Genomic DNA, 54,859 nt, shown 5'->3' on the forward strand with positions numbered 1-54,859 from the left:
TGCCCCTTCTCATCGCGGCGTGGATCATTGCCAAACGCCGGTGCCAGTGGGACTCGGTGGAAGCGACGACGTTCAGCGCCGGAGGATTCACCGGACTCCGCTGGAACCGCCCGGATGGGAGCGAACGGCAGGTGCTTCTTGAAGCCGTCCTGCCTGTGGACGGGCGGAACCCTGTCCAGGTTCACTACGACACCTGCCATCCCGCCCGCTGGTCCCTGACCCCTCCCCGGCCCGACCGGACCGTCCTGCTCCTGGGGCTGGTTCTCACTGCCGTTGGTTTGTTGAGCACGATTGGCGGCTTTGTGCTGCTGTTCTTCTAGATTTCGGAGAGCCTGCCGACGCCCGCTCGCATGTGGGGTGGTCGACCGGTACCGGCGAGTCGCATAATCGGTCCATGGGTGAGCGGCTGACCGTGGAACTGGAGGATATCGGGAGTACGTCCTGGTGGGCCGGGATCCTGACGGTCCTGACATCGCAGTACGGCAGCAGACTCCTCCGCTTTGTGGCCCGGTCCAATGGACGCTCCCTTTATACAAGCGACACGTTCACCTCACCGCGCTCCTACCGGGATGGTCCGCCGGAGGAGACATACTCGCCCGGCATGCGACAAGCCCTGGACCGGCTCCTCGAAGACCTCGCAAGGGACGGCTGGGAGCAAACAGGCAAAGGAGAGCATCCGTGGTCTTTCGTCTTCGAGCGGGGCCTGTGACGAAGACTGGTGACGCAGCCGAGGGCTTCCTCCCGCGGTGGATCATCATGGTGGCGGCAGGGGAAGCACTCGGATTCCTGATTCCAGCGAGCATGGGCGCTTGGCTGGGGTTGGCCGGGGCCCCGGATCCCGTGGTTTACCCGGCCATGATCGCCGCCGGCGCCTGTGAGGGTGCCTTGCTGGGGTACGGGCAGTGGCTGGGCTTCGGCCGCAGGGTGGTTTCGCGGGTTCCTTGGATCGTGGCCACCTCCGCCGGCGCCGCTGTTGCGTGGTCCCTTGGCATGCTCCCGGGCATCCAAGGGGGCTTGGACATCTCCTCGCCGCCACCCCTCGCTCTGGTCATCGGTGGTGCAATGCTGTTGCTGGTGACAATTCCATCGCTGCAGTGGCTGGTTCTGCGCCGCGCCGGATCGCAAACCTTGCGCTGGATCCCGGTGAACGCCGGCGCCTGGGCAGCAGGCCTCCTCTGGACAATCGCACCATCGCCGATCGTGGATGAGCGTACGCCCGCCCCGGTCATGATCTCCGTGTACGCAGTGGCCGGGCTCCTCATGGCGGTCACCGTCGCAGCACTCACCGGACCAACGGCACGACGAATCGCGACAGGCCTGGCGCGGTAGAGTAGTGCCGCCTTGTCGAGGGCAATGGACACGCGCGCGGCGCCGACCTCGCTTAAACGCCGACCTCGCTTAAACGAAACCGGCTGCACCGTTGCCGTATGGCAAGTGTGCAGCCGGTTTGCATTCAAGGTCCTGCTTAGTCGAGCAGCAGCGCCGGTTCTTCCAGGATCGCCGCGACGTCAGCCATGAAGCGGGCCGACAAATCGCCGTCCACAACGCGGTGGTCGAACGAACCGCCCAGAGTGGTGATCCAGCGGGGGATCACCTCACCGTCCAGTACCCACGGCTTCTGCTTGATGGTTCCGAAAGCAATGATGGCAACCTCGCCGGGGTTGATGATCGGGGTTCCCGTATCAATACCCAGCGCGCCGATGTTGGTGATGGTCAGGCTTCCGCCCTGCATTTCCGCTGGCTGGGTCTTGCCGGCACGGGCTTTGGTGGCCAGTTCGTTGAGCGCCAAGGCCAGTTCCTTGAGGGAGAGGTCCTGGGCGTCCTTGATGTTGGGCACCATGAGACCCCTGGGAGTCGCAGCAGCGATGCCCAGGTTCATGAAGTGCTTGATCTGGATCTCGGCGCCGCCCTTGCCGTCTGCGTTCTCAACCCATGCCGCGTTAACGCTCGGGTTCCGGGCCGCTGCCCAGATGACGGCCTTGGCCAGGATGAGCAGCGGTGAAACCTTGATGCCCTCGAAGTCGCGGGAGGCCTTGAGCCGCTTCACGAACTCCATGGTCCGGCTGGCGTCGACGTCCACAAAAATGCTCACATGCGGGGCAGAGAACGCTGAGTCCACCATCGCTTTGGCGGTTGCCTTGCGTACGCCCTTGACGGGCACGCGTTCGATTCTCTGCTCCTGCGGCTTCTTCGAGGCGCCCCAGAACGAATCGGCACCATCCAGCTCGGCATCGCGCTGTGCCTGGTAGCTGACCAAATCCTCTCTGGTCACTTCCCCGCGCTGGCCGGTGGCCACGACGTCGGCAAGGTCAATCCCAAGATCACGGGCGAATTTACGGACCGGCGGCTTCGCCAAGACCCTGTTGACCAGCCCCGTGATGGTTCCGCCGATCACGGCACCGCGCGAGGCAGCCGTCGGGGTTGTTCCCTGGACCGGAGCCGCTTGTTGGGAGGCCGGAGCAGCGGAAGGCACGACGGCGGGGGCCGGGTGCGGCCGCTGCGGTACCGACGGTACGGCTGCTTGGACGGCGAGGGCAGCCTGGTGGTCCTGGACGGTTCCTTCCGGGCTCTCCGCGACGGGAACAGCCGCCGTTGCCGGACGCTTGCGGGGACGACGCTTGACGGCGTCCGCCTTCGGTCCGGAGCCAACCAAGGGGCCGCCGGCCGGCGCATCACCGCTGTCCGCCGGAAGCTTCCCATACATGGGTCCGGCGTCCTGTACCGCGGACTGACCTGCGGATGGCTGGGCCTGGTTCGTTGAGGAGGCCGTTTCCCCACCCGCAGCAGGGGCTTGGGGTTGGGGAACTGCTTCGCCGGGTTGGCCCTCGGAGACGGCCACGATGGGGGTCCCGACCTCCACGGTGATCCCTTCTTCCACCAAGAGCTCGGTGACCGTGCCGGCGTATGGAGAAGGCAGCTCAACGAGGGACTTGGCCGTCTCGATCTCGCAAAGGACATCGTTGATTGCCACAGTGTCGCCCGGCTTAACCTTCCACGCCACGACCTCGGCCTCGGTGAGGCCCTCGCCAACGTCCGGCAGGTTGAATTTCTTTACAGTCACAGTGGTCCTCGGTTTCCGTGCGCCCTCAGGAGGGGCTGGATCAGTGCAGGGTTAGTAGGCCAGGGAGCGGTCGAGCGCCTCGAGGATCTTGTCGATGTCCGGCAAGTAGTCCTCCTCAACCTTCGCCACCGGGTAGGGCATGTGGAATCCGCCCACGCGAATCACCGGGGCCTCCAGGTGCAGGAACGCCCGCTCGCTGATGCGGGCAGCGATCTCCCCGCCAATCCCGCCGAACGTCGGGGCTTCATGGGCCACGATGAGCCGGCCGGTCTTCTTGACGGAAGCCTCCACCGTGTCAAAGTCCACCGGGGAAATCGAACGCAGGTCCACTACCTCGATGCTTCGGCCATCCTCGGCTGCGGCGTTGGCGGCAGCCAGGGCAACGGGGACCAAGGGCCCGTACGCAACAATCGTGGCGTCCGTTCCCTCCCGGACTACGTGGGCTTTGAAGGGGTCCTCCGACAGTCCGGCATCCTCCACATCAACGTCACCCTTGAGCCAGTAGCGGCGCTTCGGCTCGAAGAAAATCACCGGGTCCTGGCATTGGATCGCCTTCTGGATCATCCAGTAGGCGTCGTGCGGGTTGGACGGTGTAATGATCCGCAGGCCTGCAGTGTGCGCAAACAACGCTTCCGGAGACTCGGAGTGGTGCTCAATCGACCCGATTCCTCCGCCGTACGGGATCCGGATAACCACGGGCACCCTCAGCTTTCCCAAGCTGCGGGAATGGATCTTGGCCAACTGCGTGGTGATCTGGTTGAAGGCCGGGAAGACAAAGCCATCGAACTGGATCTCACACACCGGTGAGTAGCCGCGGAGTGCAAGTCCAATAGCTGTGCCCACGATTCCGGACTCGGCAAGCGGGCTGTCCACCACACGATCCTCGCCGAATTCCTTGATGAGGCCGTCGGTAACCCGGTAGACGCCGCCCAGGTGTCCGATGTCCTCTCCCATGAGCAAGGACTTCGGATTGCTCTTCAGCGATGCGCGGAGGCCTTCGTTGATGGCCTTGGCGATGGTCATTGTTGCCATCAGTTGGATGCCTCCTCTTCGCTTTCAAACCCTGCCGAATACTCTTCGAACCACGCCAGTTCCTCCGCGATCAGCGGGTGCTGCTCTGCGTAGACATTGGCGAAGGCATCCCGGATATCCGGAACCTCGAGGCCGTGGGTGGTGCTGCGGACGTACTTGGCGAGTTCGTCGCCGTCGGCCTTGACCTGTTCGAAGAAGGCGTCATCCGCGAGCCCTTCCGCGCGGAGGTACTTCTCCAGCCGCTCCAGCGGGTCCTTCTCCCGCCAGGCTGCTTCTTCCGCGGATTCCCGGTATTTGGTGGGATCGTCAGCGGTGGTGTGAGCGCCGACCCGATAGGTGTAGGCCTCGATCAGCACGGGGCCCCGGCCCTCTCTTGCGTGTTCCAGCGCCCATTCAGTAACAGCGTGGACCGCAATCACGTCATTGCCGTCAACGCGTATGCCCGGGAAGCCGTATCCCTTGGCACGGTTGGCGAGGGGAACTTTGGTCTGCACTTCAGTGGGCACCGAGATGGCCCAGTGGTTGTTTTGGCAGAAGAACACCACCGGGGCGTTGTAGGAGGCTGCAAAAACCATGGATTCGTGGACGTCGCCCTCGGAGCTGGCGCCGTCACCGAAGTAGGCGATGACTGCCGCTTTGGGATCAGCCGACTCCTGCGCTGCCTTCTGGTCCCGCTGGATGCCCATGGCGTAGCCAACGGCATGCAGGGTCTGGGCGGCCAGAACCAAGGTGTAGAGGTGGAAGTTGTTTTCGCGGGGATCCCAACCTCCATTGGAGACACCGCGGAACTGCCTGAGCAGCTCGGAGAGATCGACATTCCGGACCAGCGCGACACCGTGTTCGCGGTACGTGGGAAAGATGTAGTCCTGCGGCTGGCTCGCATGGCCCGAGCCGATCTGGGCAGCTTCCTGGCCCGTGAGCGGAACCCACAAAGCCAATTCACCTTGCCGTTGGAGGGCGGTGGCTTCCTGGTCGAAACGACGGATCCGTGCCATGTCTGTGTAGAAGACGCGAAGCTTTTCCGGATCGATCCGCTTGGCGTAGTCCGAGAAGATGGAATCGGTGCCGAGCTGTCCGTCCGGGCCCAACAGCTGGACCATGTCCACAGCTTCTTCCGGCGCGACTGCCGCCGACGCCGCCGCCAGAGTCTGGTCAGCCCCGGAGGGCAGTTGTGTCGAGCCCATACAGTCTCCTTGCTAGCCCCCGCCGTTCGCAGTGGCAATTCTGTCGCTGGGATATATGCCCATTCAGGAATGCATTCCTGAATGGGCATATATTTTGGCTTTCGGTCCTTACTTTATAGGCAGTAGGTAGCGGTGGGACATTCGTTAACCGCTAGGAACCCTCCGGCGCCTTTGTATAACCTGCACAGAGCTGGAGGAATCTGCTGTTCGCTTCAACCTCGCCAATGCTTACCCGGACGCCCTCGTCTCCGAAAGCGCGCACGGACAACGCCTGTTCCGCAGCCAAGGCCGCAAACTCGCCACTGTTCGAGCCCAGGTTCAGCCACACGAAGTTCCCTTGGGCATCCGGAACGAACCATCCGAGCTCCCTGAGCCCGTTGACAACGCGTTCACGTTCATCGACGAGGCTTTGTACCCTTTCCACAACCTGGTCGAAATTCTCCAAGGACGTGACCGCAGCGCGTTCCGCAATTTGCGAGACAGCAAAGGGAGTCGCCGTGACGCGCAGGTGTTGCGTCAGCAGCGGACCGGAAACGCTGTACCCGACGCGCAGACCGGCCAAACCGTGAGCCTTGGAGAACGTCCTCAGCACCACCACATTCGGGTATTTTCGGTAAAGCTTGATGCCGTCGACAGCTTCGGGGTCCCTGACGAACTCCTGATACGCCTCGTCGATGACCACCACGACGTTCGGCGGGACGGACTTGATGAATTGTTCCGTTTCCTCGGCGGTGAGGATCGGTCCCGTGGGATTGTTCGGCGTGCAGAGCAGAATGACTTTCGTGCGGACAGTAACAGCAGCAGCCATTGTCTCCAGGTCATGCCGCCCGTCCTTCAGCAAAGGGATCTGGACGCTGGCCGCTCCCGCGAGGCCAACACAGATGGGGTAGGCCTCAAAGGAGCGCCAAGCGTAGATCACTTCATCAGGCTTGCCATCGTCGTTTTGACCGGCGAAGGTGGCGAGGATCTGGTTGAGGGCGCCAAGACTGCCTGCCCCTGTGACGACGTCGTCAGCGGGTATGTCGAGGAATTTCGCCAATGCATTGCGCAGCTTGGTGGCCAGCGGATCCGGGTAGCGGTTGATGTCCGACTGGTCCGCGATTGCCTGCAACACTGCAGGAATTGGGGGCAGCGGGTTTTCATTGGACGACAATTTGTAGCTGGTGAGGCCCTCAATCGCGGCAGGAGGTTTACCCGCCGCGTATTTGGGAAGCCTGTCCACGACCGGTCGAGGGAGTACGCCCTCCGGTACGTTGTCAGAATTAGTCATGGCTTCAAGCCTACTTGCAGGTCATCGACGGTGAAGCGCGATAGGCATTCGTTATTTATTGCCCGCAGCAGTGTCAACACAACGCGGTATGGAAGCATTAGGTGCATGGGTTCCTTCATTGTTCGAGTCATCATCAACGGACTGGCCCTGTGGGTTGCCAGTTGGCTTTTGACAGGCCTGGAGATTTCGACGGCAGCAACGGAGAAGGCGGCAGCAAATGCCGGACTTACCAATAGTGCCGACACGGTGGGAATCGTCCTCGCTTACCTCTTCATAGGACTGATTTTCGGCGTTGTGAATGCCGTGGTCAGGCCGTTGGTCAAGCTCCTGTCCCTCCCGGTGACGATCCTGACTCTCGGTCTCTTCACGATCGTGATCAACGCGGCGATGCTTTACCTCACCGCATGGCTCAGCAGTTTTACGCCGGTGCATCTGACCATCGATTCCTTCTTCTGGACAGCTATCCTCGCCTCGATCATCATCAGCGTGGTGAGCTTGGTTGCCGGTTTGATCCCCGGAACCCGCAACCGATAGAGCATTTCAGGGAAGGCCTATCGAGGCCCGGATCCGGATCTTGCCTCCGGGAGATGCGGGATCCGCAGGGCTGACCGTCCGTCAGGGGCAGGAACGGCCACCGGCGCGGGAGCCCGGACCAGCTTGAACCTGGAGACGGCCGCACCTGCACCGGAGCCAACTGCACCGGCAAATACAGCAGTAGACGCCACCAAGGACGGGTCTTGACTGGCGCCTGCCAACTCGGCGCCTTCCGCATAATTGTCCAGGTCATGCCCCGGACCCAAGCCGGGGTCCTCTCCCTCAGGCACCCCAACGGGCTTTGTGAGCGTCACCGTAGTTCTGTCCCTTGTCTCGGGGTTCGCCTTCCCTTCGCTGCCCGGCACCCAATCCTGGGCGTGCTCGAAGTGAAGCACCGTGATTCCCGGCTCGGGAATTATCTCCCCTGTGGGTGAGCCGGCCGTCAGCACGTACTTGAGGTCGAACTCCGCAAGGAATGCTTTGTTCTGGCTGAGGTTCATGGCATGGACTCCACCCTGGCTGTGACCGACGGCTACAACGTCGTCTCCGCGTGATGCTCCCGCTTCCCGAAGGGCCTCGGCAATGGCCGGCACCACGTATTGGGAGTCATACCCTATGGCCTCAGCAATGCCTGCCTCATCCAGCGGGTTGGCCCCACCCATGTTCTCTTGTTCGGGCTCGGTGCCTGGAATCATCACCATCCACGACGGCGCGCCACCGTTGTCCGTCCGGATGACCTCGATTTCGCCGTCCCCACGGGCGTGAATCTCCTGAATCCGTCGGAGCGCCCACGCCATGGACGGATCCACGGACAGCGTCTCCTGGCTAACCGGCTCAATGCCGACAGTCCTGGGCTGCAGAGCTGGAAACATCTTGGGATTCAAGGTCTCGCGCACCGATTCCCTGGCGGTATGCCCCTCGGGAACGACCCTGTTGACTATCTCCTCCGTCACGTCGCGCCCCAACGGCCAGGACCACGTAAATTCGTCGATGCCGACGAAATGGGGCCGTGCCTGCCGTTGTTCCGCGGCTTCGTAGTCGCAGGCGCTGGCACGGACGTCGGCGCTGACTTCCACCAGTTGGCGGCGTACCCGTCCGACGTGCTGCCGGCCGGCTGCCACAGCATCCACGGCAGCGGAGCCGGTGGAAAGTGAATCGTAGAGATACGGCTCCAGCGCTTCTTGGATCCGCTGCGTTTCGTCCTCGATGCCGATCAGCTGTTGCACCAGTCCGTCCATGACCGCGACGCCGCTCAGAAGTTCTTCGAGCTGAAAAGAGATACCTCCGATTCCACCCCTGATTTTGAGGTATCCATCCTGGGCCGGAGGAGTTGGCTGCGGTGCTGAACCGGCGCCGACAGGTGCTGCGTCCGCCACTACTGATCCGCTTTCCGGGAGACACTGGCGCTTTGGGAGTGGCGAAGGATGGCAGCGGCAGCTGCCTCCAGGGACTCCCGCGCACGCTGGAGCTCCGAGGCATGAACTGCCACGGTTACCCTGTAGGCGCGCCCCGCCGGTGATTGCCAGTCTTCCAACTGGGCCCGGCGCAGGGCGGCAAGTACAGTATCAGCCTGATCCACGCACGCGTTGGCCCGCCAAGCGAGCCTCTGGACTTCATGGCCGCGCGACGCGCACTCCAAGGGATCAAAGGCAGGCGGGGTGGCAGGAGGCATCAAGCCGACGCTCATAGTCCGTTACTCCATTTTGTTGTGGTGGTGATCTGTGGACTTGACGCTACGGAGCCGCTGCGGGGGTCCGGAAGCGGAAACAAGGGCTATGTGGAAAACGCCGTGGGCTTCCACAGAGGCGGTGTCACCAACTCGGGACCTCCCGCAGAACATGAAAGAATGGGCACCATGGCTGAATCCCCCCGCGTGTCCCTCGCTTCCGAACCCCTCGCCCTTGGTGCCCTTGATGGCCGCTACCGTGCCGCCGTCGCGCCCCTCGTCGATTACCTGTCCGAGGCGGCCCTGAACCGCGACCGCGTTCACGTCGAAGTTGAGTGGCTCATCCACCTCACCAGCCAGTCGGTACTCCCCGGCGCCGGACCCCTCTCCGACGAGCAGGTAGCCAAGCTCCGGGCCATCGTCACCGGTTTCAATGCCGCATCCGTCAACGAGCTGGCAGAGATCGAAGCCGTTACCGTGCACGACGTCAAGGCGGTCGAGTACTACATTGGCCGGCGCCTTCCCGAAATCGGGATTGAAAACCTTACCGCGATGGTGCACTTCGGTTGCACGTCCGAGGACATCAACAACCTCTCCTACGCCGTAGGCATCAAGGGTGCCGTGGAGGACGTCTGGCTTCCCAATGCCAAGGCTCTGGTGGAGCAGATCCAAGCCATGGCGGAAGCGAACCGTGAGGTTCCCATGCTGTCCCGCACGCATGGCCAGCCTGCCACGCCGACCACCCTCGGCAAGGAACTGGCCGTCATAGCGCACCGCCTGAACCGCCAGCTTGAGCGGATCGCCAAGACCCACTACCTGGGCAAGATCAACGGCGCCACGGGCACGTACGCTGCGCACGTCGCCTCCGTGCCCGGTGCTGACTGGGAAGCAGTCGCGAAGTCGTTCGTGGAGGGCCTGGGACTCACCTGGAACCCCTTGACCACGCAGATCGAAAGCCACGACTGGCAGGCCGAGCTCTACGCGGATATTGCACGCTTCAACCGCATTCTCCACAACGTCTGCACGGACATCTGGAGCTACATCTCCATCGGATACTTCCGTCAGATTCCGGTTGCGGGAGCCACCGGCTCTTCAACGATGCCTCACAAGGTCAACCCGATCCGCTTCGAAAACGCAGAGGCGAACTTGGAGATCTCCAACGGCCTCTTTGACACCCTCGGGGCCACCTTGGTGACTTCCCGCTGGCAGCGCGACCTGACCGATTCCTCCTCGCAGCGCAACATCGGCGTCGCTTTCGGCCACTCCCTGCTCGCCATTTCCAACGTAGCCAAGGGCTTGAAGGCGCTTGACGTGGCAGAGGATGTGCTCGCCGCAGACCTGGACACAAACTGGGAAGTCCTGGGCGAAGCGATCCAAATGGTGATGCGAGCAGAAGCCATCGCCGGCGTTGAAGGCATGGAGAACCCGTACGAGCGTCTCAAGGACCTCACCCGCGGCCAGCGCGTGGATGCGGCGCGGATGCAGGAATTTGTTCAGGGCCTGGGTCTCTCCCCCGAGGCCGAAGCCCGTTTGCTGGCCCTCACCCCGGGCAAGTACACGGGTATCGCCAACAAGCTGGTGGATCACCTGAAGTAACTAGCAGTCAGGCGCCGAAGACGGCCGGGCCCGCGCCCCGTCGTCTTCGGTCCTCACGGCACCGAAGACCGACACCGACACGTGAGGAGCGGAGCACCATGAAGCTCCTGTTGATCAGGCACGGACAAACCCCAGGCAACGTGGCAGGCCGGCTGGATACTGCGTTCCCGGGACCAGGGCTGACTGAACTCGGTGAACGGCAGGCCGCTGCGCTTCCCCAGGCCCTCAAGGACGAGTCCCTCGAGGGGCTGTACGTTTCCACCCTCCAGCGGACACAGCGCACAGCAGGAGAACTTGCCAGGAACACCGGCCTGGACCCGGAGATGCTGGATGGCGTTCACGAGATCGAAGCCGGCGCCTTGGAAACGAACACGGACCATGAGTCCCACCTGCGGTACATGGGTACGGTCTTTGCCTGGTCCAGCGGTGATCTGGACCTTCGGATGCCCGGCGCCTACACCGGGCACGACTTCTTTGCCCGGTTCGACGCTTCGGTCGAAAAAGTGCTGGCCAACGGACACTCGACGGCGGCAATCGTCAGTCACGGCGCCGCGATCCGATGCTGGGCCGCTCGCAGGGCCGTGGACATCGACACCAATTTCGCTGAGAGGCATCCCCTGCCCAACACAGGGATCGTTGCGCTCGAAGGCGACCTGAAGACCGGCTGGCGTGTCCTGCACTGGGATCAAATGCCGGTGGGCGGACAGGCACTCGCGGACAGGACCGCCGAGGATCCCACGGGCGAGGCGCTCTAACGCCCGGCTGAGCAAGCCCAAACCAGCTGGCATTAGTCGTTGTTCTGAGCCCTCCTGGCAACCACAAGTGCGAGCTACTTGGGTAGCAGCAGTTCTCCCGGAACTAACGCGGAGGAAACACCGCGGTAACCACTCCTTCCTAGGATTAAGTCGCATCACCACCTCAGCGAAACGCAATAAAGTGAGGCACTCATGCAGACTAATCCCCGGCTCAACATCCGGCAGGTTGCCTGGTCGAACCCCGTTGGCGCCGACCTGCGGGCAGCACAGCAAGCAGAATTGGATGCGCGTTTCGGAAGCACGGACCACGAGCCCGGCCCTCCGCCGTCGGAAGCCGACACCGCAGTGTTCGTGGTGGCGTACGAGAAATGTTCCGGCCAGCCCCTCGGCTGCGGTGGACTCAGGATGCTGGATGACACTACGGCCGAAATCAAGCGGCTGTATGTAGTCCCGTACGCCCGGGGATCGAGGGTTGCCAGCTCCATTCTGGCCGCATTGGAAGCGCAGGCACACTCGAGGGGATTCAGCGTCATCACGGCCGAAGCCGGTTCTGCCCAGTCGGATGGGCGAAGTTTCTATGCAAGTTCCGGTTTTGAAGAGATCCCCAACTTCGGCCCCTACGTCGGCGCGGAGGAATCGCACTGCTATTCCAAACGGATCGACTCCCACAGCGCCTCCCACACGGCCATGGCTTGAGCCGGTGGCCCGGCCCGGCTGCCAAGCCAGACCACGCCCAAAGGAACAGCACAGGCGAACGCAACATCCAGCGTTCGATGCCGCTCTTCGATAATCTCGCTTTATGGAAAAAGCAGACATCACCTTCCGGACCCGCAAATGGGTTCGGCCCGAGGACCTCAACGCCAATGGCACGCTCTTTGGTGGCAGCCTGCTGAAGTGGATCGACGAAGAGGCCGCGATCTACGCCATTCTCCAGCTGGGCAATGGCCGGGCGGTCACCAAGTACATCTCGGAAATCAACTTTGTAAGTTCAGCCGTCCAGGGTGACCTGATCGAAATGGGCCTGACCGCCAAACGCTTCGGCCGGACCTCGCTGACCATGCGTGCCGAAGTGCGCAACATGATCACCCGCCAGAGCATCCTCACTATTGAGGAAATTGTGTTCGTCAACCTGGGACCGGACGGCCGCCCTCAGCCCCACGGCTACACCGAGATCACGTACGACCGCGACCGCATTCCCACCCACCACCTGACCAAGACCCTCGAAGAGGACTGAACCAGCCGCCGTCGAGTGTGAAGACCACTGGCTTAAACGGGTGCCGGCGGCCGCAGGAATGCGGCCGCCGGCCTATGTTTTCCGGCGACGGGAGTGAGTGCCGCCGGAACCTGTGGGGCGCCTCATGGGGGCGCCGGATGACAACGCCGGGTGTCAGCGCCGGTCGAAGGTGAGGCCGCCGGGAACCTGGAACGTTGGCATGAGTTCGAGCATGCCGACGTTGACGTGGCGCGGAGTTTCGATGGCGTAGTCCAGTGCGTTCACGATGTCGTCCGTGGTGAGCGATTCATAGCCTTCGTAGTAGGTCTTCCAGGCTTCTTCCATGGCCTCGGGAGTGCCGCCCATGTTCCGGCCGAAGATCTCGGTTTCCACCCGCCCGGGGCAGATCTCGGTGACGCGGATGCGCTTGCCCACGGTGTCGTTGCGGAGCTGGCGGGAGATCTGGTGCACCGCGGCTTTGGTGGCGTGGTAGACCGTGTGGCCGTAGAAGTTGTACACGCCGGCGATCGAGCTGATGTTGATCACGTGGCCGAGGTCGCGTTCCACCATGCCCGGCAGCACAAGTCGCGTGAGCTGGAGCAGTCCTCGCAGGTTCACGTCCACCAGTTCGTCAATGTCCTGCTCAGATGAGTCCAGGATGTTGCCCGGGCGGGACACCCCGGCGCAGTTGACCAGTACATCCACGTTGAGGCCGCTGACGACGTCGGTGAGCGCGGCCGTGTCGGTCAGGTCCAGCACGTGCGGGACGGCTCCGGTGCGGTCGGCCAGTTCAGCCAGGCGGGCTTCGTTGCGGGCAACCGCGTGGACCGTCAGGCCGCGCTTGGCCAGGCGCTCGGCGATCGCCGCACCCATGCCGGTGGAAGCGCCGGTGACAAGGGCGGTGGTGTAGTCAGAAAAGGACATTGGTTCTCCAAAGGTGGGAAGGGGCGGACGCCGCCGTAGGGGCGACCGCCGAGGGGGCAGGGCCGTTTCCCGGCCCTACCCGGCGGAAAGAGGACTGCGCCTAGGCGTCGCGCAGGGGTTCGTGGGCGCGGTCCTTGACCGTGCTGACGGCGATGAGCGTGCCCAAGGCCGTGACCACTGCGTAGAAGGCCGGCATGTAGATGTTGTTCGTGCTGCTGATCAGCCACGTCATCAGCAGCGGTGCGGTGCCGCCGAACAGTGCCGAGGAAATGTTGTAACCCACGCCGTAGGCGGAGTAGCGGACCCGGGTGGGGAACAGTTCGACCAGCAGGATATGGATGACTGCGGTGTGTCCGGCGAAGATGACGGCCATGATGCAGGCGCCGAGGATGGCCAGGCCCATCTCACCGGTGGCGATCAGTGCGTAGGACGGGATGCCCAGCACTGCCATGCCGATTGCCGAGCCGGCGATGACCTTCTTGCGGCCGAGCCTGTCGGACAGGGCACCCATGAACGGAATCGCGATGCAGATGACCACCAGGCTGCAGGCCGTGACGAGCAGAGCCTCGCCGATGGTGAAGTTCAACTGCTTGCCCTTCAGGAACGTGGGCATGTAGGAGAAGAGGACGTAGTAGCCGGAGCCGTTCATCAGCGGAATGAAGAGGGCCAACAGCATGGCGCGGCGGTGGACCGGGCTGGCGAGGGCTTCCTTGAGGGGGTTCTTGGACAGACCGCCCTCTTCCTTGAGCTTTTCGAAGTTGGGGGTGTCGTTGATGGCCTTGCGGATGTACCAGCCGATGATGCCCATGGGGATGGCGACAAGGAACGGGATTCGCCACGCGAAGGAACCAAAGCCGCCGCCGTCGATGGCTGCCTGGGTAAGCCACGGCGACATTGCGTAGGCAACCAGGGTGCCGGTGAGGAGTGCGGCGAATGAGGCGATCTGGGCGTATGACGTGATGACGCCGCGCTTGCCTTCAGGAGCGTGCTCAGCGAGGAAGGTCATGGCGCCGGCAGCTTCGCCGCCCACGGAGAAGCCCTGCACCAGGCGCAACAGCACCAACAAGATGGGCGCAGCGATGCCGATCGCTGCATACGGCGGCAGCAACCCAATACCGGCCGTGGCCACGCTGATCAGCATGATCACAAAGACAAGCAGCTTTTGCCTGCCGATCCTGTCCCCGAGGTAGCCGCAAACAATCGCGCCGAGCGGCCGGACGAAGAAGGACACGGCGTAGCCGGCGAACACGAACAACAGCGCATTGTCCGGGTTTCCGGGGGCGAGGAATACCAGGGCCAGTGTTCTCGCCATGAAGGCGAAAATGCCGTTGTCGTACAGTTCCACGAAGATGCCAACACAGCCTGCGGTGACAACCTTGCGGGTTTGGCGGCTGGTGAGCCGCTCACGCTGCCCGGGGGCAGCATTGGTGCTTGCGGTCATGACTTTTCCTTACTGAAATGAGCGTAGCAACGCCTTTGGGGTATTACGACAGGTTCTTTAGCTGCATGCCGCAACTGGTAGGTCCTGCCATTGGGGACGGCATCCGATGCCAAGGAGTCCGAAGACGGTGTTGACGGATTCGCGGAGGGTTTCCAGCTGTGCCCGCGAGCGTCGATGGGCGGCAGTTGCCTCCGCCACTGTGGTTTTCCGGAAGTGGACCTTGTCCCCCGGACGCGCCTGGGCCAGGACATCCAGTCCGGCGCTGGTGACCACGGCGAGCACTGGATACCCGGCGGTCACGCCGCGCCCCCGGTGCAGTACCAGCAGTTCCTCCCGTGAAGGAACCTCGACGGCGCCAACCGGCACACCGCGGGAAAGCACCTCGCTGTTGGAGGTTCTTTCGGGAAGTTCCCCGCCAAGCCGCAGGCCGATGTGGTTGCTGCGTCCGCTGACGGTGTACTCGGAGGAGAAGAGCAGTTCGCCGGATTCACCGAACTCGGCAACGTCCGGCCCGTCGGTCACCTCGACCGCCAAGTCTGATCCCATGCCGGGCTTTTCAAGACCCAACCTGAAGAGGGGAAGGTCGAAGTAGGGTTGGCGGATGGGGCGTACGCTCCGCCGGGCAGCCAGGCTGCTCCCCTCTTTCAACTGCAGGCCGAAACCGACCACGGTATCCGGTGCCGCGCTCCCGAGCAGGGTTTCCGCCTCGACCGAGCCGTGGATCGCCATGTACGCCCGGAGGCCCCGATGGATTCCGCGGATGGAAACCGATTCGCCGGCGAGGACCGAGACGGGTTCCCATTGGCTCGCGGGTCGGCCGCCGACGGTCAGTGTCAGGGGTGCGCCCGTGACGGCGATCAACAGATCCGTGGTGGCCCGCATGCGGAAGTCCAATGCGGTGATCTCGATCAACGGAGCGTTATCAAGGTTTCCGGCCAGAATGTTGGCAGCACGGGCCGAGTACTGGTCCAAAGCGCCGTTGACCGGCAGGCCATAGCGGGGACCGCGTGTCCGGCCGAGGTCCGTGACAACGGAATTGCCCGGTTGCTGGATGAGAATCTCACCGCTCATGGCTGTGCCTCCCGTGCCAGCGGTTGCAGTTCCTGGCCGGCAAGGAGGGAAAACTCCTCGATGCCGATGCGGCGAAAGCGCAAGACGTCGCCAGGGGTGTAGGGAACCAGGGGCTCACGGCGGATGTTGAGGACTGACAGAGGAGTTTGGCCGATGACGCACCAGCCGCCAGGGGCGACCGCTGGAGCGATGACCGCTTGACGGCCGGCAACTGAGACAGCGCCTGCAGGTACGCTCAGCCGGGGATCCTTCAAACGGGGAACCGGCTTAGGGAAAGCCGGGCCGTCCATCATGGGGGAACCTGCGGGCGCTCCCAAGCAGCGGATGGTGTAGGTCTTTTCGGTGTGGAGCCTGATGACGTCCTCCGTGGAGATGCCCTGATGCTCGGCAACCTTCTCCAGGTCCGGGCCGAACTCACCGCCGTAAACCACGGGAACATCGAATTCCCGCGGGGCCGCAGTGGACCCGGCAGCGCGTGCCAGTTCCCCCAGGCCGAGCCTGACGAAGGCGCGCATCTGCCCAGCGGATACCAACACGGGATCGAACTCCACCAGGACGGAATCATAGGTGGGCACGGCGGCACGCAGCCCTTCCGCTCCGCAGTCTTCCAGCCAGTCAGCGAGGCGGTGGACGGTCAGCCAGTTGTCATCGCTGGTTCCGGAAATCGCCACTACACGGAGCGCGGAGTCCCCTGATTCGTAGATCTCCGTGGGAGCCACCGTCAGGACCGCCATGTCAGGCTGCCTTCCGCTTGGCGTCCATGACCTCAGCCAAGGGAGCAATTTGGACGCCGGCTGCGACGAGCTCGGAACGAATCAAGCGGGCAAGTTCAACGGCGCCGGGGTTGTCCCCGTGCAGGAGGACGGTGTCAACGTTGATGTCCATGTCCACACCGCTGGCGCAGCGAAGCTTGCCTTCAACCACCATGCGAATGGTCCGGTCAACAATTTCGCTGGGGTCGTGGAGTACCGCGCCGGGCCGGCTGCGGGGAACCAGCGTCCCGTCTTCCTGGTATGCGCGATCCACGATGCCGACGATCGCCACGTCCAGGCCGGCCGAACGTGCAGCTGATGCCAGTTCACCTTCCTGGGCAACCACAATCAGTTCCTTGTCCACTTGGGCTGCAGCCTCTGCCACGGCAGTTGCGTAGTCGGCACGGACAGCCACGAGGTTCCCCAGACGGCCGTGTGGTGCGATGTGGGTGACTTTGGTTCCGTTGAAAGCGGCAAACCCGTTCAAGGCGCCCAGTTGGTAGAGGACATCGTTCTGGACTTCGTGGGCGCTGAGTCCCATGTCCCGGCGGCCAAAACCCCTCAGGTCGGGAAAGCTGGGGTGCGCACCGATACCCACCCCGCGGCGGACGCATTCAGCAACTGTGGCTGCCATGATGTCAGGATCACCGGCATGGAACCCGCAAGCGATGTTGGCGCTTGAAACGATCTCCAGGAGTTCGGAATCGTCGCCAATGGTGTACGCGCCAAATCCTTCTCCGAGATCCGCAACAAGATCAATCATCGGGTTCACGTGGTTCTCTTTCCGTGGGTATAACTTATGAATTTCCGAAAAAGGACAAAAACCCATAAGGATTCCTATTTCATTTCCGGGGAGCGTGGCTGACTTTCGGGTAATCCGAAACCTTCGCCAGAAGTTCTACCAAAAGTCTCGCACCCAGCCGCAGCCCCGCACAAAGACCTAATAGCTATCCCGTAATAGCTCTGCGTTATGACGTGTAACACCCGGTCCTGTGACGCGGCTCCCGGCAGTTGCCGGGCGCGGGTGTGGATATATTTGAACGACCAGAAAGGTGGATCCATGGACACGCGGAAGCTCTCATACTTCGTCCAGATTGTTGACTCGGGGAGCATCACCAAGGCTGCGGCGGCCCTCCATGTAGCCCAGCCGGCCCTCAGCCAGCAGGTATCGTCCCTCGAGAATGAGCTGAAGCAGCGCCTGCTGATCCGCAGCAAGCAGGGCGTGCAGCCGACCGCCGCGGGCCATACCCTGTACCGGCATGCGCAGTCCATCCTTCGTCTGGTGGAGCAGGCGCGGCAAGATGTGGCTACATCGGGCGCAGCTCCCTCAGGCCGGGTGTCCATAGCGATCGCCCCCTACAGCATGGCGTCCAGCCTGACTCCCCGGATCATCAGCGAGGTCAGCCGCCGGTACCCGGACATCGTGGTTCACCTGACCGAAATCTTCGGTGGCGTCCTGAGCGAAGCCATTAAGAACGGGCGCCTGGACATGGCGTTGATCTATGAACCGGGCAAGATCCGCGGCGTCCAGTTCACCACCATGATCGTCGAGGACCTCCACCTGGTGGTGCATCCGGATGTGGACGTCAGCCAGGGCCGGGACACCGTGACGCTAGCAGAGGCGAGCACTGTGGGACTCTTTCTCCCGGAGAAGAACCACACCCTGCGTCAACTGATCGAGAAGGGCCTGGCTGAACAGGACCTGCCCTTGAAGCTGGTGGGAGAGGTTGAATCCGTTCCGTCGTTGACCAGGCTCATCCAAGCCAATCTGGGAGGCACAGTCCTGCCGAAGTCTGCTGCCGATGCGCTCTTCCCCGATCAGGACTTCCAAGTGCTGCGCATCGTGGAGCCGGCCTTGCAGAGCAAGATCGCGCTGTGCACACCGGACCACGAGCCCCTGTCCGAGGCGGCCTCCGCGGTGCTGCTGGTAGTCAAGGAAATGCTCCACCAACAGCTGATCTCCAAGTACGGGACAGACCCCGTCCAACTGCCCGGGCATCCATAAAAAAGCCTTATCCAGCCAGACATCTTTGGTCTTATTCAAATCCGTTTCAAGTTCCTAATATCGAATTAAGAACAAATTCGATACCAGCCCGGGCTACCGGGCACATTCAAAGGATAAAACGGTGAAAAAGATCAGCACCCTGGGATGGGTATCCAATCCAACGCACGGAGCAGCCACAGCCCGCACCGGATTCCACTGCCCTCGAAATGGTTTCTGGCGCCCGGTGGGCGGAATCGGTGAACCTCTGTTTGTCTTTGAGGGCAGCCTGATGCCCCCGCACGGCGGCAACAGCATCGAATGGCACCTTGTGGACACACGTCCCGGCCACTCCGGACTCGACTAGAGCCCAGGCGGCCGCCACGCAGGGCACACACGGCAGGCAACTACGGCGCCACGACCCGCAACTATGCGGGCGGGCGCCTTTCTGCTGCCCGGCACGCAGGGCACCCAAGCCAACCACCCGCCGTCGGTACGCCGCGCACCAAACCGGCCGCCCGCCGTCGTGCATCCAACGACGAAAGGACCGGCCGCTTCCAAGAACGCGGCCGGTCCATTGCGCTGAGGCGACCAGTGCTGTGGCGACTAGGGCTGAGGCGACTAGTCCTCCACCAGAAGGCCCTTCTGCTTGAGCTTCTCGGTGAGGCCGCAGAGCTCAATGGTGTTGCCGCCGTCGTGGTAAAGCTTGATGAGCTCGCGCTCGTGGTCGTCACGGGCCTGGGACAGGGCGATGACTTCCTCGGCCTCTTCCCGGCGGACCACCACCACGCCGTCGGCGTCACCGCGCAGGATGTCGCCGGGGTAAATGATTTCGTCGCCGAAAACCAGCGGGTGGTTGATGGGACCGAGCGTCTCCTTCACGGTGCCCTTGATGCAGACGCTGCCGGAGAAGACCGGCAAGCCAAGTTCGATCAGGTCCTGGGTGTCGCGGACGCCGGAGTCGGTGACCATGGCCGCGATGCCCTTGGCCTTCATGGCATTGCCAAGCACATCACCGAACGTGCCCGCCTCGGCCATCTCCTGCGCGCCGACCAGCACGACGTCCCCTGCCTGGGCATAGTGGATGGCCACCTGCAGCATCAGGTTGTCCTGCGGAGCGCACGCAACAGTGACGGCCGGACCGCAGAAGGACATGGAGCGGTCGATCGGCTTGATGCGGGAGCTCAGCGCACCGCGGCGGCCCTGTGCCTCGTGGATGGTCGCCGACGAGAACTTGGCCAGGCGGGCTACGACGTCCGCTTCGGGACGCTCGAACTTGGTTTTGACGTGGATCATGGTGTGTTCCTTAGTTTCTAGTTCAGTGCGTTCACGGCGTCGCGGATGGAGTCCACGCCCGCGTTGATGGTCTCCAGCGAGGTGGCGAAGGAGATCCGGAAGTAGGGCCCCAGGCCGTAGGCCGAACCTTGGATCACCGCCACGCGCGCGGCGTCCAGCAGGTAGAGGGTGAAGTCCTGGTCGTTGGCGATCACACGGCCGTCAGGGGCGGTCTTGCCGATCACCCCGGCGCAGTTCACGTAGGCGTAGAAGGCGCCCTCCGCGGGAGCGACGGACAAGCCGTTGATGGCATTCAAACCCTCGACGGCGGCATCGCGGCGTTTGCGGTAGACCTCCACGCTGTCCCGGACGAAGGACTGTTCCCCGTTCAATGCGGCGGCCGCGGCCGCCTGGCTGATGGACGACGGGCAGGAAGAGGTCTGCGACTGGAGTTTGTTCATCGCTGCGATCAGCGGCGCAGGGCCAACACCGTAGCCGAGGCGCCAGCCGGTCATGGCATAGGCCTTGGAAACGCCGTTCACCAGCAGGATGCGGTCTTTCAAAGCCGGCGCAGCCGTGACCAGGCTGGTGACCCGACCTTGACCGAAGTAGACCTCATCGTAGATCTCGTCGGTGAGGACGAAGACGTGCGGGTTCTCTTCGAGGACCGCGCCGATGGCCTGGAGTTCCTCACGGGAGTAGACAGCGCCGGTCGGGTTGGACGGAGCGTTGAGGATGAGCCACTTGGTCTTGGGCGTGATCGCCTTGGCGAGCGCCCCCGGAGTGAGCTTGAAGCCTTCTTTCTCCGTGGTCTCGACGATAACCGGGGTGCCGTCGTTGGCAAGGACCATATCCGGGTAGGACACCCAGTACGGCGCCGGGACGATGACCTCGTCACCGGCGTTGAGGGAAGCCATCAGCGCGACGTACAGAACCTGCTTGGCGCCGCCACCGATCGTCAACTGGTTGGCCCCGTACGAGTGGCCGGTGTCCCGCTCGATTTTGCCGAGGATCGCCGCCTGCAATTCGGGGGTGCCGGTAACCGAGGTGTACTTGGTTTCGCCCCTGTTGATGGCTTCAACGGCGGCAGCCTTGATGTGGTCCGGGGTGTCGAAATCCGGCTCACCTACCGTGAGGTCGATGATCTGGACGCCTTCGGCTTTCAGTTCGCGCACACGGGCGGCCGCGGCGACGCTGGCTGAGGCCTTGATGCGGGTAACCCTCGACGCCGGCAGGAACTCGGACATGTCTCCTCCAGGAATGTGGAACTCAGGACGCGCGGATTCGCGTATCTCCTGTTTCGAGACTAGGTACTCGCGGGGTTCTCTGGATAAGACCTAATGTGCGTGGATTCATAAGGGGGACTTATGACGGTCTCCTCAGAGACGCCTGTTTGGGCGCCTGTTCCGGCAGCACGGGCTTCTTCCATGCGCTTTGCTTATGGGTTCACTTGGTATTGGTATTTCCGCGCACCCACCATCCCTGCCTACATTCGACAGGTCATCTGAGCCCACCCGTCGCAAGGAGTACCCTCATGCCGACCCCGACCATGGCCGGACAGCCGCGCCGCGCCGACCAGCAGGTCCAAGGCCGTTCAGCAACGGGACGGTACACGTACCGCGCAGGCTCCCCCGCGCGAACATCGTCGAACGCCAATGCCGGGCACGCCAAGCTGGTTCACGCACTCGGAGTCCACCGCCAGCTCCTCTCCCACGCCGCCAGTTCCATCAGGACACTAACCTCTGCACGGAATGAGCTGATTGCCCAGGCCGTGGAGGACGGAATATCAATTGCCACCATTGCTGCGGTCATCAGGGAGAACGCCAGGTCTGTCCGTACCATCGCTTTGGCCTATGACGACCTCCACCTGAGCGGGGTCCCACGCAAACTACAGCTGGAAGCCTTGAAGGCAAAGAACGATGCCCTCAAGGAAGCCGAGCGGCACCGGGACGCTATCTTGGAACGCCGGGAAGCACTGATCTCCATCGCCCTGCGCACCCAGGCCTGCGACGAGTTGGAGCTCGCGTCCCTGACAGGCCTGACGCCGGACCACATTCGCCGTTCCAGCCGCAGCGTAGGACGCCCTGCCTGACCCGGAGGCGTTGAACGCCGGGCGTGCGGCGGGTACAACGGATGAATGAGCGACGTGAATTCATGGATGGACCTGTACGTACGTGCCTGGAGCTCCAACGAGCCCGATGACATCCGGGCCCTTTTCACCGAGGACGCCATCTACAACACCCGCCCGCACGACACCAACGCCTGGCGGGGACATGATGCGATCGTCAGGGAATGGTCCGGCGACTCATCAGACAAGCCCGAAGACTGGACCTTCGACTGGACGCTCCTTGGCCGCGACGGAGATACCGCCTTCGTCCAAGGCGTCACCACCTATCTCAACGGCGACCCGACCTACGACAACCTGTGGGTCCTCCGTTTCGCCAAGGACGGAAGGGTCCGCGAGTTCACAGAGTGGTACATGGCACGCAAATCCGGCTAAGCCACGGCCGTCGGGCCCGAAGACGGGTCCTGAGTCCGTGGTTAGTATCGCGAAGGCGTGCTGATCAGGACGTTCTGATGAATCTTGGTCAGCCCTTGATACTCCGGCTCCGTGTGCCTCGAGGCTACCGCAGGTGAGGATTCTGCTGCATCATTCGCCTCATCAAAGCTGGAACCCGCGCCAGTTCAAGGCCACCGCCCAGGAAGACGAGGATGATCCAGCAAAAAGTGTTCATCTTGGGCGCAGCCTCCCGTAGGGTACCGGCATGGACATCATCCTGGTTCCCGGTTTCTGGTTGGACGCATCGTCGTGGGATGAGGTGGTCCCCGCCCTCGAGGAAGCCGGACACACCGTCCACGCCCTCACACTCCCTGGCCTGGAGTCGAAGGATGCAGCACGGGCGGACATCGGCCTGCGGACTCACATCGATGCCGTCATCCGGACTCTGGATTCCTTGGACGGCAAGGCGATCCTGGTAGGACACTCCGGGGGCGGCGCGATCATCCACGGCGTGGTGGATGCCAGGCCCGACCGCGTTGCCCGCGCAATCTACGTCGACAGCGGGCCGTTGGGCGAAGGCGGAGTCATCAAGGACGAGTTGCCTGCCGAAGGCGACGAAATTCCGCTGCCTCCATGGGAAGCATTCGAGGACGCAGACCTGGTAGACCTGGACGAGGACCTGCGAACAGCGTTCCGCGCACGTGCCATTCCTCAGCCAAAGGGCGTGGCCGTTGAACAGCAGCACCTCCATAATGTGCGGCGATACGAGGTTCCGGCCACCGTGATCGCGTGCGAGTTCCCGTCATCCATGCTCAACGAGATGATGGACGCCGGGCATCCTTTTACGGAAGAACTCGCTCGCATAAAACAGGCTGATTTCATCGACCTGCCTACCGGGCACTGGCCCCAATTTACCAAGCCGGCGGAATTGGGGACGGCGATCCTCGCGGCGGTTGGGCGGGCAGCCTAAGACGGACCGCCTCAGCGATCAGGGCTTAGGCCGAGTGTTGGTTGCGGGTCCTTCGGGTGCCGCGCCGCCCTCGTCCGTCCAGTCGCTTCCGGTTGTGTCATCAAGCGCGGGATCGGAGACGACGTCTCCCTTGACCGTTGGGGTTGTGACAGGACGGTCCTCCGGACGAGTTGTTTCGCCACCTTTACTGTCGAGAATGCCAGGAAAGAGTGCTTCGGCTTTTTCAAGCAGCTTCTTGCCGGCGGCGTAGAGGTTGTCCACGATCTCCGGAACGGACTCTTGGACCGTCTCGGCTGCATGGTGCACGTTTTCCTGGACCTCGGGGTTCTTCAGGACTTTCTCCGAGCCGCCGCGGATACGGCGATACACCTCCGGCCAGGACTTGGATCCCCAGATGTATCCAACCGCGACACCAGCGGCGAACATTACTTTCCCTTTCACGGGACCACTCCTTTCGAGGTGCTATTTCCTACGACACTAGCGGTGCATAACGGCAGTGTCACGCTGGTTTCCGCAGCGGACCGGCAGGTGCTATTGAACGGGCATTTGCTCAAATGCAACATTCGACTAAAATTTATTGCCAACCAGCGGAAACACCGCAGGCATTGAACATCGCAACCCGAGGAGTGAAAACCATGGGACTGGATGACAAGATTAAGAACGCCGCCGAAAACCTGGGCGGCAAGGCCAAGGAAAAAACCGGCGAGGCAACCGGAGACCGGGACCTGCAGGCCGAGGGTGCCGGCGATCAGGCGTCCGCAAACATCAAGCAGGCCGGCGAGAAGTTGAAGGATGCCGCCAAGGACGCTTTCGGCAAGAAATAAGGCCTTACGGCCCGTTGCAACCGGTCGGAGCGGCGTTGATGGAGCTTCAGTAACGAAATAGTCAGGTTACTTGCTGTTCTTCCCGGGACCGGCTAGCGTTGCAGGTGTGGTCGCTCGGCAGGATCAGTGACAGGAGTGCTCTTGGTTGGGTTTAAAAATTCACAGTAGTTCTCACACCACTCCATTCCCCCACACATTCGGGGCATGACGGAGATGATCCGCTGCGCACGGATGTTTGATCTATATACCCGATGAACTGAACCGCTTCACGGAGTAAATGGGATTTCCATTAACAAGAAATTAGGAGCAAAAATGGGTTTCTTTGGTTTTCTTCTCCTAGGCCTTTTGGCAGGCGCAATTGCCAAGCTTATTCTTCCCGGACGCCAAGGCGGCGGCTGGCTGGTGACTCTGCTTCTGGGCGTCGTTGGCGCCTTGCTGGGTGGCTGGATCGGCGGCTTGCTCTTCGGTGAGGGACTCACGGAATTCTTCGCCATCCGCACATGGCTCCTGGCCATCGGCGGTTCGATCCTCGTGCTGCTGGTCTACGGCCTGGTAACCAACCGCCGCACGCACCGGACGCACCATGGCTAACGGAACCACACCACACTCCGACCCGGAAGATATGGAAGGCCAGTACTCCGAGGGTAATTACGGGGACGCGGGAGCATCTCCGGAAGCACTCAAGGAGGACGCCGGCGGCGACTACACGGCGGGTGACTACGCAGAGAAGACCGTCCCGTCCGCGGACGCGGAACTCGACGAGCGCAACACCGAAGACACGCCGGAAGACCGTCCTTTCTCCTCCGAGCCGGGTGACGAAGCTGCAGGCACGGGTCATCCGTAGAGCTGGCCCCTCGCGAAACTGAATAGGTAAAGGCAAGAACCCGGACGCACCATGGGAGCGTCCGGGTTCTTGCCGTCCGGGCGTGTTTGGCTGATATTTTCGGGCACGGATAGTCGGGCGGGAGCCTTCACCGGCGCCGTAGTGTGATTTTCGGAATGGAGGATCCATGCAGGAATGGAACAGGGCTATCGAGCTCATTGAGCAAGACCTGGCTGCCGCCGTCGACATGAAGACGGTGGCAAAGACCGCCCTGACGTCTGAGTATCACTTCAGGCGGATGTTCGCGTCCCTGGCCGGGATGCCCGTCTCAGAGTACGTGCGCCGGCGGCGCCTGACGGCTGCCACTGCTGAAATCATCGCGGGCGCCGGTGTGCTCGATGTTGCCGTCCGGTACGGTTACCGATCCGCCGAGGCATTCAGCCGCGCCTTCAAGGCGTACCACGGGTTGACGCCTTCCGACGCCCGGCGTCCCAACGCCGTCCTCCGTTCCCAACCTCAATTGAGGTTCCACCTCCGCATCGAAGGGAACATAGACATGAAGCACCGCATAGTGAACAAAGCCGCTTTCCGGCTGGTCGGCCGGAAGACCAGGGTTCCGCTCGTCCATGAAGGGCCCAATCCGGCCATCATTGAATTCCAGCGCAGCATCGACCCTGGCGTCACCAGGCGCCTGCTGGAACTGGTGGACACTGAGCCAACAGGCCCGGTCTCCGTAACAGCCAACATCGAGGAGTCCCGCAGCGAAGGCAGTGAACTGGACTATTGGCATGCCGTGGCCACCACGGGGCCGGCACCCGAGGGGTTTGACGTCCTCGAGGTACCGGCCGGGCAGTGGGTTGTTTTCGAAACGGAGGGAAAATTTCCCGAAGTCCTGCAGCGCATGTGGGCCGACGCAGCAACGGAATGGTTCCCTGCCAACCCGTACCGATGGGCCCCGGGCCCGGAGCTCTTGAGCGTCAAGGCCCAGCCCGGCGGCACCCATGGTAGCGGGCAGTTGTGGATCCCCGTGGAACCGGAAGGGCAGCCCGCCTAGAACAACGCGAGGACCTCCTCCAAGGGAAGCACCCGCTGCCTGTACTCCCGCGTGAGAATCCGCAACACGGCTTCGGCGGCTTCAGCGTTCTCCGTGGCGATGGCATCTGCGGCATAAATGACGCGGATGTTGTGGGCAAAGGCGTCGGCCGCCGTCTGCGCGATGCAGTTATGCGCTGAAACTCCCGCCAGGACCACCGTGTCCACCTCCCAGTTCCGCAGGCGCATCCACAGGTCTGTGCCCATGAAGGCGCTGTCGCGGGTCTTGACCATCTGGGGGAAATCGGTCGTGAGCAGGCCGGGAACAAACTCGGCCTGCTCACTGCCCCGGAAAATAAAGCCCTGATCGTCGTCGAGCATATTCAGGCTCCACGTCGATTTGTCCCGCTCATGCTCGGTTCCAATGAGGAGAACCTTGGCTCCCGCCTCCCGCGCCCCGCTGGTCAGTGAGTTGCAGGCAGCCACGACTTCCTCGCGTCTCTGCTTGAGGGCAGGGTCCTCGAAGAAGGCGTTTTGCATGTCAATTACCAGAACAGCGATCATCAGCGCAGTGGCACCTCTCTTGTCGTGGAGTTAAAGGCCCTTGCCGCCCGTGACGGGAAGCACGGCACCTGAAATGTAGGAACCCTCGTCGGAAGCGAGCAGAACGTATGCCGGGGCAAGCTCAGCCGGTTGGCCCGCGCGGCCCAGCGGAGTGTCCTGCCCGAACGAAGGGAGCTTGTCCGGCCACTCCGTCGCCGGGATCAATGGCGTCCAGATGGGACCCGGGGCAACAGCGTTGACGCGGATTCCTTTGGGGCCGAGTTCCTGTGCCATCGCTTTGGTGAAGGCCACCTGTGCAGCCTTGGTCATGGCGTAGTCCACCAGCTGAGCAGAAGGATTAAAGGCCTGGATGGAGGCAGTGACGATGATCGAGTCCCCCGGACGCAGATGCGGAATGGCCGCCTGCGCGGTCCACATCAGGGAGTAAAGGTTGGTCTTGAAGACCCTGTCGAACTCCTCCGTCGGTATGGTCTCAAGCCCCTCGCGGTTCTTCTGGTACGCCGCGTTAAGGACCACGATGTTGAGCCCGCCGAATTCCTGGACTGTACGTTCCACGATCTCGGTTGCGAATCCTTCGTCACGCGAATCTCCCGGGAGCAGGAGTGCCCGCGCGCCGCACTCACGGATCCATTCCGCCGTCGAACGCGCATCTTCTTCCTCCTCCGGAAGGTAACTGATGGCGACGTTGGCCCCCTCTCGCGCGTACGCGATGGCCACCGCCGCGCCGATGCCGGAGTCGCCGCCGGTGATCAACGCCGTCTTGCCTTCAAGCCGGCCCTGGCCGACGTAGCTGGACTCACCGTGATCGGGCTGGGGCTCCAGGGGTTTGGTGAGGCCCGGTTGCTTCTGCTCCTGCTGCGGAAACTCCCCGGAGTGATACCCGCTGCGAGGGTCCTTCGGCGGAGCCGTGAGCCTGTGGTTTCCCTGCTGTTCCGGATCGCTTTGTGTCATGGTCCTGCCCCTTCAGAATCGGTTCACTGGTGCGCGACGCTTAACGTCCCACCCGGCTTGTACCCAGGGTGCCGCACTATGAAACTGCGGCTAGGTCCTCATGGTCTTTGCCTTGACCATGAGGAACAGGCCATACGCAATAAGGCCCGCGGCCACGGCGGCAAGGAGGTACGGTCCGTAGGGTTGTTCCTTGAGGGCCTTAAGGCTGCCGTCCAACCCTGTTGACTGCTCGGGCCGGGCGGTAACAGTAGCGATGACCACAAGCAGCCCCACAAGAAGGAGCGCGAATCCCTTGGCGACGTATCCCACCGTTCCCACGGCTACTTGGAATTTCCGTGGTCCTTCGTGCGGCGAAAGGACGAGGTCCTTCTTGAACGACCTCGTGAAACCGCGCACCGCGAACACAATGCCGGTGATCATGACGCCGGCTCCTGCAGCTATCAGAAACGCGACGCCCCAGGGAGATTGCATGAGGGTGGCGGTGAGGTCACTGCTGGATTGACGGCTGTTGCGCGCCTGCCCAACGACAAAGGACATGATGGTCACGGCCACAAAAGCGAAGACCGCTGCCTGGCCTGCCTCGGAAAGGCGCTTGGAGAGCTTGGGATGGGACTGGTTGCGGTGGCCGAAGATAGCGTTGGACAACTGCCATAGGGCCAAGGCCGCGCAGGCAGCGAAACAGACCCAGAGCAGCAACGGGCCGAAGGGTTGGGCGGCCAATTCGGCGATGGCACCGGAAACGTCCGCTTCGCCGCTGCTTCCAAAGGTCAAGCGCGCGGCGATGACACCGATCAGCACGTGAAGCAACCCGCTCACAGCGAATCCCGACCGCGCCGCAATTTCAAAGGGCCGCGAGTTCGAGGCTTCCTCGGCTGCGTCTGCGGCCTTCCGCATCTCTTCTTTGATGACAAGCCTCCTGATGACTTAGGCCTTGAACACCATGGTGCCACCGGAAGCGTGGCGGGGCCACGTGAGTGGTGGCTAGTAGCCGCAGACCGACTGCGGCCAAATGCTCCGGAGGCCGACGCCCAGGGGATTGAACTGCTCACGGATCGAGGTGACTGCGCGGTCTTGGCCGTCCACTGGGGCGTGCGTTCCGCCGGCAAGCTGTGCGGCATCCGTGCCTGATGAAGTGACGGTGATCTGGTCGGGCATTTCGGCAGTCCTTCCGGCAGGTTCCGCCAGCTCCTCGGCTGACACTTCAACCATCGGACGGGGTCCTCAAGAACGACGCCGGGTCATCTCAAGATTCGCTCAAGATCGTGGAAGGCCCGACGGCGGCCGGCCGCCTGGGTGCGCGGCCGCCGTCGAGCCTTACTCACCGGCTACCACATCGCTTTGTGGAGCGGCGTGACGGTGAGGCTTTCGAGCCGGGCAGTCCCTCCCTCCGAAAACAGGGACAATGTGTTCGCGCCCGCTGCCGGAAACACTTGGTCGGTCAGCGTAGCCAGACCGTCCTGCGCGAAGACCTCCACGGATGCCCTGTCCACATAGAGCCGCAGCCGAAGCCTGCCGTTGATCAGCTGGACGGGTACGTCATCCACAGAGGCGAAGGCCGGATGGAAACCTTCGTTGCCGGAGGCCGTCCTGTCGATGAAAACGCGACCCGAACTTGTTGCGTAACCAACCTTGGTGGCCTCAGTTGAATTACCCAGGACCTTCAGCCCGAACGCCGATGCCGTCCCCGGGGAGAACTCCGCATCCACCTGCACCACGTCCCCTGATACGGGAAGGGTGCTGGTCCCCGGAGCGATGTCCTGCGCGGATGCGGTGTAGGCGGCACCCGTGTTCTTCAACGCGTCCACCTCCTGGACCACTTTCTGCGTGAGTCGCGGTCCCTGGGCGGTTTGGGTGAGCTGGACTTCGCGGGGCAACGCCATGGTTCCCCGCCACGTGCTTGTTGGCGTGGACTGCCCGTAGTCCCAGTTGTTCATCCAGCCCACCATGATCCGTTTGCCGTCGGGGGCGTTACTGAAGGAAACGGCTGCGTAGTAGTCCCGGCCCCAGTCCAACCAGTCGTGCTGTTCCAGCCGCGTGATGTCAGAGGCTACGAACTCGTCCGCGAGGATGTGGCCCCAACCGCCACGGTTGTTGTCGACGATCCGGATGGTTGCCTCGCTTCCCTTGTAGGCGCTGACGTTCCAGGCCTTCCATTCCAGATGTTCGGAATTGGAACCGGTGGTGGTTCGAACGGCCTGTCCGTTGATCATGAGATTTACGGTGGTTTCACTGCTTCGCGGTTTTGCCGGCTCCGAACCGAGGACCATGTTGTCCAACGTCAGGTGGCCCCATGCCCCTGTGGCGTTGTCCACAATCCGGATGCGGGCTATTTGACCGTAGTACGGGGTTACATCCCAGTTCTTCCAGTTCATGTCACCCGAATTGCTGCCCGTGGTGCTTCGCACGGGCACGCCGTTGACCAGGAGTTCCACTTGGAGTTGGCCGTCCGTCCGGTTGCCGCCGCCCTGGAGGAACCCGATATTGGTGTTGGTGAGGTAGAACTCCGGGGACGTGATTGTTCCGGTGTTGTTGTCAGCGTTGGGGCCGCCCTCGAATGTGTTGATGCGTTTGCCGATCGCGTACTCACCGCCAACGGTTGACGGGTTTCTGGCTGCCTCAAAGTCTCCGGTCAGCTGCCAACCGGCCGCACTCAGGGTTCCCGGGTATTCGAAGCCGTCGAACAGGAGGTATCCGGGGGGTGGCGTGTTGCCGGGTTGCTCCCCTGCCTGCCGCGGGTGGTTTCCGCCACCGGCAAGGAAGTTGATGTAGTCCTTGGTGATCGCGAACGGTGCGGATTCCAAGGTGCCCGTTGGGACATCTCCCCCGTTGAAGCCGTTCACCAGGCCGGCACCGATCGACCCGGTAACTGTTTGCTGACCTGCCAGAGTTCCGCTGGGCGGGGCTGTCCCCCACGGACCCCCGGGATTGGCGGGATCGTTGCTCACGTTCCATCCGCTGTAGCTTCCTCCGTTGAACCCCGCGAGCAGGGTTCCCGGTGGGGCCACATCCACTGGATCAGTGGTTTCGGAGGTGAATGTTGTGCCGTCGAAGCTGCCTACGAAGTACTGGCCCCCGCTGCCACCAGCCACGGATCCCGGGTTGATGTTGACCACCAGCACCCACTTGATGTTGTTCGGGTTCCCATCCACCGCGAGAGGGAAGAGGTCCGGACACTCCCACTGCCCACCCGTCGCGTTGGCTGGTTCGAAGTCATCCAAGTACGTCCAGCTCTTAAGGTCTGTGCTCTTGTAGAACAAAACCCTGTGCTCGTTGGCTTCCACGGCGGACATCACCCAGTACGAGCCAGCTGCCCCTTGGTACCAGAACACTTTGGGATCCCGGAAGTCCGTGGTGTTCCTGTTGAGGACAGGATTGCCCGAGTACTTGGTCCAGGTTTGGCCGCTGTCCGTGCTGTACGCCAGGGACTGGGCCTGCTTGCCGGCCAGCGTGGGGTGGTTGCCGGTGAAGTTGCTGGTGTACACAGCCACCATCGGCGGATTCTGCAACGTCCCGAATCCACTGGTGTTCTGTGAATCCACCACGATTGAGCCGGAAAAGATGTCCTCCGTAGCCTGTCCGCTGCCGTTGAAGGTTTGGGGGATTGCGAGTGGCTGCTCGGTCCAGTGCAATAAATCCGTGGACGTCGCGTGCCCCCAACTCATGTTGCCCCACGTGGTTCCGTAAGGGTTGTACTGGTAGTACATGTGGTAGGTGCCGTTGTAGTAGACCAGCCCGTTGGGATCGTTCATCCAGTTCTTGACCGGCGTGTAGTGCAAATAGGGACGGTACTCCTGGGTGGCGGGGTCGGGATCGCTGGCATGCGCCGGGGCGGGCGCGGCAGTCGCGGCCACCACCAAGGTGAGTGAAGCAACGACGGCGGCCGCCGCCAGCGCCGGCAGTCCCCGTTTGGTTCGTCTTGTCATCATTGACAGACCTTCCTTCTCAGCGACGGGTCAGGGGGTTGCCCGGAATGAGTAGGAACTCGTGTAATGCACAAACTCACCCGCACCGCCGCTATCCAGCACCTTGGTCCCGGTGGTGGATCCGTCCAGCACTACCGTGTTCGCCGCTACCGAGGAGATGGTGTTATTGGCAGCGATGTAGTTGTTGGCGCCCGAGGCCACCAGGATGATGGTCGGTTTCTGGCCTGAGGGAGTCACCGACCCGGAGGGTACGTCGTAGCTGAAATGGTTCCCTGTGACGGTATTCCCGCTCCCGGCAACATGGACCAGGCCGAACAGGTCATCCAATCCGTTGTTGTAGGGCTTCAGCGGATCAAAAGGCTCCACCTGCCGCAGGAAATGGTTGGCACCAATGAGGTTCTCAGTGCAATTGCCTTCAAAGTTCACCATCCCCGGGTAGAACGCGTGAAACCTGTTGGCCGTGATGGACGAACGAGTGCAGTCCTTGAAATGGACACTGCTCTTCCCACGGGGAAATACGTTGTTGGCACTGACCAGAAGGCCCATATGGCCCTCGGCGAAAATGGAGAAGCCCACATAGCCGGCGCCGATGAGGTTGTCAGTCACTTTGGATGCCTGCCCCGAGCCCGTGAGTTCGATGCAGCTCCCGCATTCAGCCAGGAAGTTGCCACTGACACTAAGGGCGTCCGTGTCCCGCACCACCAGCCCGTGCTCCAGGTAGACCATTCCCATTCCTTCAACCCGGCAGGAATCATTGGCCGAATCGAAGCGGATACCCGTTTTGCCGTTCACGTAAGAGTTCTGGTTCGAGTTGAAGGACACACCGTCGAGGCAAAAATTCTGAAAGACAATGGAACTGAGTCGCGGGTCGCCGGTTCGGTAAACCCTGAAAGCTTCAGTGTTGCCGTCCGTGTTTTCGACTCGGATGCGGCTGCCGCCGGGGAAGATTTCGTGCCAGCTGGAGGTGTTGCCGGCGTTGTATCGGATGCTGCTGGACGTGAATCCGTGCCCTGAGCCGCGGATGGTGAGGAAGCTGATGTCCACGTTGACACGGGTTTTCAAGGGGTAATCTCCCGGCGGGATGTATACTACCGCGCCGGGTTTGGAGGCCTGATTGGTCTGCTGGGACTTCACGTCCGCGATGATGCTGTTGATGATGAGCCCGATGTCGTTATAGGGCGTGGCCGACGGATTCCCGGGGACCGACCAGGTGGTGACGTCGTAGACAGTGGTCATAGCGTGTTCTCCTCACATCGTTGGGGGTACTGCTTTATGGCCGTGCGTTGACTGCTAGGGCGTTGCTTCTGTTGCTTTGATGCCGGGTTTTACAGCATTCCGATAATGGCCCGATGCCCTTGTGCGGCTTGGGTGCTTCCTTGGCTTTGATGCGGATTTGGCGTGTCCGGCTTGTTCTTGGCCAAGGCCTCCTTCGCTGAAAGTACGACGGCGGTTGCGGACAGTGCCGCTGCCGGGAACAACCGGAGGATGCTCCTTCGGCTGAGGGGCTCGGATGGGTTCATGATTCTCCTTTGAACTTGTCGGTTGACTGGGCTTTGTACTGGGACAACAGGGAGTTAACTGGGCTTGGCGCACCTGTCGGTGGGAAACAGTGCACCCCTTTACGCCAGGCGCACCCGTTCGTGGGAAGTGCCGCACCCCCTCGCGCCGAGCGCTCCCCGGAGTTTGGGTGCGATCGGCGGGTAGGGGTGCGGCCCCGACGAGGGGTGCGCCCGGCGGGTACTGGTGCGCCCCCGGGTAGGGGTGCGCCCGGCGGGTAGGGGTGCGACCAGCGGGCACGGGTGCAGCCCCGACGCCCCAGAGCCCAGCCAAAACAGCGGCCGAGCCAGCCAAAATATGCCAAAACGATTTGCCGAGTGGCGTCGATCACTTTATGGCTTAGGAATCCAGGCCGTCAAGTGCCCCGAATTGTTTCGAATAAGGCTGTTGACACATCGGCGCAACTAGCCCTAATGTCGGTGCCAAGTCGTTTTGGCAAAACGATTTTTCAAGCCAACATCAGCTCCACCATCTCTCTGCAATTTCCGTTCAAGAGAAAGTGAGTCGACAGCGATGTCCACTCGAAAGACCATTTCCAAGCTCGTCTCCCTCGGCGGGCTGTGCACCGCCGTCGCACTCGTTGCCACCGGTTGTGGCGCTGGCGGTGCCGCACCATCGTCCGGCGGATCGGGCGGCTCCAGCACTGTCAACGTGCTGGTGGAAGCCGGCGGCCACGCTGAGCTCACCGGCGTGGCAGAGCAATGCAAGAAGGACGCCGGCGTGGACGTGAACTTCGTCGAACTCCCCTACGACGGCATGTTCAACCGCCTCTCCAGCGAGTTCTCCTCCGGCAATGTCTCCTTCGACGTAGCTGCCCTGGACTCCGTGTGGCTCCCCAGCTTCAAGGACGCCGTCCAGCCCATCGATGAGCTCTTCACCGACGAGGCAAAGAAGGACATTTTCCCGGCGCTTGTGAAGGAAGCGAACGTGGACGGCCACTTCATCGGCATGCCGGCCTGGACCAATGCCGAGATCATTCTGTACCGCAAGGACTTGTTCGAGGACGCCAAGAACAAGGCGGATTTCCAAGCCAAGTACGGCTATGAACTGGCAGCCCCCAAGACCTGGAAGCAGTACCAGGACATTTCCGAGTTCTTCACCAAGGACGGCATGTTCGGCACGGACGTGAAGGGTGCCGTGGAAACCGAATGGCTGGCACACGTGCTCCAGGCCGGGTCTCCCATGGTGCTGGACGAGAACAACAACGTGGTCATCGATAACGCCGCCCACAAGGAAGCCCTGGACTTCTACGTCAGCCTCACCAAGTCCGCCCCGACCGGTGCTGCGCAGGTGGACTGGGCTGCAGCGCAGAACCTGTTCAACCAGGGCAAGACGGCAATGACCCGTTTCTGGGCACACGCCTACCGCCAGATCCCTGCCGATTCCCCGGTGGCAGGCAAGGTGGGTGCAGCTGCGATGATCGGCGGCAGCGCCGGCGTCGCGGGTGTCCCGGGACCGTGGTACCTGTCCGTACCCAAGGCGACCAAGAACACCGAGGCAGCTAAGAAGTTCGTCAAGTGCGCCTACGACTACAACAGCATGGGTATCGACTCCAAGCTGGGCCTGGCAGCACGAATCAGCGCCTTCGAGAAGTACCAGGACCAGCCGGGCTATGAGAGCTTCAAGCCGCTGATCGAGACCCTCAACGCCCCCGCCACGGCAACCCGTCCGGCAACGGCAAAGTGGCAGCAGATCGTGGACACCGTCCTGATTCCGTTGCTGCAGAAGGCCGTGGCCGGAGGCGACACCTCCGCCCTCCTGGCCGACGCCAAGAAGCAGGTCCAGGACCTCCTGAAGTAAAGACTCCGCGGCCGGCACCACCACAAAGACCGTGTCGGCCGCGGCTCCAACCAGCAGAAAACAACCAGCAGAAAAGAAAACCGTGCGTATCTCCGATCGCCGCTTTGCCCTCTTCCTGATGACGCCCGCGGCCCTGTTCCTGGCCGTGTTCGTCGCCTACCCGCTGTTTCGCCTGGTGGCGGACAGCTTCTTCAAGATCTCGCCGATCGCCGGCGGTTCCCGCGAGTTCGTGGGTTTCCAGAACTACGTCACCGCCTTCGCATCCGAGGCCTTCACCAGTGCAGGCTGGCGGACCCTCGCCTACACCCTGGTGGTGGTGACCCTCGAGTTCGCGCTCGGGCTCGGCATGGCCTTGCTTTTCACAACGCTCGGCAAGAAGTCACAGATCTGGCGGACCGTCTTCCTTTACCCGTTGATGATCGCGCCGATCGTGGCCGGCCTTCTGTGGAAGTTCCTGATGATCGATAACTTCGGCCTGATCGGAACCCTCCTCCACCAAGCCGGACTCCTGGAAAATCCAAACCAGATCGGCTGGTTGTCCGACCCCAACATCGTCCTGTTTTCGGTGGCGATCCCGGACATCTGGCTCACCACATCGTTCATGTGCCTCGTACTGTTTGCGGGCCTTCAGAACATACCCGGTGACCTGATTGAAGCCGCCCGCCTCGACGGCGCACGGGCACCGGCCCTCCTGTTCCGGATCATCATCCCGCTGCTGCGTCCCGTGATCGCCGTGGCACTGGTGGTCCGTGGAATCGACGCCGCCCGGGCCTTCGACACCATCCTCATCCAAACCAACGGCGGCCCGCAGTCGGCCTCCGAAACCATGAGCCTCCTGATCTACCGGACCATGATCCGCTTCGGCGATCCGGGTCTTGCGAGCGCCATGGGCACCATCTACCTCATCGCGATGCTCGCCGTCGCCTTCTTCGCGGTGGCCACCATCTGGCGGCCGGGAAAGGACACCTGATGACCATGGTGACCGCACCAAGCAAAGCCAGCCCGCCGGCGTCGAACCTTCCGGCTTCCCAGCCTCCGCGCAGGCGCCGCGGGGTCAACCGTGAAGGCCTCGAAGCAGGCCGCCGCAGCACCAGGATCATCCTGTGGATACTGCTTGCGGCAGCCATGGTGCTTTATGGGTTCCCGTTCCTCTACTTGTTGTTCACGTCGTTCAAGACGCCGATCGACACCATTGCAGTTCCGCCCACCATCCTCCCCAAGGAATGGACGCTGGAGAACTACGTCAATGCGTTGGGCCGTGGCGGTGTGGTGGCGTCGTTCATCAACAGCATCCAGACCGCGGTAATCAGCACCTTGCTTTCCCTGGTGCTGGCCATACCTGCGGCCTACGGCATCACGCGCTACAAAACCCCGAGCGGCCGGGTGTTCATCATGGCTGCCCTGGTGACGCGCATGGTTCCGCCGGTGGCGATCGGCATCCCGTTGGCGTCGATGATGGCCTCGGTGGGACTGGCTGACACACCGATTGCCCTGTCAATCGCGCACACCACCATTTCCCTGCCGCTCTCCATCTGGCTCATGTCCAGCTTCTTCGAAGCCGTGCCGCGGGACCTGGAGGAAGCAGCAACGGTTGACGGCTGCAGCCGGCTGGGTGCGTTGTGGCGGGTGGTGATCCCGGTAGTATCAGGCGGCATTGCAGTGACCGCGATCTTCGCCTTCCTGGCCTCATGGAACGAGTTCCTGTTTGCGCTCCTGATGACGGCCATCCGTTCACAAACCACACCGGTGGTGATCGCGAACTTCCAAACCCAGTTCGGGCTCGACTGGGGATCCATGACGGCACTCGCGGCGGTGTACTCGATCCCGGTGATCCTGCTGACACTGTTGCTGCAACGGAAGATCGTCGCGGGCATGACGCTCGGCGCCGTCAAGGGCTGACGCAGTAGCCTACTGATAGCCCCGCAAGGGCAAACCGACCATAAGGACGTGGGAGACAGATGAGCAACAAGAACGTGGGCATCAAGGATGTGGCCGTCGCCGCCGGCGTGTCCGTCACGACTGTTTCCCACGTCCTCAACGAGGTTTCCTACGCCAGGGTCAGCCCCGAAACCAGGGACAAGGTGAGGAGCGTTGCCGAAGAGCTCGGCTACGGTCCCAACCGCCTGGCACAAGCGCTCCGCACGCAGCGGACCGGCATGCTTGGGCTGGTGAGTGAGGAAATCGCCACCACCCCGCACGCCGGCCGGATCATCCTCGGTGCGGATGAAGCCGCGAAGGCCCGCGGGTACAACCTGATGATCATCAACACGCCGGGCTCAGCCAGCCTCGAATCGCGGCAAGCCGACGTCCAGGCGTTGTTGGAGCGACGGGTGGACGGCATCCTGTACGCCACCATGTACCACCGCAACGTGGAACTGCCGTCCAACCTCGGCAGCGTCCCGTCGGTCCTGGTTGACTCGGTGGCGACCGCCGGGAACATCGCCGCTGTGATCCCGGACGAAGACGGAGGCGCCCGTGCCGCCGTCGGCGCCCTGTTGGAAGCCGGCCACACGCGGATCGGTTTCATCAACAACACCGATGATGTCCCCGCCACCCGCGAGCGTCTTCACGCCTTCCGCGCCACGCTCAACGAAGCAGGGCTCGACGGCGATGGGGCACCTGTTGAGTCCGAGCTCTCCGAAGTGCAGGGCGGCTATGAAGCTGCCCTCCGCATCTTGTCGGGCCAAGACAGGCCGACGGCCCTGTTCTGCTACAACGACCGCATGGCGATGGGCGCCTACCGTGCCGCTGCGGAGTTGGGCCTGACCATCCCTACCGACCTTTCCGTGGTGGGTTTCGACGACCAGGAACTCATCGCCGCCAACCTCTATCCGGGGCTCACAACTGTGGCCCTTCCGCATTACGAGATGGGTGCTTGGGCTGCCGAGCACCTGATTGACGCTATTGAAGGCAAAACGGACCTGAATCCGTTGGCCCTCCGCCCGACCATCCTGGGTTGCCCCCTGGTCCGCCGCGACTCGATCGCGGCTCCCCGGTAAGCCGCCCTTTCCACGTACTTCCAAGAGGAACGCCACACATGTCCACTAGCCTTGATGCCGCACGCCCGGAGACAGCTCCGGACAAAGATTCCGGGTTCCGGCCTGCCATCCATTTCACGGCAAAGGACACTTGGCTCAATGACCCCAACGGCCTGGTTTTCCACGACGGCCTGTACCACCTTTTCTTCCAGAACAATCCCTCCGGCAACGTGTGGGGCAATATGTCCTGGGGGCACGCCACGTCCACGGATCTCCTGCATTGGACGGAGCTTCCGGTGGCTATCGCCTGCGATGAGCGGGAGGACATCTTCTCCGGAAGCGTTGTGGTGGACCACGGCAACACGTCCGGTTTCGGCACGGCCGAGGCGCCCGCTTTGGTTGCGATCTATACAAGCGCTTTCAAACCGGGAACCGAATACAGCGGCACTCAGGCGCAGTCCCTTGCGTACAGCACGGATTCGGGAATGACCTGGCAAAAGTACGGCGGAAATCCCGTGCTCACCCGGGACTCGGCCCACTTCCGGGACCCCAAAGTCTTCCGCTACGAAGGCGGCGGTGACGCCTATTGGGTGATGGTCGCCGTCGAAGCCCAACAGCAGAAGGTGGTCCTGTACCGCTCTGACGACCTCACATCGTGGGATTTCCTGAGCGAGTTCGGCCCGGCCAATGCCGATGAGGGCGAGTGGGAGTGCCCTGACCTTTTTCCCTTGGCAGTGGACGGGAACCCGGCGGACACCAGGTGGGTGTTGATCGTCAACGTGAACCCCGGCGCTGTGGCCGGGGGATCGGGCGGCCAGTACTTTGTGGGACAGTTCGACGGCGTCCGTTTCGTTCCGGACGCAGCTGCCCTCGCCGCCCCTGCCGGGCTGTCCGCCCTGCCCGATGCGGAGGCACGCACCGAGGCGCTGCAGCACTGCCTCTGGTTGGACTGGGGACGCGACTGCTACGCCTCTGTCTCCTTCAGCAACGTTCCGGGAGGCCGGCGCATCATCATCGGATGGATGAGCAACTGGGACTACGCCAATGAGTTGCCCACTTCACCGTGGCGTTCGGCCATGACACTCCCCCGCGAGCTTCGGCTCGTTACCGTCAATGGCTCGCCACGCCTGCTCCAGGAACCAGTCCTGCCCGTACTGCCGGTCAACAGCTCCTTTGAACCCGGGGATCCCTCCTTCAGCCTGCCGGACGCAGAACCGGGAAGCGCGCTGGTGATCCGCACCGAAATGCGCCTCGAAGGCGAAGGCCTGGTGGAGTTTCTGCTGCTGGGCAGCAGCGACGGCACGCAAGGCACGTACCTTCGTTACGATCCAACTTCTGCCCGGCTCACGCTGGACCGCAGGGAGTCCGGAAACACCGGCTTCCACGCGAAGTTCCCGTCGGTTGAATCAGCGCCCCTTGAACTGGAGGACGGCCTGCTGAAGCTGCTCATCGTCGCAGACCACTGCTCAGTGGAAGTGTTCGCCCAGGATGGCCGCGTTGTCCTGACGGACCTCGTCTTCCCGGACGTTCACAGCCTGGAAAACCGGCTCACCCTGACCGGCAGCCGGGCGACCCTGCTCAAGCTCACCGTTTCGAAGCTCGCCTAAGGAGGACCCCGATGCAAAGAACCCGGCAAAACCCTGACCCCAGGAATCCGCTGGAGGTCCTGGTGGTGGGCGAAGCGATCATGGACATCGTTGTTTCAGCCCAAGGCTCCGTGGAACATCCCGGAGGATCACCAACCAATGTCGCCTACGGCCTGGGCCGGTTGGGTGTTGAAACCGCGCTTTTGACCTCGATTGGCGATGACCCCCGGGCGGCTGCCATCGAACAGCACCTCAGCGGAGCCGGCGTGACCCTCCTGCCGGGCTCCCGGCGCCCGGGCCGGACCGCGACGGCAACGGCCACGCTCGCTGGCGACGGCTCAGCACACTACGACTTTGATATCCGCTGGACCCTTCCCGGAACGGCTCCGGCCACTTTGCCCAAGATCCTGCACACGGGATCAATTGCTACCTTCCTGGCCCCCGGAGCAGCAGCCGTGAAGGAGTTGCTGCTCCAATCGCATGAGCGCTGCCTGGTGACGTATGACCCGAACATCCGCCCGGCCCTCTTGGGAAGCCACGCTGAAGCCAAGAGTATCTTCGAAGAGCTGGTCCCGCTCACCGACGTGGTCAAACTCAGCGACGAGGATGCGCAGTGGTTGTACCCGGGCGTGCACCTGGACGACGTCCCCAGGCGCATCCTCGGACTCGGTGCACGGCTCGTGGCCATCACCACCGGGTCCCGGGGTTCAGTCCTTGCTACCGCGCAGGCCCACGCTGTGGTTCCCGCTGTCGGGTCCAAAGTGGCAGATACCATCGGCGCAGGCGATTCCTATATGTCGGCTTTGATCCATGGCCTCCTGCATCGCGGAAGCGAAGGTCTCTCAGCGTCAGTGCTGGCTTCGTTGGGTCGGACTGCGGCCAAAGCTGCCGCCATCACTGTCCGCCGGGCGGGCGCCAACCCGCCGACATTGGCCGAGCTGCACATGGACCTGCCGGAACAGGAAGCGTTGGTCCCGTGATCCACAAAGGCCCAGGAATGACCACGCTCCCAACCCACCACCCCGAGGGGGTTCACACCATGTCCAGCAACAACTACTACGACGTCACCACGTGGCCTGTTGGCAACCCTTTCGAGGACGTCGGAGAAGTCATCAACAGCATCATCGCCGACATCAAGCAGCGGCAAACCGTCGCGGACGTGAACGACGGCGGTAAGCCGGGTGCGGTGATCTACCTTCCGCCCGGTGATTATCGCCTGCGCACGCAGGTACTGATCGACATAAGCTTCCTCAGGATCCAAGGTTCAGGGCATGGCTTCACGTCATCGAGCATCCGGTTCAACGTGCCGCAGGAAGAATGGTCCGGTTTGCACGAACTGTGGCCCGGGGGCAGCCGGATCCTGGTGGACCTCGCTGCGGGCGACTCTGCGGACGAATCAGAGGGGGCCGCTTTCCTCGTCAAGCGTGAGGGCAGCCCCCGGATCAGTTCCGTTGAGTTCACCGACTTCTGCATCGATGGCCTGCACTTCTCACCGGACGGCTCCGCGCTCCCTGCGGAGAACACGTACGTCAACGGTAAGACCGGCATTCACGTTGCCAGCGCCAATGACTCCTTCCGCGTCAATGGCATGGGGTTCATCTACCTGGAGCATGCCCTTGCCATCCACAAAGCTGATGCGCTCTCCATCCACGACAACTTCATTGCCGAATGCGGGAACTGCATCGAACTGCGGGGATGGGGACAGGCATCCAAGATCACCGACAACCTGATCGGCGCAGGCTTCAAAGGCCATTCAATCTACGCGGAGAACCATGGCGGCCTACTGATAACGGCCAACAATGTCTTCCCCCGTGGTGCCAGCAGCGTCCACCTTTCCGGGGTTACACGCTCAAGCGTCACTAACAACCGCCTGCACTCGTTCTACCCCGGGATGGTGATCCTTGCAGAGGGCAGCTCGGAGAACCTCGTGGCCACCAACCACTTCCTCCGCGATCACGAACCCTGGACGCCCTTCTTCGGGATCGACAACGGCTTGGACGATGACTTTGGACTGCTCAACGTCCACGGCAACCACAACTCGATCTTCGCGAACCATTTCTCCTTGATCGTGGATTCGGAGAGCATCCGGCCCTCCGGAACAGCCCCCGTGATCATCAAGCTCGCCGAGGGTGCGGGCAACATGGTCTCCACCAACCACGTGGTGGCCAAGGACGTCCAGGCCACATCGAGCGAATCCTGCTTTGAAGCGCAGGTGGACGCACTGCTGGCAAGCCGGGCTACGGAAGGACTGCAAGTGACCACCGTCCTGGTCGAATCCGCCTCTGTCCACAACACCGTCCTGGACTCCGGCAGCGAAGCACAGGTGGCGGCCGACCGGACCACCAACGCGGTGAGGGCCACGCCGGGCATCCAATTGACGGCTACACCCGGCATGTAACTGGCAGTAGGGGTTGTTCCCAGCGCTGGGAACAACCCCTACTGCCACTCAGATGGAGTATTCGCCTTTGATCACAAAGAACGAGCCCCGGATCTCTCCTGCCAGTTTGGACTTCTGCCGTGCGAACTTGAAGGTGCCGGCCAGTTCCGCGGGAATCTCCATGCCTTGGGAGAGCTTGAAGCCAACAGCCCGTTTGGATCCCTCATCAAGGCCGTACAGGACATTGATGGACAGGCCGGATTCGTAGAACACGTACGTCCAGCGGGTGCCTTCCACCTCAAAGGACGTGACCTCGAGGGGCCGCGACTCGATGACGAGGTCCCGCTCCTTAAGGACCCGGTTCACGTAGTCGACGATCTCCGGGGACTCCTCCGCCGGGACCGTGGCGAAGACGTGGTTGTACTTGTTCTTGAAATACCGCGCTTCGTTGGCCCGCAGCCCTGCGAGCGCCTCCGCGACAGGGGAAGACTCAAGCCCCGCGGTGGAGACGTTCTGGAAGTCGACGGTGTAAGGCATGGCTCCTCCTGCGTGGGTTCCTGATGGTTGGTTTTACCTTATGCCGGTGGTGGCGGGCGTTGCTTCTCCGATCCTGCTCGGTCCGTGGCCCAGTCCCCCGCCGACCCAGTCCCCCGCCTACCCAGTCCCCCGCCGGAAAGCACAGCCACCTCTTGGGTATCATCAGCAGGTAATCCTAAAGAAGCTTGGGGGCCGTATTGATGACGGGTGCACAGGGGCAGCTGGCGTTCACCGATGAAGCCGGCAGGGACACCACCCTGCGTGAATACGGACTGGACCCGTCCCTCGATTCGCCGCTCCTGCCCAATGCCGCAGTAGCCGGCGCCCTCCAAAACCTGGTGCGCCTGGCCACCGAACTGTGCGGTGTTCCGTTCGGGGTAGTCAACATCATCAGCGCGGACTCCCAGCACCAGATTGGCGCTTGGGGTGTGGACCGCCGCATCTGCTCGCGCGAAGACTCCATGTGCGCGAAGGTCTTCCACTCGCGGGAGGGGACCGTTGTTCCCGACGCAAGGCAGGATGAACGGTTCACGGACAATCCCTTCGTCACCGGCGACATCGGTGCGGTGCGGTTCTACGCATCCATTCCACTGGAGACGGAATCCGGCTTTGTGCCCGGCACTCTCTGTGTCTTCTCCGAAGAACCCCGGGACCTGACCCCGGATCAACTGCGCATCCTGGACGTGCTGGCAAAGCAGGTGGTGGAACTTCTGGAGTTGCAGCACCGGACCACCCAGCTGGACCGGGCCTATGCCGAGTTGAAGGAGAGCAATGCCAAGCTGGCAAGCTTCGCCGGCCGCGTCAGCCACGACCTCCGCATACCGTTGACCACCATCCTCGGTTATGTGGAACTGGTGGAAGACGACCCCCTGATCCAATCCGCCGGCTCTGCCGCAAAGTACCTGGAAAGGATCGGAGCCAGTGGCCACCGCATGCTTGCGATGCTTGAGGACGTGCTCACTTATTCGCGGGTAGGCGGCGGAATCCGCCCCGAATACACCCGGCTCTCCGACGTTGCCTGGGACGTCGCCCGTGATTTGGGCATTGACCACCACGGCATCCTGGAGATAGAAGACGCTGCGGTCTACGCCGACCCCGGACAATTGCGCACGTTGCTCCAAAACCTCCTGAGTAACGCGATGAACTACCGACGCCCGGACCGTGATCTGCGGATCCGGGTGAGTGGAGTCTCGAACTACCACGGGGCCACGGTTTTTGTTGCGGACAACGGCAAGGGCATCGCCCCGGAGGACCGCGCCAAGGTCTTGGAGCCGCTGGTTCGCCTGCGCCGTCCAGGGGACGGCGCAGGCACCGGACTGGGTTTGGCCACCTGCAGCAGCATCGCAAAAGCGCACGGGGGTGAACTGACCCTCAGCGAAACCCCGGGCGGCGGTACCACGGTGATTGTCAGTTTCCCGGCCGGCTCCTGACGCGCCGACGGCCGGAGGCATAAACAACGACGGCGACTACCGCCGTCGTCCTGGTCAGGGCCGGAGGTTGCCGGGCAGCGTCTCTGGGTAACGCCGCCCGGGCCCCCGGCGGGACCCGATGCATGCCGCGGCCCCATCCCACAAGGGGAACTGGAGAACCGGGCATCCGTGCGGTCCTGCCGTCATTAGTAAATATGCTTACCTTCACTCGGCACACGAGTAGTTGGTACTCATATTTCCGGCGGGCGCGACCTTCAACTACGCGCCCGCCAACTGGCAATCCGCTCCTGAACTGCGCCGATACTTCGGCTTACCCAAGGAAGGAGAGGGGGCTGCTACTTCCCTTCCTTGCCCTTACCGGAATTGGTCTTGTTCTTGCCGCCGCTCTTGACCTCGGCGATGACCTGACCGTCCATGGTGGACTCGGGGGCCTTCTTGACCTCCGGGGCCTGCGCCGGGGCTGGTTCTTGCGGTACGTTCGCCGGCGCGGGCTGGACCTGCCCGGTGACAACCTGGGCCTCCTCAGCAACCGGGACCACAACAGCTGCCGGAACAGTGTTGTCCGGGGTGGTGTTGGCCGCTTCCACGGGCACGCTGGTTTGGCGTTCATTCGTTGAAGTTCCCGGATCGGCGGGCCCCGAAGGATCAGCCGAGGTACCGGCAATCGAGCCGCCCTGCAGGAACAGGACCACGGCCAGCGGAATGGCCGCAACACCGGCCGCAACGCCACCAAGGAGCTTCCTCCTAGGCTTGCTGGCGGGCCTCAGGTTTTCCTGCCCACGTCGCGCGGCAGAGACTCGTGCCGCCCGGCGCGCCGAAGGAACGCGCGGGGCGTAAGGAACGTGCGGGGTCCGCGCGGCTACCGGCGCACTGGATGCAACCGGCGCAGTCGTCGGAGCGACGGGCGGCAGGACAGCGGTCGCTGCCATGGCGGACAACCGTCGCGGGCTGGTTAGGGCCTGCTCGACGGCGTCTGCCGAGGGCCGCCGCTCCGGGTCCATGTCCGTCATGGCCTCAAGGAGGCTGATAACGGGAGCGGGCAAGTCCTCGGGGACCTGGGGCCTGCGATGCAGCCGGGCCGCCGCGGTTTCCACCGGAGTGCCCGGATATTCGGCTTTACCCGTCAGGCATTCCAGCAGCACCAGGCCCAGAGAGTAGATGTCGCTGGCCGGGGTCAGGTGCAGGCCTTGGGCCTGCTCGGGGCTGAGGTACTGCGCGGTGCCCACCGTGAAGCCGGTGGCGGTGAGCCGGTTGTCCGACATGACCAGGGCTACGCCGAAGTCCGCCAATTTCACCGACTTCGCGTCGCCTGATTCGTCCGAGACCAGGATGTTCGCAGGTTTGATGTCGCGGTGGATCACTCCGTGCTCATGCACCTGTGCCAGGGCGCCAGCCAAGCGCGCACCAATGGCCGCCGTGTCTTCAACGCTGAGCGGAGCGTCGCTGAGCACTGCCCTCAGGTCGCGGCCTTCGGCGAGCTCCATGACGAGGTAGGCCCGTTCTTCATCATTGCGGGTGTCAACGCCGGCGTCGTAAGCCTGAACCAGTCCCGGGTGATCGAATGCGGCCAGGAGCCGCATCTCCGTCTGCTGACGGAGCTTGAACGACTCGTCGCCGGAGCCCGGGAGGAACAGCTTAAGGGCAACTTCCCTGCCAAGCCGAAGATCCTTGGCCCGGTACACCGTGGACATGGCTCCCCTGCCGAGCACGGATCCCAACTCGTAACGGTCATCAACGATGCCACCACTTGATTCGGCCGATTCGGTGCCGCGGGTATCCACGGTCTCGTCTCTCTTGCCCACCAATTGTCACGCCCTTCAGGCGTTCCCGTGCGCGATGGACCCTCAATGTCCATCACCTACCAGGTAACGCCGTCGATCAAACTTTCACGGTAGCCGCGCGGTCCGCTGTGTGGAGCGAATTCCTTGCGGCTCGAGCAACCCTGCATCTGAACAGCATCATCCGGTTCACCAGATTAGTCATCAGGATACTTACTACCTCGGCGAAGGGGCAACCCGGCACATGAATCCGTGTGGCGTACTGAACTGCGGAGCGCCGGGACTTCAGGGCAGAATGGGACGCATGACCCTCACGACTTTCGCCCTCGTACGCCATGGCCAAACCGACTGGAATGCCGAGCGCAGGCTTCAGGGCGCCACGGATATTCCGCTGAATGACGTGGGGCGACAGCAGGCCCGGGACGCCGTCAATGTGCTGTCCGCTTATGAGTGGGACACCATCGTCTCTTCGCCGCTGAGCCGCGCCGCCGAAACCGCGGACTTGATCGCAGAGGGGCTTGGACTGAACATTGCGCGCCGCGTTCCGAAACTGATTGAACGCAGCTTTGGCCCCGCAGAGGGGCTTCAGGCAGGGCCGGAACTCGAAGCATTGCGGATTCCGGGAGGATTCCGCGGGGGCGAAAGCGATGACGATGCAGCAGCCCGCGGGATTGACGCACTGAACGATCTCGCCGAGGAATTCGCCGGGCAGCGCGTGTTGGTGGTCAGCCATGGGACGTTAATCCGGCTGACCCTCAGCCGTGCGATCGGCCGGAAGTTGGACAGTGTCCACAACGCTGTCTTGAACCTGGCCCACCACCACGCCGTGGACGGCTGGCAACTGGACTTCTACAACGGCGAGCGCCTCGTCGAAGTGGTGGAAAGCTGATTTCCTCCCCGAAATAGACCCCCAGGTTATTGACATAAGCCATGCAGGTTTTTATATGCTCGTGCCAGTCAAGAAGTTGGCCGTCCAAAGTCCAGTGCGCTGGAGGTCTCCTTGGCACCCCTTCTGGCCGATTCCCGTGCAGATAAGCATGCCGCTTCCTACGGGAGCCAAACCCCGCCTCCTAATGAGGTGCGGCCTGACAGTGCGATCCGGACACTGACGGCCATCGTGACCTTGGCCGCCGATGGATGGTTCGAACTCAGCGTCCGTCAGATACCCGGACTGGTGGTGCACGCGAGCAGGCTCGACCGGGCACCGGAGGCCGTCCGCGCGGCCGCATGCCAATCAACCGGCAGGGCACCCTGGGAGTTCGACGTACACGTCCAATGGTGATGGTTGCAGAAGCCAGCAACCTGAGTGGTCACTATATTTAATGGCAGGTATGCAACTCTTCACCGTAGGCCACGGCACCACACCCCAAGCCGACTTCGCCGAGCTTCTGCGGTGGGCGGAGGTGGAGTCGCTGGTTGATGTGCGGATCGGTCCGGGCAGCCGGAAGCATCCGCACTTTGGCAAGGACTCGATGGAAGCCTGGCTCCCGGAGGCAGGCATCGCGTACCGCTGGGAGAAGGAACTGGGCGGCTTCCGCAAACTCCTCCCGGACTCACCGGATACCTCGCTCCGCAACGATTCCTTCCGCGCTTACGCCGGCTACATGCGGACGCCGGAATTCGAGGCAGCCCTGAAGCAACTCCTGGCGGAAGCCGACCGGCAACGTACCGCCATTATGTGCAGCGAGACAGTGTGGTGGCGCTGTCACAGGCGCCTCATCTCAGATCACTGCACCCTGCTGGACGGGGTTCACGTACGGCACCTCATGCCAGGGCCAAAGCTGGTGGATCACGCGGTCACGTCCGGCAGCCGGGTACTGGACGGACAGCTGAGGTACGACGCCCCCACTGGCTGAGAACGCGGGCTACTTGGCTGCGAGGCGGGTGCGCAGCTGTTCGGCGAAATCCTCGTATGCGGCGGCGATCTCTTCCAAGTCGACCGTGAGGGGGAAGTCAATGACTGGTTGCCGCTCGGCCAGCAGTTCGGCGGTCTCCTCAACTACGGCCTGCTGCTCGAAATCGCCCAGGCCCACCTCGGTGAGGAAGTCCGGATTTACCCGGACCACCGATTCGCCGGTCTGCCCCTCCGAGGCCCAGCGCACCAAGTACTCGTCCTCATTCACGCGTTCGAATTCGAATGTCTTCTCCATAAAGAGCAGCCTAACGGTCACAGCGCACGACGGCGGGGCTGCCGCCGTCGTGCGCTGTTGACCTTCGGCGAGGTCAGACTTCCGGGCGCCGCTCCACAATGGTCTCCGGGGCCGTACGCCGTTCCACCACCGTGTGGCGTGTCCGGTTGGACATGATGATGGAAATGATGAGGCCCAGCACGCCTACCACCATCAGGATGTAACCGATCAGCACCTGGTCCATGAAGGGAATCAGCCCCGGGGCCAGGGCGAAGGCCAGGATGGCTCCAATGGCGATCAATGCAATGGAAGAACCTATTCTCATGACGTGCTCCTTCCGCGTCCGGTCGGGCACAGGGGGTAATCCCGACCGCTGGATATAGTCAGAGTACTGATCAATTCCGCTGACGGCTAGGGTTTTGTGTCCTTCTTTGTCCCACGCAGAAACGCCGTGCCGGACCAGGCGAACGGTCCGCCGCACTCGCCCTGTTCCCGGCAAGCGGGTACGGTCAGGCTAAGTCCTGTCCCCGGGAAAGCAAGGAGCCGCCCTATGCCGAAGATCGAGGATTACGCACTGATCGGAGACCTCCATACGGCCGCCTTGGTGGGCCGCAACGGCTCCATCGATTGGATGTGCCTGCCCCGGTTCGACTCGCCGGCCTGCTTCGCCGCTCTGCTGGCGGACAGTGACGCCGGCCGGTGGCTCCTGGCCCCCGCCAACCCGGCCCCCGGCAGTGACGGCAACTGCACGCGCCGCCGGTACCGCGAAGACACGCTGATCCTGGAAACGGAATGGGATGTGGACGGCGGCAGCGTCCGGGTCACGGACTTCATGCCGGTGCGCGACGACGCCGTGGACCTGGTCCGGATTGTCGAGGGCCTCAGCGGCGAAGTGGCCATGACCATGGAACTCGTCCTCCGCTTCGACTACGGACGCGTGGTGCCGTGGGTGCGGAGGCATGGCCAGGGAATCAGCGCCGTCGCGGGTCCGGATTCGGCCTACCTCACCACGCATGCCCCGCTTCGAGGCCACGACAAGCGAACCGTCAGCGAGTTCACCGTCCGGGCCGGGGAACGGATTCCTTTTGTGCTGCGGTGGGCGCCAAGCCACGAACCCGAGCCCCGCCGGATCAATCCCTCCCGGGCCCTGGACACCACCTGTTCGTTCTGGCGCGACTGGATCGACCGGAGCGAGATCACGGGCAAATACAAGGAACCAGTGGAGCGCTCGCTGATTACCTTGAAAGCACTCACTTATGCACCGACGGGCGGGATCGTGGCAGCTGCAACCACGTCCCTTCCCGAACAGCTGGGCGGCTCCCGGAACTGGGACTACCGCTACTGCTGGCTGCGCGACGCTTCCCTGACGTTGCAGTCACTGCTGGCCGCCGGGTACACGGAAGAAGCGGCAGCATGGCGGGACTGGCTGCTCCGCGCGGTGGCCGGGGACCCGGCGGACCTCCAAATCGTCTACGGGCTCGACGGCGCCAGGCGGCTTCCCGAATTCGACCTGCCATGGCTGCCCGGTTACGAAGGTTCGGCGCCCGTGCGCATCGGCAACGCCGCGGCACCGCAGCTGCAGCTGGACGTCTGGGGCGAGGTTCTGGATGGCCTGGCCCTCACCCGGGCAGCCTCCCCGGCGGGATCGGGGGACAGTTCCTGGGATATCCAGATCGCTTTGATGGAATTCCTCGAAGGAGCCTGGGACCAGCCGGATAACGGGTTATGGGAGATGCGGGGCCCGCGCCGCCACTTCACGCATTCGAAGGTCATGGCATGGGTGGCCGCCGACCGCATGGTCAAGGGCGTCAGGAAGTCCGGGCTGCCCGGACCCGCTGACCGCTGGGCTGCGCTCAGGTCCACCATCCACAAGGAAGTCATGACCGATGGCTTCAATCAGGAGCTGAACACGTTCGTGCAGTCTTACGGCAGCACGGAACTGGACGCGAGCCTGCTTCTCATTCCCCGAGTGGGGTTCCTGCCGCACAACCACCCCCGGGTTGCGGGCACTGTGCAGGCGATCCAGGAACGGCTCACCGAGGACGGCTTGGTGCTGCGCTACAGGACGGAATCCGGGCACGACGGCTTGGAAGGCCACGAAGGCGTGTTCCTGGCGTGCTCGTTCTGGATGGTGGATGCCCTGCTGGGCATCGATCGGAAGGACGAGGCAACGCAGATGTTCGAACGGCTCCTGGACCTGCGGAACGACGTCGGCCTGCTGAGCGAAGAATGGGACCCGCGGAACCAGCGGCACTTGGGAAACACCCCGCAGGCGTTCAGCCACTTTCCGCTCATCCACTCGGCCCTGCAGTTACACCATGGCCAGGCCCATGACAGCGACACTCCGTTTACGGAACGGAAGCACGGCCAGCAGGAGTCAATGCCCAAGAACCCCGAACCGTCCAGAGGAAAGAGGTAGCTCCGGACTGCTTACACAGCTTCAGCTCTCGGTCTTCTGCTCGTCAGGATCCGGGAGTTCGGCCTTGTGCCTGGCTTCCTCAAGGTGCTGATCGAGCTTCCGCTCCGCATCACGACGGCGCTGGCCGACGGCCCGCATCTGCTGGGTGGTGGGCGAACCGACGTCGTCGCCGGTACCGTAGCCGCGCTCCTCCGAGGGCGCGGCGGGGCTGGACTTCTCCTGGTCATCCATAGGGACATCGTCCCACTGTCAGCCCCGCAGCGACACCACGGGTACCGGGCCTAGCGGGCTTCCGGCCACCCGGTGTAGGACTCGGCGAGGTATGCCTTTCCGTGTTCGGAGGAGACCACCGAGCGGAGTTCACCAAGCTGGCGGGCGCGATCAAAGTCGTCGGCGCCAGGGACGGTGTGCAGCATCGAGGTCATCCAGTAGGAGAAGTGCTGGGCCTTCCAAACCCTGTCGAGCGCCCGGTCGCTGTAGGAATCCAGCAGGGCCGAAGAAGCCTTCGAGTAGAAGGAATCGAGGCCTTCAAAGAGCACCCTGACATCGTTGATGGCCAGGTTGAGGCCCTTGGCACCGGTCGGCGGAACGGTGTGCGCGGCATCGCCGGCCAGGAACAGGTTGCCGTAGCGCATGGGGGTGTGCACGAAGCTGCGGAAAGGCAGGACCATCTTGTACAGGACAGGGCCTTCCTTGAGCTCAAAGCCGTTGCCGTTGACGCGCTTGCGGAATTCGGACCAGATGCGTTCGTCGTCCCAGGCGGCCACGTTTTCTTGGGGGTCGCACTGGAAGTACATGCGCTGGACGGTTTCCGTGCGCTGCGAGATGAGCGCGAATCCGTGCTCCGAGTTGGCATAGATTAGTTCATCCGAGCTGCGCGGGGCTTCGGCGAGAATCCCGAACCATGCAAAAGGGTACTCGTGGAAGAACCATTTGCGGTTGGCTTCCGGGATCTGGAAGCGGCAGTGGCTGCGCGAGCCGTCGGCACCCACCAGGAAGTCGGCCTGGATCTCGAACTCCTGGCCCTCCGAATCGGTGAACCAGACTTTCGGCTTGCCTTCGAGGTCGGACACGGAGGTATCCGTGACGCTGTACCGGACGTCGCCGCCGTCGGCCTCGCGGCGCGCAGCGAGGTCCATGAAGACGTCGGTCTGCGGGTAGAGCCACACCGACTCCCCAACGAGCTCCTTGAAGTTGATCCGGTGGCTTTCGCCGTTGAAGCGCAGCTCAATGCCGTCGTGGCGGTCACCCTCGCGCAGCACCCGATCCGACACTCCGGAGTCAACCAACAGGTTGACGGTTCCGTGCTCCAGAATTCCGGCGCGTACAGTTTCCTCGATGTCCTTGCGGCTGCGGATCTCCACCACTACCGATTCGATGCCCTGCTTCGCCAGCAGGTGGGAGAGCATGAGCCCTGCGGGTCCGGCGCCCATGATGGCGACTTGGGTGGTGATGGTGGTGCGTGCCATGATTTCCTCGCTCCGTTGCGGTCCCGGCGGTCCCGGGTGAGTCTCACCTCAGTGTGGACCGGGGCGCGTGACAGGCGTTACATGGATTCCGTTGAACGGAATCCGGTTACTCGTCGAGGCGTCGGCTGATGCCCCGGGCCGCCGTCTGGAGAGCCGGCACCAGCGCTTGCAGGCGCACCTCCGCAAGAGGCACCACAACGCCCAAAGCAGCGACGGCCCGACGCTTACCGTTCATCACGGGGACCGCGATGCCCCACGTGTCCGGATCAACGACGCCCGCGAGTTGCGCATAGCCTTGCCTGGCGCTTTCCGCCAGGAGGTGACGCACGACGTCGGAAGTCACCTTTCCGGAGGGGTCCTCGAATTGGCGGAGGTACTCCGCCTGCAGTTCGCGGGGCTGGTGGGCCATCAAAGCGAGGCCCGCCGAGGAAATATGGACCGGCATGCGACCGGCGACCTGCGCCCTGTTCGTTACCGAGCCACGCCTGGACAGTCGCTCTACAAAGAGTGCCTCCCACCCTTCCAGCACAGCCAGGTTCACGTTCTGGTTCAAGACCTGCTGAATGTCTTCCATGAAAGGCATCGCAGCCTGACGCAGCGCGAGCGTTGGCGAATTGCGGTTCACCAGCTCCCAGAGCCTCAACCCCAGGCGGACTGTTCCGCCGGGGCCCAGGTCCAACAGGCCATGATCGGCCAGTTGCCGGACCAGCCGGTGCGCCGATGACAGCGGCAAGGAAGCCCGCTCCGCCACCTCCGCCAGCTGGAGCGTCGTGACTCCTTCAGGGAAGGCAGCGATGACCCGGACCACGCGGTCCACCACCGAATCGCCCGACGCCGAGTTGGCCATTTTCCTCCCAAGGTCAACGGCATCAGCCATGGATGCCTTCCATTCAATGGTAAAACGTGCGTCACGTAACAGCTCCCGGTGATACAAATCTCATAACCAACCGATCATTCTGACGGTCGGGACCCGACCCATCATGTACCGAGGACGCTATGCCGACGATGACATCTGCCCGCCGCTCACAATGGCCCGTGTGGCTCTGTTGGCTCGCCATGGTCCTGGACGGATTCGACCTCGTGGTCCTGGGCACGGTCATTCCCACGCTCATCAAGACCGGCGAGCTCGGCTTCGACGCTGTTGGCGCCACGTTCGCAGCCACCATCTCCCTGGTCGGCGTGGGCCTGGGTGCGCTCTTCATTGCCCCGCTCTCGGACAAGTTTGGTCGCCGCAAACTACTGATCGCTTGCGTGGCAGGTTTCTCCCTCTTCACCTTGGCGGTGGCGTTCGCCCCCAACGTTGCAGTGTTCTCCGCCCTTCGCCTCCTGGCAGGGCTGGGCTTAGGAGCCTGCCTCCCCGCAGCCTTGGCCTACATGAACGACTACGCCCCGGCGGGGTCAGCGGGCAAGTCCACCACGCGCACCATGACCGGCTACCACGTGGGCGCCGTGGCCACTGCTTTGCTGGCCATCCTCATCATTCCCAACTGGCGCCTCATGTTCATCATTGGCGGCGCGGCCGGCCTGGTACTGCTGCCGTTCCTGTGGGCCAAGCTGCCCGAATCCCTCCCCCAAGCAGCCCCCGCTCCGTCCGCTGACGCTGCCAAGGCCCCTGCCGCCGTCGGGCGTTCAACCGAAGAGCCCAAGACCGGCTTCCGCGACCTTCTGCGCAAGCCCTACCCCGTGGTCGCCGTGGGAATCGGCATCGCGTCGTTCATGGGACTGCTGCTGGTTTACGGCCTCAACACATGGCTGCCGCAGTTGATGGCCGCAGCCGGCTATCCGGTCAGCACCGGCCTGACGCTGCTGCTTGTGCTGAACCTTGGGGCCGTTGCCGGGCTGTTCCTCGCAGGTGTCCTGGCCGACAAGCATGGGACAAAGCGGATCGTGCTGCTGTGGTTCGGCTTGTCCGGTGTTCTGCTGGCCATCTTGAGCGTCAAGATCCAGAACGAATTCCTGCTCAACGCAGCCGTGTTCGTTACCGGCGTGTTCGTCTTCAGTTCGCAGGTACTGGTCTATGCGTGGGTGAGCCAGCTGTTCCCGGCCCACCTCCGCGGCACAGGCCTCGGGTTCGCTGCGGGCGTTGGCCGCCTGGGCGCCATTGTTGGCCCGGCCGTGACCGGCACCTTGGTAGCCGCCAATATCGCCTACCCTGCAGGATTCTACGTGTTCGCCGCGGCAGGCCTCCTCGCACTCGTAGCACTGCTTGTTGTCCCCACGCACATCCACGCGGACAAGAAAGCCGTGCCGGCGGGAGAACGGTAGCCGCCGGCACGGAGACTTACAGGCCCCGCGAACCTGAATCCCAGAGGGTTCGCGGGGCCTGTGCTTTATGGTCCGCCGCTGCGGAGCAACGCTTCCGCAGCCCTGTCCAGCAGGTGCGGGCGTGCGGCGTAACACTGATCGGTCACCCGCCGGAGGGCTGGAAGGGCTTGGATCGCGTCGCTGAGGCGGTCTTTGCGGATCATCTTTTCCATGGCCCTGCAGTGGCGTTCGGTAACGCGGGCGCCCACCATCGACGAGGAAATCTTCAGGCTCAGGACCGCTTCGAGGCTGGGCTCGGCTTCGGCCGCGGCCAACCCGACGTCGATCCGTTCCATCCGCATTGGCAGCATGGACAGGTAGGTGGAGAGGAAGCGCAGCACGTGAGCGGCGTCGCCCAGTTCTTCAGCCAGCGCCCGCAGCGTGCCCATGTAGAGGTGCGCCGGGCCGGTTTCATGCGTTCCAGTGGGGAGTTGCAATGCCGCTGCGGGCTGCATCACAGCGGCATTCAGGGGCGGCCCGGAACCGTTGCCATCGGGGGCGGGTCCACTCATGCTGTTGCCCATGGGCCCGGCCCTCCTTCCATGGCTTCGGTGACCGCCTCTTTAGAAGTGTGGGACAGGCGGCTCAGGCTTTCCTGAGGAAATGCTCAAGTCTGGCTCAGGAAATCCCCGCCCCTCCCCGCCCCTCCCCTCACCCACCCCCGCACCCAAGCACCCAACTGGGTCGCATTTGTGCGCGTTTTCAGCGCTGAAAACGCGCACAAATGCGACCCAGTTGGGCCGGCGGGCGGGGCATCTGGACGGAACATAAGCATGCTGATAGTCCTGTAGGTATGGAACAGCCAGACAGTCCAGTCCGCGGACGTGCTGAGCAGCAACGGCTGCGGTTGCGATATTGCCGTTGAGGACGGCGTCATGGTGGGCATCCGCGGCCGGGAAGCGGACGTGATCAACAAGGGCAGGCTGGGGCCGAAGGGACTCTTCGCGAGCTGGCAGGGGGTGTCCAACAAAGACCGTCCCACTAAACCGCTGATCCGCGAAAACGGCCGCCTGGTGGAAACGGATTGGGACACGGCCATGAACGCCATCCAGCCGTTTGGCCGCAACCGGCACGCCTGGGGTAGGCCCTCCGCTCCCAAAAACAATCAGTGCGGCAGCAACCCCAGAACCGGCAACGCAACCGACGTCGATAT

The 54,859-nt window shown here is 62.9% G+C and carries 61 protein-coding genes (2 of these 61 running past the window's edge); 31 read left to right on the forward strand and 30 right to left on the reverse strand.

What is annotated here, in order from left to right:
- The 3 genes from OCL88_RS13200 to OCL88_RS13210 all read left to right on the forward strand — a co-directional run.
- Positions 1–320, forward strand: a 320-nt coding sequence (locus OCL88_RS13200; protein ID WP_264962812.1) for a hypothetical protein, incomplete at its 5' end; no start/stop codon positions are given.
- A gap of 74 nt (positions 321–394) precedes the next feature.
- A complete protein-coding gene (locus OCL88_RS13205; protein WP_264962813.1) occupies positions 395–709 on the forward strand; it encodes a hypothetical protein in 315 nt (104 codons plus the stop codon).
- Positions 706–1,329, forward strand: a complete 624-nt coding sequence (locus OCL88_RS13210; RefSeq protein ID WP_264962814.1) for a hypothetical protein — start codon at positions 706–708, stop codon at positions 1,327–1,329. The genes OCL88_RS13205 and OCL88_RS13210 overlap by 4 nt, the downstream gene beginning before the upstream one ends.
- 136 nt (positions 1,330–1,465) lie before the next feature.
- On the opposite strand, the gene OCL88_RS13215 is transcribed toward OCL88_RS13210, so the two are convergent.
- From OCL88_RS13215 to OCL88_RS13230, 4 genes are all read right to left on the reverse strand, one after another.
- A complete protein-coding gene (locus OCL88_RS13215) occupies positions 1,466–3,061 on the reverse strand; it encodes a 2-oxo acid dehydrogenase subunit E2 (protein ID WP_264962815.1) in 1,596 nt (531 codons plus the stop codon).
- Positions 3,062–3,112: 51 nt separating this feature from the next.
- Positions 3,113–4,093, reverse strand: a complete 981-nt coding sequence (locus OCL88_RS13220) for an alpha-ketoacid dehydrogenase subunit beta (RefSeq protein WP_021472993.1) — start codon at positions 4,091–4,093, stop codon at positions 3,113–3,115.
- On the reverse strand, positions 4,093–5,277 hold the full coding sequence (gene pdhA / locus OCL88_RS13225) for a pyruvate dehydrogenase (acetyl-transferring) E1 component subunit alpha (RefSeq protein WP_021472992.1): 1,185 nt from the start codon (positions 5,275–5,277) through the stop codon (positions 4,093–4,095). The genes OCL88_RS13220 and pdhA overlap by 1 nt, the downstream gene beginning before the upstream one ends.
- A gap of 151 nt (positions 5,278–5,428) precedes the next feature.
- Positions 5,429–6,547, reverse strand: coding sequence for a histidinol-phosphate transaminase (locus tag OCL88_RS13230; protein WP_166185984.1), 1,119 nt, complete (start codon positions 6,545–6,547; stop codon positions 5,429–5,431).
- Between the two features lie 105 nt (positions 6,548–6,652).
- Here OCL88_RS13230 and OCL88_RS13235 point away from each other — a divergent pair, with 105 nt between their 5' ends.
- Positions 6,653–7,081 carry a phage holin family protein gene (locus OCL88_RS13235; RefSeq protein WP_021472990.1) on the forward strand — a complete coding sequence of 143 codons (429 nt, stop codon included), beginning with the start codon at positions 6,653–6,655 and terminating at the stop codon, positions 7,079–7,081.
- Between the two features lie 17 nt (positions 7,082–7,098).
- Here the strand turns inward: OCL88_RS13235 and OCL88_RS13240 are convergent, their stop codons facing one another.
- Together OCL88_RS13240 and OCL88_RS13245 are read right to left on the reverse strand one after the other, a co-directional pair.
- Complete coding sequence (locus OCL88_RS13240) at positions 7,099–8,457, reverse strand: hypothetical protein (RefSeq protein ID WP_264962816.1); 1,359 nt, start codon at positions 8,455–8,457, stop codon at positions 7,099–7,101.
- The gene (locus OCL88_RS13245; protein WP_021472988.1) at positions 8,457–8,768 is read right to left on the reverse strand and encodes a hypothetical protein; all 312 of its coding nucleotides are present in this window, start codon (positions 8,766–8,768) and stop codon (positions 8,457–8,459) included. Before OCL88_RS13245 ends, OCL88_RS13240 begins: the two co-directional genes overlap by 1 nt.
- A gap of 168 nt (positions 8,769–8,936) precedes the next feature.
- Between OCL88_RS13245 and purB the strand changes: the two genes are divergently transcribed.
- The 4 genes from purB (at position 8,937) to OCL88_RS13265 (ending at position 12,332) form a co-directional block, all read left to right on the forward strand.
- A complete protein-coding gene (gene purB, locus OCL88_RS13250; RefSeq protein WP_264962817.1) occupies positions 8,937–10,343 on the forward strand; it encodes an adenylosuccinate lyase in 1,407 nt (468 codons plus the stop codon).
- Between the two features lie 98 nt (positions 10,344–10,441).
- The gene (locus OCL88_RS13255; RefSeq protein ID WP_193592607.1) at positions 10,442–11,098 is read left to right on the forward strand and encodes a histidine phosphatase family protein; all 657 of its coding nucleotides are present in this window, start codon (positions 10,442–10,444) and stop codon (positions 11,096–11,098) included.
- 192 nt (positions 11,099–11,290) lie between these two features.
- Positions 11,291–11,794, forward strand: coding sequence for a GNAT family N-acetyltransferase (locus tag OCL88_RS13260; protein ID WP_021472985.1), 504 nt, complete (start codon positions 11,291–11,293; stop codon positions 11,792–11,794).
- A 103-nt stretch (positions 11,795–11,897) separates the two neighbouring features.
- Positions 11,898–12,332: an acyl-CoA thioesterase gene (locus tag OCL88_RS13265; RefSeq protein WP_021472984.1), complete on the forward strand. Its 435-nt coding sequence runs from the start codon at positions 11,898–11,900 to the stop codon at positions 12,330–12,332.
- Positions 12,333–12,485: 153 nt separating this feature from the next.
- Here OCL88_RS13265 and OCL88_RS13270 read toward each other — a convergent pair whose 3' ends face one another.
- The 5 genes from OCL88_RS13270 to OCL88_RS13290 all read right to left on the reverse strand — a co-directional run bounded on the left by OCL88_RS13270 (position 12,486) and on the right by OCL88_RS13290 (position 17,271).
- On the reverse strand, positions 12,486–13,235 hold the full coding sequence (locus tag OCL88_RS13270) for an SDR family oxidoreductase (RefSeq protein WP_243541578.1): 750 nt from the start codon (positions 13,233–13,235) through the stop codon (positions 12,486–12,488).
- Between the two features lie 100 nt (positions 13,236–13,335).
- The gene (locus tag OCL88_RS13275; RefSeq protein ID WP_264962818.1) at positions 13,336–14,676 is read right to left on the reverse strand and encodes an MFS transporter; all 1,341 of its coding nucleotides are present in this window, start codon (positions 14,674–14,676) and stop codon (positions 13,336–13,338) included.
- A gap of 57 nt (positions 14,677–14,733) precedes the next feature.
- A complete protein-coding gene (locus tag OCL88_RS13280; protein ID WP_166185990.1) occupies positions 14,734–15,747 on the reverse strand; it encodes a biotin-dependent carboxyltransferase family protein in 1,014 nt (337 codons plus the stop codon).
- Positions 15,744–16,481, reverse strand: coding sequence for a 5-oxoprolinase subunit B family protein (locus OCL88_RS13285; protein ID WP_264962819.1), 738 nt, complete (start codon positions 16,479–16,481; stop codon positions 15,744–15,746). The genes OCL88_RS13280 and OCL88_RS13285 overlap by 4 nt, the downstream gene beginning before the upstream one ends.
- 1 nt (position 16,482) lies before the next feature.
- On the reverse strand, positions 16,483–17,271 hold the full coding sequence (locus tag OCL88_RS13290) for a LamB/YcsF family protein (protein ID WP_264962820.1): 789 nt from the start codon (positions 17,269–17,271) through the stop codon (positions 16,483–16,485).
- A gap of 288 nt (positions 17,272–17,559) precedes the next feature.
- Between OCL88_RS13290 and OCL88_RS13295 the strand changes: the two genes are divergently transcribed.
- Both OCL88_RS13295 and OCL88_RS13300 read left to right on the forward strand, forming a co-directional pair.
- On the forward strand, positions 17,560–18,504 hold the full coding sequence (locus OCL88_RS13295) for a LysR substrate-binding domain-containing protein (protein ID WP_021472978.1): 945 nt from the start codon (positions 17,560–17,562) through the stop codon (positions 18,502–18,504).
- A gap of 121 nt (positions 18,505–18,625) precedes the next feature.
- On the forward strand, positions 18,626–18,847 hold the full coding sequence (locus OCL88_RS13300) for a hypothetical protein (protein ID WP_021472977.1): 222 nt from the start codon (positions 18,626–18,628) through the stop codon (positions 18,845–18,847).
- Between the two features lie 254 nt (positions 18,848–19,101).
- Here OCL88_RS13300 and OCL88_RS13305 read toward each other — a convergent pair whose 3' ends face one another.
- Positions 19,102–19,776 (reverse strand): 4-carboxy-4-hydroxy-2-oxoadipate aldolase/oxaloacetate decarboxylase, encoded by a 675-nt coding sequence (locus OCL88_RS13305; protein WP_021472976.1) that lies wholly within the window; start codon positions 19,774–19,776, stop codon positions 19,102–19,104.
- Positions 19,777–19,793: 17 nt separating this feature from the next.
- On the reverse strand, positions 19,794–21,002 hold the full coding sequence (locus OCL88_RS13310; RefSeq protein WP_264962821.1) for an aspartate transaminase: 1,209 nt from the start codon (positions 21,000–21,002) through the stop codon (positions 19,794–19,796).
- Between the two features lie 287 nt (positions 21,003–21,289).
- On the opposite strand from OCL88_RS13310, the gene OCL88_RS13315 reads away from it, so the two are divergent.
- The 3 genes from OCL88_RS13315 to OCL88_RS13325 all read left to right on the forward strand — a co-directional run bounded on the left by OCL88_RS13315 (position 21,290) and on the right by OCL88_RS13325 (position 23,225).
- The gene (locus tag OCL88_RS13315; protein WP_264962822.1) at positions 21,290–21,847 is read left to right on the forward strand and encodes a hypothetical protein; all 558 of its coding nucleotides are present in this window, start codon (positions 21,290–21,292) and stop codon (positions 21,845–21,847) included.
- A 45-nt stretch (positions 21,848–21,892) separates the two neighbouring features.
- Positions 21,893–22,255 (forward strand): nuclear transport factor 2 family protein, encoded by a 363-nt coding sequence (locus OCL88_RS13320; protein ID WP_193592604.1) that lies wholly within the window; start codon positions 21,893–21,895, stop codon positions 22,253–22,255.
- A gap of 265 nt (positions 22,256–22,520) precedes the next feature.
- On the forward strand, positions 22,521–23,225 hold the full coding sequence (locus OCL88_RS13325) for an alpha/beta fold hydrolase (RefSeq protein ID WP_264962823.1): 705 nt from the start codon (positions 22,521–22,523) through the stop codon (positions 23,223–23,225).
- An 18-nt stretch (positions 23,226–23,243) separates the two neighbouring features.
- Here OCL88_RS13325 and OCL88_RS13330 read toward each other — a convergent pair whose 3' ends face one another.
- Complete coding sequence (locus OCL88_RS13330) at positions 23,244–23,666, reverse strand: hypothetical protein (RefSeq protein WP_193592601.1); 423 nt, start codon at positions 23,664–23,666, stop codon at positions 23,244–23,246.
- Positions 23,667–23,860: 194 nt separating this feature from the next.
- Between OCL88_RS13330 and OCL88_RS13335 the strand changes: the two genes are divergently transcribed.
- The 4 genes from OCL88_RS13335 to OCL88_RS13350 all read left to right on the forward strand — a co-directional run bounded on the left by OCL88_RS13335 (position 23,861) and on the right by OCL88_RS13350 (position 25,926).
- Entirely contained in the window at positions 23,861–24,049 is a 189-nt protein-coding gene (locus tag OCL88_RS13335; protein ID WP_193592600.1) for a CsbD family protein, read from the forward strand.
- A 312-nt stretch (positions 24,050–24,361) separates the two neighbouring features.
- Positions 24,362–24,640: a GlsB/YeaQ/YmgE family stress response membrane protein gene (locus OCL88_RS13340; protein WP_193592599.1), complete on the forward strand. Its 279-nt coding sequence runs from the start codon at positions 24,362–24,364 to the stop codon at positions 24,638–24,640.
- Positions 24,633–24,893 carry a hypothetical protein gene (locus tag OCL88_RS13345; protein ID WP_193592598.1) on the forward strand — a complete coding sequence of 87 codons (261 nt, stop codon included), beginning with the start codon at positions 24,633–24,635 and terminating at the stop codon, positions 24,891–24,893. The genes OCL88_RS13340 and OCL88_RS13345 overlap by 8 nt, the downstream gene beginning before the upstream one ends.
- Positions 24,894–25,059: 166 nt before the next feature.
- A complete protein-coding gene (locus OCL88_RS13350; protein ID WP_264962824.1) occupies positions 25,060–25,926 on the forward strand; it encodes an AraC family transcriptional regulator in 867 nt (288 codons plus the stop codon).
- Here OCL88_RS13350 and OCL88_RS13355 read toward each other — a convergent pair.
- The 7 genes from OCL88_RS13355 to OCL88_RS13385 form a co-directional block, all read right to left on the reverse strand.
- Positions 25,923–26,468: a cysteine hydrolase family protein gene (locus tag OCL88_RS13355; RefSeq protein ID WP_021472965.1), complete on the reverse strand. Its 546-nt coding sequence runs from the start codon at positions 26,466–26,468 to the stop codon at positions 25,923–25,925. The two genes, OCL88_RS13350 and OCL88_RS13355, sit on opposite strands and share 4 nt — an antisense overlap.
- Positions 26,469–26,498: 30 nt before the next feature.
- Positions 26,499–27,419 carry an SDR family oxidoreductase gene (locus tag OCL88_RS13360; RefSeq protein ID WP_166185998.1) on the reverse strand — a complete coding sequence of 307 codons (921 nt, stop codon included), beginning with the start codon at positions 27,417–27,419 and terminating at the stop codon, positions 26,499–26,501.
- A 90-nt stretch (positions 27,420–27,509) separates the two neighbouring features.
- On the reverse strand, positions 27,510–28,313 hold the full coding sequence (locus OCL88_RS13365; protein ID WP_264962825.1) for a DUF1206 domain-containing protein: 804 nt from the start codon (positions 28,311–28,313) through the stop codon (positions 27,510–27,512).
- An 87-nt stretch (positions 28,314–28,400) separates the two neighbouring features.
- Positions 28,401–28,628 (reverse strand): hypothetical protein, encoded by a 228-nt coding sequence (locus OCL88_RS13370; RefSeq protein WP_166185932.1) that lies wholly within the window; start codon positions 28,626–28,628, stop codon positions 28,401–28,403.
- A 116-nt stretch (positions 28,629–28,744) separates the two neighbouring features.
- Positions 28,745–31,342, reverse strand: coding sequence for a GH32 C-terminal domain-containing protein (locus OCL88_RS13375; RefSeq protein ID WP_264962844.1), 2,598 nt, complete (start codon positions 31,340–31,342; stop codon positions 28,745–28,747).
- 30 nt (positions 31,343–31,372) lie between these two features.
- Positions 31,373–32,578 (reverse strand): NosD domain-containing protein, encoded by a 1,206-nt coding sequence (locus tag OCL88_RS13380; protein ID WP_264962826.1) that lies wholly within the window; start codon positions 32,576–32,578, stop codon positions 31,373–31,375.
- Between the two features lie 89 nt (positions 32,579–32,667).
- Complete coding sequence (locus OCL88_RS13385) at positions 32,668–32,862, reverse strand: hypothetical protein (RefSeq protein ID WP_193592595.1); 195 nt, start codon at positions 32,860–32,862, stop codon at positions 32,668–32,670.
- A 550-nt stretch (positions 32,863–33,412) separates the two neighbouring features.
- On the opposite strand from OCL88_RS13385, the gene OCL88_RS13390 reads away from it, so the two are divergent.
- From OCL88_RS13390 to OCL88_RS13420, 7 genes are all read left to right on the forward strand, one after another.
- Entirely contained in the window at positions 33,413–34,699 is a 1,287-nt protein-coding gene (locus OCL88_RS13390; protein ID WP_166186002.1) for an ABC transporter substrate-binding protein, read from the forward strand.
- Positions 34,700–34,781: 82 nt separating this feature from the next.
- Positions 34,782–35,669, forward strand: coding sequence for a carbohydrate ABC transporter permease (locus tag OCL88_RS13395; RefSeq protein ID WP_217376485.1), 888 nt, complete (start codon positions 34,782–34,784; stop codon positions 35,667–35,669).
- 5 nt (positions 35,670–35,674) lie between these two features.
- Entirely contained in the window at positions 35,675–36,598 is a 924-nt protein-coding gene (locus OCL88_RS13400) for a carbohydrate ABC transporter permease (protein WP_217376501.1), read from the forward strand.
- A 59-nt stretch (positions 36,599–36,657) separates the two neighbouring features.
- A complete protein-coding gene (locus tag OCL88_RS13405) occupies positions 36,658–37,698 on the forward strand; it encodes a LacI family DNA-binding transcriptional regulator (RefSeq protein ID WP_166186003.1) in 1,041 nt (346 codons plus the stop codon).
- A gap of 38 nt (positions 37,699–37,736) precedes the next feature.
- Positions 37,737–39,284, forward strand: a complete 1,548-nt coding sequence (locus OCL88_RS13410; protein WP_264962827.1) for a glycoside hydrolase family 32 protein — start codon at positions 37,737–37,739, stop codon at positions 39,282–39,284.
- 11 nt (positions 39,285–39,295) lie between these two features.
- Positions 39,296–40,243, forward strand: a complete 948-nt coding sequence (locus tag OCL88_RS13415; RefSeq protein ID WP_264962828.1) for a carbohydrate kinase family protein — start codon at positions 39,296–39,298, stop codon at positions 40,241–40,243.
- A gap of 59 nt (positions 40,244–40,302) precedes the next feature.
- Positions 40,303–41,661 (forward strand): NosD domain-containing protein, encoded by a 1,359-nt coding sequence (locus tag OCL88_RS13420; RefSeq protein ID WP_264962845.1) that lies wholly within the window; start codon positions 40,303–40,305, stop codon positions 41,659–41,661.
- 48 nt (positions 41,662–41,709) lie between these two features.
- Here OCL88_RS13420 and OCL88_RS13425 read toward each other — a convergent pair whose 3' ends face one another.
- The gene (locus OCL88_RS13425; protein WP_021472951.1) at positions 41,710–42,177 is read right to left on the reverse strand and encodes a hypothetical protein; all 468 of its coding nucleotides are present in this window, start codon (positions 42,175–42,177) and stop codon (positions 41,710–41,712) included.
- A gap of 200 nt (positions 42,178–42,377) precedes the next feature.
- On the opposite strand from OCL88_RS13425, the gene OCL88_RS13430 reads away from it, so the two are divergent.
- Positions 42,378–43,607, forward strand: coding sequence for a GAF domain-containing sensor histidine kinase (locus tag OCL88_RS13430; RefSeq protein ID WP_264962829.1), 1,230 nt, complete (start codon positions 42,378–42,380; stop codon positions 43,605–43,607).
- A 335-nt stretch (positions 43,608–43,942) separates the two neighbouring features.
- Here OCL88_RS13430 and OCL88_RS13435 read toward each other — a convergent pair whose 3' ends face one another.
- Positions 43,943–45,409 carry a serine/threonine-protein kinase gene (locus OCL88_RS13435; protein WP_264962830.1) on the reverse strand — a complete coding sequence of 489 codons (1,467 nt, stop codon included), beginning with the start codon at positions 45,407–45,409 and terminating at the stop codon, positions 43,943–43,945.
- A gap of 271 nt (positions 45,410–45,680) precedes the next feature.
- On the opposite strand from OCL88_RS13435, the gene OCL88_RS13440 reads away from it, so the two are divergent.
- The 3 genes from OCL88_RS13440 (at position 45,681) to OCL88_RS13450 (ending at position 47,241) form a co-directional block, all read left to right on the forward strand.
- Positions 45,681–46,274: a histidine phosphatase family protein gene (locus tag OCL88_RS13440; protein WP_264962831.1), complete on the forward strand. Its 594-nt coding sequence runs from the start codon at positions 45,681–45,683 to the stop codon at positions 46,272–46,274.
- A 111-nt stretch (positions 46,275–46,385) separates the two neighbouring features.
- Positions 46,386–46,667 carry a hypothetical protein gene (locus OCL88_RS13445; protein ID WP_264962832.1) on the forward strand — a complete coding sequence of 94 codons (282 nt, stop codon included), beginning with the start codon at positions 46,386–46,388 and terminating at the stop codon, positions 46,665–46,667.
- A 49-nt stretch (positions 46,668–46,716) separates the two neighbouring features.
- Complete coding sequence (locus OCL88_RS13450) at positions 46,717–47,241, forward strand: DUF488 family protein (RefSeq protein WP_264962833.1); 525 nt, start codon at positions 46,717–46,719, stop codon at positions 47,239–47,241.
- Between the two features lie 9 nt (positions 47,242–47,250).
- On the opposite strand, the gene OCL88_RS13455 is transcribed toward OCL88_RS13450, so the two are convergent.
- Positions 47,251–47,535, reverse strand: coding sequence for a hypothetical protein (locus OCL88_RS13455; protein WP_062098490.1), 285 nt, complete (start codon positions 47,533–47,535; stop codon positions 47,251–47,253).
- Positions 47,536–47,608: 73 nt separating this feature from the next.
- Positions 47,609–47,839, reverse strand: coding sequence for a DUF6458 family protein (locus OCL88_RS13460; protein ID WP_021472945.1), 231 nt, complete (start codon positions 47,837–47,839; stop codon positions 47,609–47,611).
- A 225-nt stretch (positions 47,840–48,064) separates the two neighbouring features.
- Between OCL88_RS13460 and OCL88_RS13465 the strand changes: the two genes are divergently transcribed.
- Entirely contained in the window at positions 48,065–49,933 is a 1,869-nt protein-coding gene (locus OCL88_RS13465) for a glycoside hydrolase family 15 protein (protein ID WP_264962834.1), read from the forward strand.
- Between the two features lie 21 nt (positions 49,934–49,954).
- Here the strand turns inward: OCL88_RS13465 and OCL88_RS13470 are convergent, their stop codons facing one another.
- The 3 genes from OCL88_RS13470 to OCL88_RS13480 form a co-directional block, all read right to left on the reverse strand.
- Positions 49,955–50,164, reverse strand: coding sequence for a hypothetical protein (locus OCL88_RS13470; RefSeq protein WP_166186013.1), 210 nt, complete (start codon positions 50,162–50,164; stop codon positions 49,955–49,957).
- A 50-nt stretch (positions 50,165–50,214) separates the two neighbouring features.
- The gene (locus OCL88_RS13475; RefSeq protein ID WP_264962835.1) at positions 50,215–51,402 is read right to left on the reverse strand and encodes a 4-hydroxybenzoate 3-monooxygenase; all 1,188 of its coding nucleotides are present in this window, start codon (positions 51,400–51,402) and stop codon (positions 50,215–50,217) included.
- A gap of 106 nt (positions 51,403–51,508) precedes the next feature.
- Positions 51,509–52,249: an IclR family transcriptional regulator gene (locus OCL88_RS13480; protein ID WP_264962846.1), complete on the reverse strand. Its 741-nt coding sequence runs from the start codon at positions 52,247–52,249 to the stop codon at positions 51,509–51,511.
- A gap of 149 nt (positions 52,250–52,398) precedes the next feature.
- Between OCL88_RS13480 and OCL88_RS13485 the strand changes: the two genes are divergently transcribed.
- The gene (locus OCL88_RS13485) at positions 52,399–53,667 is read left to right on the forward strand and encodes an MFS transporter (protein ID WP_217376493.1); all 1,269 of its coding nucleotides are present in this window, start codon (positions 52,399–52,401) and stop codon (positions 53,665–53,667) included.
- A gap of 65 nt (positions 53,668–53,732) precedes the next feature.
- Here the strand turns inward: OCL88_RS13485 and OCL88_RS13490 are convergent, their stop codons facing one another.
- Complete coding sequence (locus OCL88_RS13490) at positions 53,733–54,230, reverse strand: Hpt domain-containing protein (RefSeq protein ID WP_264962836.1); 498 nt, start codon at positions 54,228–54,230, stop codon at positions 53,733–53,735.
- 300 nt (positions 54,231–54,530) lie between these two features.
- Here OCL88_RS13490 and OCL88_RS21165 point away from each other — a divergent pair, with 300 nt between their 5' ends.
- Positions 54,531–54,859, forward strand: partial view of a hypothetical protein gene (locus tag OCL88_RS21165; RefSeq protein ID WP_319951659.1) — the 5' portion only. The gene runs 37 nt beyond the window's last position; 329 of the gene's 366 nt are visible here — the first part of the coding sequence; the start codon lies at positions 54,531–54,533; the stop codon falls past the right edge of the window.
- Positions 54,812–54,859, reverse strand: partial view of a hypothetical protein gene (locus OCL88_RS13500; RefSeq protein WP_264962837.1) — the end only. Its footprint extends 1,179 nt past the window's final position; 48 of the gene's 1,227 nt are visible here — the last part of the coding sequence; its start codon lies off the right edge, out of view; it ends in the stop codon at positions 54,812–54,814. The genes OCL88_RS21165 and OCL88_RS13500 overlap by 85 nt on opposite strands.

Origin of the sequence: Paenarthrobacter sp. PAE-2 (assembly GCF_026013155.1) — a bacterium.
GTDB lineage: Bacteria > Actinomycetota > Actinomycetes > Actinomycetales > Micrococcaceae > Arthrobacter > Arthrobacter ureafaciens.

Coding starts and splice junctions, on each gene's coding strand:
- OCL88_RS13485 (WP_217376493.1), top strand. CDS start 52,399: ATGCCGACGATGACATCTGCCCGCCGCTCACAATGGCCCGTGTGGCTC.
- OCL88_RS13370 (WP_166185932.1), bottom strand. CDS start 28,628: ATGGTTGAAGTGTCAGCCGAGGAGCTGGCGGAACCTGCCGGAAGGACT.
- OCL88_RS13230 (WP_166185984.1), bottom strand. CDS start 6,547: ATGACTAATTCTGACAACGTACCGGAGGGCGTACTCCCTCGACCGGTC.
- OCL88_RS13285 (WP_264962819.1), bottom strand. CDS start 16,481: ATGGCGGTCCTGACGGTGGCTCCCACGGAGATCTACGAATCAGGGGAC.
- OCL88_RS13220 (WP_021472993.1), bottom strand. CDS start 4,093: ATGGCAACAATGACCATCGCCAAGGCCATCAACGAAGGCCTCCGCGCA.
- OCL88_RS13480 (WP_264962846.1), bottom strand. CDS start 52,249: ATGGCCAACTCGGCGTCGGGCGATTCGGTGGTGGACCGCGTGGTCCGG.
- OCL88_RS13465 (WP_264962834.1), top strand. CDS start 48,065: ATGCCGAAGATCGAGGATTACGCACTGATCGGAGACCTCCATACGGCC.
- OCL88_RS13415 (WP_264962828.1), top strand. CDS start 39,296: ATGCAAAGAACCCGGCAAAACCCTGACCCCAGGAATCCGCTGGAGGTC.
- OCL88_RS13375 (WP_264962844.1), bottom strand. CDS start 31,342: ATGACAAGACGAACCAAACGGGGACTGCCGGCGCTGGCGGCGGCCGCC.
- OCL88_RS13425 (WP_021472951.1), bottom strand. CDS start 42,177: ATGCCTTACACCGTCGACTTCCAGAACGTCTCCACCGCGGGGCTTGAG.
- OCL88_RS13400 (WP_217376501.1), top strand. CDS start 35,675: ATGGTGACCGCACCAAGCAAAGCCAGCCCGCCGGCGTCGAACCTTCCG.
- OCL88_RS13275 (WP_264962818.1), bottom strand. CDS start 14,676: ATGACCGCAAGCACCAATGCTGCCCCCGGGCAGCGTGAGCGGCTCACC.
- OCL88_RS13295 (WP_021472978.1), top strand. CDS start 17,560: ATGGACACGCGGAAGCTCTCATACTTCGTCCAGATTGTTGACTCGGGG.
- OCL88_RS13460 (WP_021472945.1), bottom strand. CDS start 47,839: ATGAGAATAGGTTCTTCCATTGCATTGATCGCCATTGGAGCCATCCTG.
- OCL88_RS13470 (WP_166186013.1), bottom strand. CDS start 50,164: ATGGATGACCAGGAGAAGTCCAGCCCCGCCGCGCCCTCGGAGGAGCGC.
- OCL88_RS13355 (WP_021472965.1), bottom strand. CDS start 26,468: ATGATCGCTGTTCTGGTAATTGACATGCAAAACGCCTTCTTCGAGGAC.
- OCL88_RS13380 (WP_264962826.1), bottom strand. CDS start 32,578: ATGACCACTGTCTACGACGTCACCACCTGGTCGGTCCCCGGGAATCCG.
- OCL88_RS13390 (WP_166186002.1), top strand. CDS start 33,413: ATGTCCACTCGAAAGACCATTTCCAAGCTCGTCTCCCTCGGCGGGCTG.
- OCL88_RS13475 (WP_264962835.1), bottom strand. CDS start 51,402: ATGGCACGCACCACCATCACCACCCAAGTCGCCATCATGGGCGCCGGA.
- OCL88_RS13340 (WP_193592599.1), top strand. CDS start 24,362: ATGGGTTTCTTTGGTTTTCTTCTCCTAGGCCTTTTGGCAGGCGCAATT.
- OCL88_RS13235 (WP_021472990.1), top strand. CDS start 6,653: ATGGGTTCCTTCATTGTTCGAGTCATCATCAACGGACTGGCCCTGTGG.
- OCL88_RS13405 (WP_166186003.1), top strand. CDS start 36,658: ATGAGCAACAAGAACGTGGGCATCAAGGATGTGGCCGTCGCCGCCGGC.
- OCL88_RS13325 (WP_264962823.1), top strand. CDS start 22,521: ATGGACATCATCCTGGTTCCCGGTTTCTGGTTGGACGCATCGTCGTGG.
- OCL88_RS13315 (WP_264962822.1), top strand. CDS start 21,290: ATGCCGACCCCGACCATGGCCGGACAGCCGCGCCGCGCCGACCAGCAG.
- OCL88_RS13245 (WP_021472988.1), bottom strand. CDS start 8,768: ATGAGCGTCGGCTTGATGCCTCCTGCCACCCCGCCTGCCTTTGATCCC.
- OCL88_RS13320 (WP_193592604.1), top strand. CDS start 21,893: ATGAGCGACGTGAATTCATGGATGGACCTGTACGTACGTGCCTGGAGC.
- OCL88_RS13490 (WP_264962836.1), bottom strand. CDS start 54,230: ATGGGCAACAGCATGAGTGGACCCGCCCCCGATGGCAACGGTTCCGGG.
- OCL88_RS13345 (WP_193592598.1), top strand. CDS start 24,633: ATGGCTAACGGAACCACACCACACTCCGACCCGGAAGATATGGAAGGC.
- OCL88_RS13255 (WP_193592607.1), top strand. CDS start 10,442: ATGAAGCTCCTGTTGATCAGGCACGGACAAACCCCAGGCAACGTGGCA.
- OCL88_RS13265 (WP_021472984.1), top strand. CDS start 11,898: ATGGAAAAAGCAGACATCACCTTCCGGACCCGCAAATGGGTTCGGCCC.
- OCL88_RS13450 (WP_264962833.1), top strand. CDS start 46,717: ATGCAACTCTTCACCGTAGGCCACGGCACCACACCCCAAGCCGACTTC.
- OCL88_RS13310 (WP_264962821.1), bottom strand. CDS start 21,002: ATGTCCGAGTTCCTGCCGGCGTCGAGGGTTACCCGCATCAAGGCCTCA.
- OCL88_RS13410 (WP_264962827.1), top strand. CDS start 37,737: ATGTCCACTAGCCTTGATGCCGCACGCCCGGAGACAGCTCCGGACAAA.
- purB (WP_264962817.1), top strand. CDS start 8,937: ATGGCTGAATCCCCCCGCGTGTCCCTCGCTTCCGAACCCCTCGCCCTT.
- OCL88_RS13335 (WP_193592600.1), top strand. CDS start 23,861: ATGGGACTGGATGACAAGATTAAGAACGCCGCCGAAAACCTGGGCGGC.
- OCL88_RS13270 (WP_243541578.1), bottom strand. CDS start 13,235: ATGTCCTTTTCTGACTACACCACCGCCCTTGTCACCGGCGCTTCCACC.
- OCL88_RS13350 (WP_264962824.1), top strand. CDS start 25,060: ATGCAGGAATGGAACAGGGCTATCGAGCTCATTGAGCAAGACCTGGCT.
- OCL88_RS13385 (WP_193592595.1), bottom strand. CDS start 32,862: ATGAACCCATCCGAGCCCCTCAGCCGAAGGAGCATCCTCCGGTTGTTC.
- pdhA (WP_021472992.1), bottom strand. CDS start 5,277: ATGGGCTCGACACAACTGCCCTCCGGGGCTGACCAGACTCTGGCGGCG.
- OCL88_RS13455 (WP_062098490.1), bottom strand. CDS start 47,535: ATGGAGAAGACATTCGAATTCGAACGCGTGAATGAGGACGAGTACTTG.
- OCL88_RS13365 (WP_264962825.1), bottom strand. CDS start 28,313: ATGCGGAAGGCCGCAGACGCAGCCGAGGAAGCCTCGAACTCGCGGCCC.
- OCL88_RS13360 (WP_166185998.1), bottom strand. CDS start 27,419: ATGACACAAAGCGATCCGGAACAGCAGGGAAACCACAGGCTCACGGCT.
- OCL88_RS13420 (WP_264962845.1), top strand. CDS start 40,303: ATGTCCAGCAACAACTACTACGACGTCACCACGTGGCCTGTTGGCAAC.
- OCL88_RS13430 (WP_264962829.1), top strand. CDS start 42,378: ATGACGGGTGCACAGGGGCAGCTGGCGTTCACCGATGAAGCCGGCAGG.
- OCL88_RS13280 (WP_166185990.1), bottom strand. CDS start 15,747: ATGAGCGGTGAGATTCTCATCCAGCAACCGGGCAATTCCGTTGTCACG.
- OCL88_RS13205 (WP_264962813.1), top strand. CDS start 395: ATGGGTGAGCGGCTGACCGTGGAACTGGAGGATATCGGGAGTACGTCC.
- OCL88_RS13305 (WP_021472976.1), bottom strand. CDS start 19,776: ATGATCCACGTCAAAACCAAGTTCGAGCGTCCCGAAGCGGACGTCGTA.
- OCL88_RS13260 (WP_021472985.1), top strand. CDS start 11,291: ATGCAGACTAATCCCCGGCTCAACATCCGGCAGGTTGCCTGGTCGAAC.
- OCL88_RS13440 (WP_264962831.1), top strand. CDS start 45,681: ATGGGACGCATGACCCTCACGACTTTCGCCCTCGTACGCCATGGCCAA.